Here is a 57,671-nt window from a genome sequence, read left to right on the forward strand (position 1 = left end):
GCCGCCGGCGATGGCGACAATGACCCCAACAATGAGATACAGGATGCATTGGGAGTAGCCTATGATAACACAGGAGATTTAATCATCACATCAGCTACAGTATCGGCCGCATTGAAAGACTTGGATGCCTCAGTAGCCGCCGGCGATGGCGACAATGACCCCAACAATGAGATACAGGATGCATTAGGAGTAGCTTATGATAACACAGGAGATTTGATCATCACATCAGCTACAGTAGCGGCCGCATTGAAAGACTTAGATGCCTCAGTGGCCGCCGGCGATGGCGACAATGATCCTACGAATGAACTAGATCTCAGTAACCACACAACATTTACAACTCCCACGGATGGAGACATTCTTGCGTGGGACAATGCGAACACAAGATGGGATGCGATTGCTCACACATCACCATTAAGTTCCGGAGATGGAATTACAATAGATGGATTAGATAATATAAATCTTGGCGGGACACTTACGTCAGCTGCTACCATCACCACTGCTGCAGGAAGTGTTGATCTAAACATTAGCGGTGCAGGAAGTTTAAACGTTAGCTCTCTGGCAAGTTTTACTGCCAATGCAAGCTTTTCAAGTATTGATGTAACTGGAGGTGCCATTTCGGGAGTTACCTTAACTCAAACTGATAATTCCTTTACGCTCCAAGATGATGGTGATGGATCTAAAGAAGCCAGATTTGAACTTTCAGGAATAGCTCCCGCAACCACTCGTACATACACTCTACCGGACAATGATGGAACGCTGGCTTTGGTTGGTGATGCATTAAACTTTCAGATGGGGGTGGTAGAAGACCTGGAAGATGTTGTTTTTGGAACTGCTACTACTCCGGTCTTTGAAGCTGCAGGAGCAAATAAGCACTTGGGAATAGAGGCTGAAGCAGGACAAGCTATTTTAGATGCCACATCATTTGGATCAGGTTCAGAACTTCGCCTTGCTCGAGGAAATGGAACCAAGGGTGGACCTTCTCCCATATCGGCAGGTGATAAATTAGGGGAAATCGTATTTGTCGGACGCGATAATGTTCCTATATATCAAGCGGGAGCATCTATTAGCGCTGAAGCTACGGATAACTTTACGGGAAATACAGGTACGGATTTGATTTTTCGTGCCACACCAGCTGGTACGGTTGGAACGGCTGAAGTCATGCGAATTAAGGATGGATACGTTGGAATCGGCACCTCAATTCCTGCAGTGAGTCTGGATGTCTCTGGTACTGATGCTATTCAGTTACCAATTGGAAATAATGCACAGCGTCCAGGAGCACCAGCAAATGGTATGCTTCGATACAGCAACGAGCCAGGAGCTCAGGGCTTTGAAGGATACATTGAAGGAGCTTGGGGACCAATAGGGGGATCATCAGGTTTGGTTTCAGAGCCAAATGCTACATCAATAATAGGTGGAACGGGCACTCCTTCGACTGTCACAGGAGCTGATAATACCATATATGGTGTTAATGCGGGTAGTACTCTTGCATCAGGTTTTGGAAACACCTTAATAGGCTCTGGAGTAGGTATTGCGGCTACTACTCAGGATGTTGTTGGAATCGGATCAAATGCATCGGTTACGGGTAGTGGAAGTATAGCAATTGGTCAAAACTCTCAAGGAAACAACATTGATGGTATTGCAATCGGTAGAGGTGCTCAATCAAATGCTGATGACGCCATAGCAATAGGAACACTTACCGATGCGATAAATCCAAATACAATCATTTTAGGAGATGGAACGAACTCTAACTATAATGTAGGTATTGGCACTCAAAATCCAAGAGTTCCATTGCAAATAGGTAGTGATTTTGGAATAGGTCATTTTGAGAATGTCAATGATATTGCACCTGACCCTCCGATTTTTGGAGAGGCGCTTGTGTCAAATTTGTACGTAGATTATTCGAATACAACAGATAACAAACTTAGAAGAACCAATGGGAATCCAGGTAGTTTCATCTTCTTTGAAAATGGAGGAATTAGCTTTCATTCTGTTACTGCTGGAGCAGTAGATTCAGAAGTGCTATTGAATTCAGAGGTTCAATCATTTATGGATATGAGAAGTGATGGGAATGTTTATATGGAAGAAGGCCTTGTACTAAACTCTACTGACCCTGGAGAAGAACAACCCGGAATGATCCAGTGGACAGGGAGTGATTTTGAAGGAAACACGGATGGTTCACCTGGTGGGTGGGTGAGTCTAACCGGTGGAGGAATAAATTTTCCATATAATCCGGCAATACCAGGAAATGCAGCTGATTTATTTGTCATACAGCAAACGGGCACGGGAGGAGCCGGCCGATTTGAAGTTAATAATGGAGCTCATAATGGTACAGCCTTCTCGGTGCAAGCAAACGGTGCTGCAGGATCAAGGAGTATGCATGTAATCAATTCCGGTCAGGGAGATGCTGCTGAATTTACAGTAAATGCAGGAGGTAATGGAGCGGCTGTGGTGGCCAACACGCAGGGAGGTGGTTCCGCTGGGGTATTCGAAATTACTGATATAAACAATGTTAGTAATGTCCTAAGTGCTACCACTCAGGGAGATGGCACAGCCATTAGAGCTTCCATAAATAAGGCAACAAATAGTAGCCCTGCTTTTGTAGCACAAACAAATGGAATCGGTCAGGCCGGTCGATTTGATGTAAATAACACATCCAATGCCTCAACTGCATTAAGTGTAGCAACGGATGGTGTTGGCTCACTGGCTCTGCAAGTCAATCAAAATGCGACTAGCGGTGAGGCTGTTGAAATAAATGTATTTGATGGCACTAATAATGGAGCCGCTATTTTGGCTACAACCTTTGGAACAGGTAATGTGGCTGTTTTTGACAATGTAAATGCATCCAATACCAGCCAGGTTGTAAATGTTACAACAAATGGTGTTGGTAATGGATTAAATGCCGTAATTAACAATGTTTCCAATACAGGATCTGCTTTGTATGCTCAGACTAACGGAACTGGTAATGGGGTTACTATTAACCATCAGGGCTCTAATGGCAATGGACTAAATGTTAATATGAATGGCACCAGTTCAAATGCTGCTATAGAAGTGATCAATAGCGGAGGACCTTCTCTTGTTGCAGATGGAAATGTAGGAATAGGAACGAATTCTCCAGCTACGGAATTAGATGTTAATGGAACGGTTTCATCGAATGCATACTCATATAGAATTGCTACTTCACGTGCCACTACAATAGGAGTTCATCAATTTCAGGTTGAATTTTTAGATGCATTTGGAGACAGTCCTGATATCATTATTTCACACGGAAATGGTACTCAAGCTGCTCCATATAAACCATCGGCTGGTGAGGGCGCAAACCAGCATTTGTCAGCTCCCTTAATATTACCAGATGGAGCCACTTTGACTCAAATTGAAGCTAATATGTGGCAAAGCCCATCAGCCACAAACGCACCTACTATGGAGCTAGTAAGAAAAACTCTAGGTGGTGCGCCTGAGATAGTCGCAACGATAAATTATTCAGGTCCTCCGGGAACTGCCACACAGGATAATACTATAACCTTCTCCGATCCAGTAATCGACAATGGTACATATCAATATTGGTTGAGATTTACTGGGGATGCTGGACCAAGTGGAGCATTGTATAGCTATGTTTCTGGCGTAAGAGTTCAATATGATGTTACCCAACTTGATTAATGAGGAGGATAGGAATCATATTGTTATTAGTGAGTTCTCAGTATTGTTTGGGGCAATCAATCACTTTCGGTGATCAAACCTCGCTGTATTTAGGCGATGGTACTACCTTCTTTTTTGGGGGAAATACAACGCTCAATGGCACCCTGACCAATACCGGGACGATTGTGAGCTATAGTGATTTTGATTTTGTGCTCAACACGGATGTAGGGAATATCAAATTCACGGGGAGACTTGATCAATCCCTTTCCGGTGATACCCTGGATGTAGGAGATTTTATTGTTGATAAGCAAGGTAAGCTCATACTTCTTACAGATCGGGTAATCGTATCCGGTGCTTTGAAAACAACCAATGGTGTGATAGACGCGGAAGATGAAGATGATATTCTGGTCAGCGGTAGCTCAGATGATCTAGGTTCTGGATATGTAGAAGGTAAATTAGTGGGGATATCACAAGGTAACCCAGTAACCTTCCCAATGGGAGTAAATGGTTCTGCTAATTATATGACCATTTCCAGTCTACCTGCTGGTGCTATTGTAAGCGTTGAGTGCAGGGTGCCAAATCAAAATAGTCTTTTACCAGATGAGGATATGGTGGGGATAAGTGATGAGGTTGAGTGGATTCTGAAAGTTTCAGGTGATTCTGTGAATGCTCAAGTTTCAGTTAGCTTCTCTGGTGTTGATCTGCAAAACTTTTCTAACGGAGAGGCTATTAGGGCTTTTGAATATGAGCCTGCCATAGCGCTGTATTCAAAAGTAGACACCCTATATCATTCGCTCAATGGAACCGTGAGCAGAGCGAGTGCCGATTTTTCATCCGGTGTAATCACATCCTCTGACAACATCCTGATTACAAATGAGGGTAGAAGATTGAGTATTGCGTTGGTGCCGGTGATAGTAGAGCCTACTTTCTTTATTCCCAAAGCGTTTGCTCCAAATGCCACGATTGATGAAAATAAGATATTCAGGCCCTATTTTGCTGGAGCAATCATTTCTTCCATTACTATGACTGTCTACGATTCTTTCAATAAAGAAGTCTATAGTATCAACGAAAGTGGCACTGAACTGGACCTCTCTCAATATGGATGGAATGGAATTTTAAGTTCCGGGCAGGATGCACCCGAAGGTGTGTACTACTACAATGTGAGAATTATAGCAGAATCTGAAGAGTATAGTCAAACAGGTTCGGTACTATTGGTAAAATGAAGAAGCTCAGCCTGATAGTTATACTCACCCTCATTGTACTGACCAGTTCTGGTCAGGAAGGACAATTTTCTCAATATTTTGCCAGTTCTACGGTTTTGAATCCAGCATTTACCGGAACCATCCCTAATCTTTCCTTCAACTCCAATTATAAAAGAGGTGGCTCACCAAGTTCAGATTCTTTCCTTGAATTACTTCAGGTGACATTTACCTATCCATTCAAAAAAACCACAAGTAAAGATCATCAGGTTGGAGGTGCAGGAATTACATTCTTTCAGGAGAAAAGAGGTTTTGAGGGTATTTACTCTTCCAAGAAAATCATGCTTACAGGGGCATATTCTATTCGTCTAAGCAGGTTGAGCAATAGAACGGTAGTTTTCGGACTCCAAGGAGGGATAGTAGAGCATCGTATCGACGGGACGAGCCTTACCTGGGGGTCTCAATTCAATAAATACATCGGGTATGATGATAGCAAGGCTGGGGAGGCAATCGGAGCAAATCCGGTGCTATATCCGACGTTCAATTTTGGTGTTATATACTCAGCCTTCGATAATGAAAACAGGTACATCCGGGATAAAAGTTTATTGCTTGGTCTGAGCGTAGATAACCTCAACAGGGCAAATGTCTCTATTGAAGGTTTGGAAGGGGCTAGAAAAAGTATGCTCTTTAAGGCTTTCGGATCATCGAAGCTAAACATTGCCCCTCGTTGGTACATCCACCCATCTGCCTACGTGCTTTATTCGCAGGGTAGCAGCCAGATCAACACGGGAGTTTATTTTTCCACGTTGGTTAGTTCCCCTAAGTCTAATACTGCGGTCAATTTGCAGATAGGATCATGGTATCGTCTGGAGGATTCGATCATTGTGCTGGCAGGATTTGAAATTGATAACATCAAGATAGGCTTTAGCTTCGATTTAAATACCAAATCGTTTGATATCAATGACCAGCTTGGAGCTAACCTTCCAACCTATGAGGTTTCATTAACTTACAATCTGGATCTGTCAAATCCGCTAAGAAATATTTCTAGTCCGATATTTTGATGATGAGAAGAATTACTGCGCTTTTGCTTTTGCTGGTTTCCCTGTCGGCATTTTCTCAGTCAGTACCACGCTTGCTCAAGATGGCTGATGACCTATATCAGAGCGATCGATACCTTGATGCGATCGAGTTTTATGAAAAAATCGTGGGCATTGACAAAACCAACCAGCTGGCTCGCTTCAGACTGGCGAACTGCTATAGTAAAACATTGCAGTATGAAAAAGCAAAGAAGACTTTTTTGCAATTGAGCAATACCTTAAATCACGAATATCGAGCGAGATCACTTTATAATTACGCCAACCTACTCAAACAAGAAAGCAGGTTTAAAGAAGCAGATTCGCTTTACTTTTTCTTAATATCCGTGCCGGATGCAGAACCCTATCTGGTGGAATTATCTCGAAAACAGCGAGAAGGATGTCAACTGGCAATGCGACAGGAAAAGGTTGATAAGGGGTTTTCAATAACGGAGATGGATGGAATTAATTCGGATTTTCATGATTTTGGAGCGATTCTGAATCCATCAAACAAGCAGGTGGTTTTGGCTACTACCCGAAATTTGCCCGGCGTTCAATATGAAGGAAGTCAATATGAGGGGCTTTTGCCAGACTTAGTCGCTTTTGAAAATAGAGGAAACAATAGATGGCGAATATCTTCTTCTGATCAGCGATTTTCAAGTCTGAATACACATTGGGCGGAAGGCTCAGGGTCGTTTACTAAGGATGGACAGATGTTTTATTTTTCCTCCTGTCAGGGTGAAAATGGATCAGAGTGTGGTATTATGGTTAGCTATCTGGAGGATGATAGGTGGAGTGCTCCGGTTCCGTTAAATGCTTATATCAATGAGCCGGGATCGGAAAATAAGCAGCCTGCAATTTCAGTTACAGGAGACACGCTCTTCTTCAGCTCAAATAGAGCTGGAGGCAATGGAGGAAGTGACATTTGGATGAGTCTTAAAGGCTTGGAAAAGGAATCCTGGACTCCTGCAATCAACATGGGGGCAGTAATCAATACCCCTGAAAACGAGATCACACCTTATTATTCATCTGCCTTCGAGTGTCTACTGTTTGCCAGCGATGGTCATGTGGGCTATGGGGGGTACGACTTGTATGCTGCGAAGGGTGAGTCTTTTTTCGAGCCGGAGATTTACAATCTGGGAGACCCATTTAACTCTACCTGGGATGATACTTACTTCGCAATATCTGATACAGTAGGTTTTCTCTCATCAAATCGTCTTGGGCATGAAATTCTTAATGTTTACAATTTTGATGTGAGCAATGAACGCTTGTTTTTGTCACTTCTCATTTCGGGGGAGTCACTGATTGATGCCAGACTTGCATCTAGATTTAAGGATATTCAGTCCCTCGATCTTGTGACGTTTCGAGTGGAGGATTATGCAGGCTATGATCTTTTTGAGCCCATTAGACCTGCCAAGCCCAAGCCGAAAATTTTGCAAGAGACTGATCTGGAAGCAGGAGAGGTAGGAGAGATCAGATATGAAAAACTATACTTCGATTACGGGGTATCTTCCTTGCGATCAGAGGCAAGAGCGGCGCTTGAAAGCTTAGTGGCTCAACTTGGCTCAGCTTCGTTTGAGTCTATCAATATTTTAGCCTTTACAGACAGCATTGGACCAGCTTCGGCTAATTTGATACTGAGTCAGAATAGAGGAAATGCCGTTAAAGACTTTCTGGTTTCACAGGGTATAGATTCAGGAAAAGTCAATGTATTACCTCGAGGTGAAATCCCATCTAAAGAAGGAGACCATTGGTTCAGCAGAATTTTTAAAAGGCGTGTTGAAATCATTGTTAAGGCGAGCACTTCCTTAGCTTTAAACAAGGCTAAAACATACATTGTGAGAACTCCGGGAACGATGCAGGATTTAGCCAATCGACTTGGAGTGCCTTATGATGATTTAGTGAAATGGAATGGAGGTCTGACCGGGATGGTTGAGACAGGCAACACCATAAGGGTAAATGAACCTACCGATGCTCAGCGATCTGTAAAGCAATTTGTGGGAGAGGAAAGTCTGGAAATGTTTAGGATACCATCAGGCTCCTAGCCTTTAGATACCAGAATGTAAGCTCCCCAGTTGTATGGATTTGAATCCACCTTTCGGAAGGCGGCTCGTGCATTGAAAAAAGCCTGCTGAGGGTCTGTCACTTCAAGGAGCTCTTTGTAAAACAAGTTCATAAAATTTCTAGCTGCCTGATCGTTGATTTTAACCAGCGAGAGTAAAACATTATCTGCACCAGCTACAAGGAATGCACGTTGTAGTCCGAACACCCCTTCACCATTCTGAACCTGACCCAGCCCCGTTTCACAAGCAGCAAGCACCACCAGATTGGTTTGATCCAATACGAGATTCATGGCTTCATAAGCCGAAAGAAGACCATCATTTTCGCTGTTTTCACCTCTGCTCAAGAATAGCCCCGAGCTATGCAATGGGTCTGTGAAGTTGGGGTCTTCAATGAAATATCCATGTGTAGCGATGTGGATGATTCCCGGATTGGCGAAGCTTTTGACCTGATCTTCCGTAGCATCTGTAAAGTAGAAAGTCTCTGTACTCCATCTTCTCACATCTAAAATATTGGTTATGTCATTAGCCTCTCTTTCAGCACCTGGGAGCTGCTTTAGCGAGTATCCTGCAATCCTTGAAAAGTCCGGATTTCCGAAAATTTTAGCGTCACGCAAAAACTCTTTCTTATCCCGGTACAGTAAATCCTTTCCACTGGTAATGTTGATGATGTCATACTTGTCAGACATGTATTTGTCTTCAACTTCGTTGTAGAAAACCACCGGATTAAGCTTGTGAAAAATTCCATCGGAAGACAGGTAAAGCTTGTTCACATCATAAAGCTGCTTGTCTATGGGTTCCCAGAAAATCCCATAGCTTATTTTATCCTTCACTCCGAATTTTAGTGAATTGCGATAGGTGGCAAACCCCTTGGTAAAATCTATTGCCGCCAGTTTTACGGGGAGTAAAACACTATCCTTCTTCACGACGAACGCTACATAATGGGATTCGTCTTCAAACGCCTGATCGATTTTCTCATCAATTACTTCAACCTTATAATTTCTATACTGGATGATATCTACCATGGCGGTGCTGTCTTCAAGCATGTTGCTGATTTCTGCCCAGTGGTGGTAGGTAGCTTTTTCCTGATCAGCAAAGACTTTGAATTTCCTGGAAAGGTCTTTTTCAAGTCTGGCACATTCTTCTTCCAGGTGCGTAATGGATATTCCTTGCTTTCGTCGATCTTCTTCTGTTAGGAGGTAAGCCTGAGCCAAATTGTACTTTTGCTCCCGCCAGGAGTTATAATCCCTTTTGATTTTCTCATCGTCACTGTTCTGGATCAGCTTCCGCATTTTTTCTGATGCGTAGAATAGTATTCCTCGTGTGTTTAGGAAATGATTGAGGGCATTTTCAGCATAGGCTCCACCAATGTTTTCGTCTCTGAAAGCGAGTGAGCAAAATCGCTCAATATTGTAGCGTGTCTCATCAAAATAGAGTTTTCGCTGGTTGTCCGTGAGTACAGGAAAAATATCCTGCATGTGCTTAATCTCGGCTGTGAGGGCATGATCAAAAGATTCCATTGCTGCCTGATAGTCTTTGACGATCATGTGATAAAGCCCAAGATCATTCACTGTTTTTATGTACAGCGGATGATAATTACCTAGGGTGTTTGCACGGATTCGTTTTGCCTCAGTAAGTAGCTTACCTGCAAGGGAAAAATTGCCAAATTGAAGATAAAGAAGCGCTACATTATTTAATGAAGTGGCATAGTTTGCATGCTCGGTTCCATAGATCACCTTATCCATGTCCAGAACTTTCATGTATAAGTCCAGCGACTTGCCAAGTTCGCCTTTGTCCTTATAAATGCTGGCCAGATTGCTAAGGCTGCTGGCATAGTCAGGATTCATCGATCCAAATAAATCCAGAAAGCCTTGTGAGCTTTCTTTAAAGCATTCCTCAGCTTTCTCAATTTCTCCCTGTCGCTGATAAATGGTGCCAAGGTTATTGATCATATATGGACGGATGGTTCGGATATCTCCTGCAACATCGAGCGCCTGATCCATATAGTTGTTGGCCGTTTTCAGGTCATTAAGTCGATAGTAGAGGATGCTGAGGCCATTCAGCGTTTCCAGCATCATGATGGAGTTATCCTCATAAGTGCTCTTTTTCTCCAGATTGTAGAGCAGATAGTTTTCAGAATCAGAGTACTCTCCCTGCTCTATTTTTAGTGCCGATAGCCTGTCAATGGCTCTGAAATATTGAATCTCATCTTTGCCTTTGGCTCGTTCAATGGCCTTGAGGAGTTCGCTTTCACTTTTGTGCAGATCACCAAAATGTCTATAAGTGGTACCCAATTCAATTTGAAGGGCTATCCCAATGGAGTCGCTGAAATTATTTCCTTTTAGAATGGCTTCATTCAATGCAGAAAGACTTTTAGGAAAATCGCCGACTTCTCTGTAGTAAACACCTGACCTGTATAGGTATCGTATTTGAGCTTCTTCATTATTCGGAAACCAGCGTTTTGTTACCCTTCCTGCCAGATCCAGATATTTTCCGGCTTCATCAAATTTTCCTACTTCCTGATAAATGGCTGAAAGATTATAGTAGATGCCAAGCAGGTCCTTATGAATGGAGTCCTTTTGCTTGGTCTCATGTGAAAGTCCGCTATGGAGCGCGTTTAGACTCCTTTGTTTGTCATTTACCTCCCATAAAATCAACCCAACATTGTTGTATAGTCCGGCAATCCCGATCTCAGTAACACATGCTCCGGAATCTAAATCTGTGAGTAGTGAGTTGGCGTAGAATTTTGCCTTAACAGGATAAGAATATTTGAAATATTCAGCACTATCTAATTTCTGTAAGCAAGACTGGCCGTTTGTGAGAATCGTGAATAATAAGAATGTAACTGCTAAACTAAGACGCATGTGAATTGTAATATTCGTCATTTAAGATAGCAAGGATATTGCATTCATGTGGACATCACCTCAAAAATCCTATAAACGAAGGGTGTTTGACGATGAAGGGTCCTCTCTACACTTTATCAGTAAAGTGTCTATCCGCCTTACTTTCAGAAAATTTTTCTTTGTTGTATTCCTCCGAGCCACCCTTGGGAATAGAAAGAGATTTCCACTCTTCACCTTTAATCATTTTGGCTAAATAAACAATTTGTCCAATGTGATAGCTATAGTGAGCTAGCTGTCTATGAATTGCGTCAATTACTGTATGACCTTCATTTCTTATATAAACTATTCGTTGAAGGTCATCCTCCTTTAGAGAATTGATGGCATTAAGGAAGCATTTCCATCCTTCTTCCCATTTCTCCATCATTTCCTCTCGCGTTTTAATCGTTGTTTCAAACTCGCCCTCACGGTCTCTCCAATCCTTTTCTCCATCTTCAGTGAGAAAGTTGGTCCATCTGGACAGCATATTCCCCCATAAGTGCTTCACCATGGTTGGAATACTATTTGAGCCGTCAGCCGGGATCAAGTGTAGCTCTTCATCAGATAGGGCGTCAAAAGTTCGTTCGCCCAACGATTTGTAATAGGAAAGCAGACTTACGAGATTCTCTATCATGGTTAAAAGTTAATGATATCTTGTGCCTGGGTTTTCAATCGCTTCAGATAAGCTTCATCCGCTACTTTACCATTTTCCATCAGTCCATTTATTCGGATAAGCTTCGGCTTATTGGCCAGTACATGCATGCCAAGATAGTTGAAAATATCTGTCAAATGGCTCATGGCCATCACACCACCCTGAATACCTGAGGAAAGACCAACAATCGCACATTTTTTTCCTTTCAACGTTCCGGGAAATTCAAGTGCATCCAGAAAAGTCTTCAGTATTCCAGGAAATGATCCGTTGTATTCTGGCACGATGAACACAAATTTTTGAGCCACTTTCATATGTTCACGAATCGGGTTGAAATCTACGTTAGTACCCTGCTTTTCATACAAAGCAGAGGCTATGAAGTCTGCCGGTAGGTTCTCCAGGTCCACAATGGTGGAGTCCATATTCAGGCTTTTTAAAATCTCCTGATACTGTAGAGCCACTTGTTTAGAGATGGAGTTTTTACGATTTGTGCCGCTTATGATTGTGATCATATGGATTTTTCTAAATCAAAATTGTAGTTGTGGACGCATATAGAAATATTTGTCCGATAATTGCGTTTTCTGATCTGTTGAGATCGCAAAGAAACACCAAACCTGTAAACCGTCAGAACGACTTTTAGTTCAAATGTCCATTATAGTCAATCATCTCACTAAAGTTTACGGAACACAAAAGGCACTTAATGACATCTCTTTTGAAGCGGAAAAGGGAAAGATTACTGGCTTTCTGGGGCCAAATGGAGCTGGGAAATCGACAACCATGAAAATAGCCACAGGCTACATCGGGTTGACCTCTGGAACAGTACACGTAGATGGTGTGAATGTATCTGATGAACCACTGAAGGTTAAGAAGCTTACCGGATACCTCCCTGAGCACAATCCGCTTTATCTCGAGATGTATGTGAAGGAATACCTTGGGTTTGTAGCCTCAGCTTATGGACTGTCAAATAAGAAATCAAAGGTTGCTGAAATGGTTGAGACGTGTGGACTGGAGCGAGAGCAGCATAAGCGAATCGGAGCGTTATCGAAAGGCTACCGACAGAGGGTAGGGCTGGCGCAGGCATTGATTCATGATCCTCAGGTTTTAATCTTGGACGAACCTACAAGTGGTTTGGATCCTAATCAACTGGTGGAGATTCGTAAAGTGATTAAGGATGCGAGCAAGGATAAGACGGTCATTCTTTCCACACACATCATGCAGGAAGTGGAAGCTCTTTGCGACAAAGTAGTCATCATTAATAAAGGTAGTATCGTAGCGGATGATGATGTGAAAAATCTGAAGTCAAAACAATCCGACGTGGTTAGCTACCGGGTGGAGTTTGAGGAGGAAGTTGATATCAAATTGTTTGAGATTGAAGGATTGACAGTGAGTCAGGTACAATCTGCCATCTATCAGTTTTCTGCTTCAAATGATCCAAGGAAGGTTATTATGAAAATAGCAGGCGATCATGCATTGCCGTTGATTAATATCATCAAAGAGGAGCAATCATTGGAAGGAATATTTCAGGAATTGACAAGGGACAAATGATCACGATACTCAAAAAAGAAATCAACGAATTCCTCGATTCACTCATCGCTTATGTGGTGATCGGGATTTTTCTAATAGGTATTGGCTTATTGATGTGGGTCTTCCCAGACACCAATGTGATCGATTATGGCTATGCAAGCATGGAAACTTTGTTTTCTTTGGCACCATACGTCTTTATGTTTTTGATACCTGCCATCACCATGAAGGCCTTTGCGGAAGAAAAGCGAAGCGGAACCATTGAGCTTTTGTATACACTCCCATTTCGTGATATTGAAATAGTGGTGGGAAAATTCATGGCCGGATTTCTCTTGGTCATCTTCTCCATTTTACCTACACTGATTTATTACTATTCGCTCTCGTACCTTGGAAACCCGGTTGGCAATATTGACACTGCCGGAATAACCGGATCATACATCGGCCTCATTTTGCTGGGAGGGATTTTCACCGCCATCGGTATTTTGTCATCGGCACTCACTGGCAATCAGATCGTTTCATTTATTCTGGCAGCATTTCTGTGCTTCGCCTTTTATGCCGGATTTGATTCCATCGCCTCCATCAATATTTGGTCACAGACCTCTTTTATCATTGAGCAGATTGGGATTCTTGCCCACTATGAAACGCTCAGCAAGGGACTCATCGACATGAGCGATGTGGTTTATTTTCTTTCCATGATTGTGCTGTTTTTGTACTTAACCAGAATCATTTTAAATGTGCAAAAGGGATGAGTGAGGGAAAAAAAATTGTCGTTTTACAGGCGCTTGTCGTTTTACTTGCCGTTTGGTTGGTCAATCAAATTGCCAATAGATATCGCACGCAATTTGACCTGACGGAAGAAAAGAGATACACAATCTCGGATGCCACAAAAAACCTATTGCAATCATTAGATGAAGAAGTGTTCTTCGAGGTTTATTTAGCTGGCGATCTGCCTGCCAACTTTGAGCGCTTCCAAAAATCAATTGGCGAGATGCTGGAACAATTTTCAATTGAAAGTGGCAATCGGGTGCAGTACAAATTCACAGATCCTTCTCAAGCCAACAATGCTCAGGCCCGTAATCAATTTTATCAGTCGTTGATGGATAAAGGTGTGCAGGCCACCAACCTGAATTACAAGAATGCTGATGGGGATAAGATGGAGAAGCTAATCTTTCCGGGAGCGATTGCTTCCAAAGGGATGAGTGAAGTTTCGGCCAACTTGCTAAAAGGAAATCGAGCAGCAGGACCTGAAGGAATGCTCAATCAGAGCATCGAAGGGTTGGAGTACGAGTTGGCGAAAGCGATATCTGAGCTGGTAGATGGTGGAACAAAAAAGGTAGCTTACCTGACTGGGCATGGTTCACCAGATGGGGAGGATATTGCAGGCTTTCGAAGTGCAGTACAATCAAAATTTGATTTATTTAATGTGTCACTGGATGGCCGAAAAGAACTGAGCGGATACGATGTGGTGGTGGTTGGGAAACCAACCATACCATTCACAGAGCGGGAGAAATACATGGTGGACCAGTATCTCATGAAGGGAGGAAATCTGATCTACTTTATTGACGCATTGAGTGTGAATATGGATAGTGCCTCAGGAGAAGGTACGATAGCCATCCCATATGAAACCAACCTTACCGATCAGCTCTTTAGGTATGGCGTGCGGGTCAATCAAAACTATGTGCTGGATGTAAATAGCGGGCAGTTCCCGGTGGTGGCGGGAAACATGGGTAATCAGCCTCAGATTCAAATGATACCATGGCCATTCTTTCCTGTGCTCACCAATTTCAGCAAGCATCCTGCTGTTAGAAATCTGGATGCTATTCTGGGAAGATTTGTATCGGAAATTGATACCGTGAAAGCCGAAGGAATCAAGAAGACGCCATTGATCAATACAAGTCAATACACTAAACTTCTGGGACCTCCGGTTCGAGTAGCATTTAATGATCTTCGGGATGAATTGAGACCGGAAAAATTTACGGATGGGCCAAAGACTGTTGGGTATTTGCTCGAGGGAGCTTTTACTTCGCTTTACGCCAATCGATTGGTGCCAAAGGGATTTGACAAAGCTCAGTTTGTACAGAAAGGTACTTCAGCGAAAGTCATCGTGATCGGCGATGGAGACATCATTCGGAATGACATAGATCCGGAAACGGATCAACCTCTTGGATTAGGTGTGGAGCCATTCACCAAGACCACCTATGCCAATGAGACGTTCATCCTCAATATCCTGGACTATATGGTCGATGACTCAGGCTTGATTGAAACACGCTCAAGGGAAGTGAAAATTCGTCCACTTGATCGGGTAAAAGTAAAACAGGAGCGAACTAAATGGCAGATGATCAATCTGGTTGCACCGGTTCTTTTGGTGCTGCTCATCGGAGGAGCAAAATGGTATGTTAGGAAAAAGAAATACGCCAAGTGAGTAAGTCGATAAAATATATCATAGCAGTTGTGGTTTTGCTGGGATTAAACCTCGCATTGTTTTTTAGCGATTCATCTTCACAATCACCACAGGCTGAAAAGTACTTCTTGTCGGAGGATCTGGAAGGAGTCAGTCGATTTCTATTCATGGTGGATGGTGACACCACCATGATTGAGCGATCGGAGCAGGGTTGGACACTCAATGATCAATATAAAGCTGATGAAGGCTTTGTCAACACGTTGATTTCCGTGTTGGAACGAGTGGAGGCAGGACGAACCATCGAAAACTGGGATCAGGAAATCATGGGAAGTGTGGAGGTAGAATTTGACTTCAACTCACGTTATCGTTTTCAATTTTCATCCAACGCCACTAAAACCAAATCCTACTTCATTACCGATGGTAAGGCAAAGGAGGTGGCTGTGCCCGGATATCGGGACAATGTGGTTGATATCTTCACACTCCACCCGGATCAGTGGAGAGATCGAATGATTTTTGACGGAAGCTGGCGTACCATCCAAAATATTAAAGTAGAAAATGCACAGGGAGATGATTTCGAAATCTCATTCAATGATAAGTTCTTTCTGATCGATGGGAACACCCCTGGTGACAGCTCTGCAGTCATCAACTACCTCAATCAGTTCCAGCAGTTTCAGGCCAACGAGATGATCTCGCGTGGTAGATTCCCGGATTTAGATAGCATTGGAGGAGTGACGCCTATTGCGAAGGTGATGATTGATGACATCAAAAGTGAAGATCAGACAGTGCTGGAGATCTATCCCAGCAAGAGCGGACAGGCTTATCATTTGGTAAAAAATAACGCTGGTCAGCAGATGGTAATTGACGCCAGGAGGGTGAGAGAAATTTTGATCAAACCAACTGGGTCCAACTGATCATATTTCAACTGTTTATCTCATTTTTTGTGTTTAAATTAGCGACCCGAAAAATACGGGCTCGGCCCTAAATCACTAAGCATAGTCACATGAAATTTATTGTATCATCATCCTACCTTTTAAAGCAGCTTTCAGCAATCAATGGAGTGATCACGACCAACCCGGTTGTGCCTATTTTGGAAAATTTCTTGTTTGAAATCAGCGATGGTAATCTGACCGTTACCGCTTCGGATTTGCAAACCAGCATGATCACCGAGCTACAGGTGGAGGCCAAAGAGGATGGAAGCATTGCCATTCCTGCAAAGATTTTGTTGGAGACACTGAGAAATTTACCGGAGCAGCCTGTGACTTTCTCTATTGATAGCAATACGTATAGCATCGAGATCAATTCTGATAATGGGCGATACAAACTGGCTGGTGAGAATGCAACTGATTTCCCTAAGATTCCAACCGTTTCTGATGGGTATTCTGTAAACATCTCTTCTGAGGTGCTGGGCAGAGCAATCAACAATACCATTTTTGCGACTTCCAATGACGAGCTTAGACCTGCAATGACGGGTGTGTTCGTAAAGCTGGATGAGACAAACACGACATTCGTAGCTACCGATAGCCACCGCCTGATTCGATACAGGAGGGTGGATGTGGCTGCTGATATGAGTCACAGCATGATCATCCCTCGAAAAGCATTGACGCTCTTGAAAGCGACACTTCCTGCGGATATCACCAATGTGAACGTGGAGTTTAATGCTTCCAATGCCTTCTTCAATTTCAATCAGGTGAAGATGATCTGCCGACTGATCGATGAGCGATTCCCGGATTATGAGAACGTGATTCCTTTGGATAACAACAACACAGTGGTGGTAAAGAAGAATGAATTGCTGAGCTCTTTGAAGCGTATTGCGATTTATGCGAACAAGACCACTCATCAGGTACGATTAAAAATCACAGGTAGTGAGCTAATGATCTCTGCGGAGGATCTGGACTTCTCAAACGAAGCAAACGAGCGACTATCATGTGAGCATGATGGCGAAGATCTGGAGATCGGATTCAATGCTAAGTTCCTTGTGGAGATGCTGGGCAACATTGATTCGGATGATATTACCATTCGATTAAGCGCGCCAAACAAAGCAGGCATCATCACACCAAATGACAAGGATGAAGAAGAAGACATCCTGATGCTGGTAATGCCGGTGATGCTAAACAATCAGGTGTAAGAAGCCACTGATTTAAGGATTTTGAAAAGTGATGCTGAGAGGTATCACTTTTTTTGTGCTAAGTTGCTATCGCCACGCTAGCAGGAGTGCGCCCCGAGCCTGGCAGAAAGACACTAATATAGCGCAGCTACCCAACACCTACAACGGCATCTACGAAGAACTGCATTTAGAAAGTTAAAATCCAGAAGTAAAACAGTTGCTAGGAGAGAAGATGCTTACAGAATGGGTAGCGGAGCGGTGAAGAACGATGAGGCTAGTAGAAAGCACTCTGGCGCATTCGTGCTAGCAACTGTTATCTACAGGGATTTTCGCTTGTTATAAAGCCTTGTTCAGATGCTTGTTGATAAAGTTCAGGGAGCCACTTTTTCCTATGCCTCTGATTTAGTTTGTTAGCACGCTTAAGACTGACAAAGTCATAAATTACGGCAGGGATTAGCACAACCTCTATAAAGTCACAGGTTCCTGAGAGTTCTATTGGTTCTAAGTCATAACCAACCCATGATACGATGATTTTACTAGTGGAACTTGGTACTTCGATTTCGAAGATTCCTCGTTTGTTAGTCGTTCCCAGTTTTATTGTGTCAGCTGAGTAAATAATGGCTTCTGGAGCTAGCAGAAATTCAGAATCTACACCTTTTACATATCTGGGGTCGCTTATGATTATTTTTCCTTTAAGTGTTGTGGTTTGTGCATTAGTTGTTAGGTTGAACAGAATAAAGGAAAGAGTTAAGATGAGGTTAGCTTTTTTCATGTTGGTTATGTCTGCGATGTGCAGTGCCTTGTAGATAACATTAATGTAACGCACACAAACCCGTGCAAAATGTTACTTCCCTTCAAATATAGCGGATGTGTCCGCTTTCTTGTTTAAATGAAACAAGTTTCACTAAGGGGAGCCTTCTTACTTACATATCTATTAGATGAAAGAATGATAGTTACCTGGTAGCTGTCATGTGTTGATTGGTAGCTGTCGTTCCTGCGGTGGTAGCTGTAATTATTTGGTGGTAGCTACGATTCCTGGTTTGGTAGCTGCCGTTTTTTAGCCGGTAGCTCTCGTTCTTTTGGTGGTAGCACTCGTTTTTTTCAGGTAGCTGTTATTCCTATAGTGGTGGGTGCTGATTTTTACTGGTAGCTATTTCACCTTCTCAAACAGCAGCATCTTCAACCCCTCCGGACTCTCCATTGTGTCTTTATTCTGAAATCCCAGTTTGGTCAAGGTGCTTTGAGAAGGACTGTTTTCCTCTGAGGTAATAGCAAGAATTTTCTCAAACTTCAACTCACTGAAGGCAACATCGAGGATCGCTCTGCCGGACTCCTGGATGTAGCCCTTTCCTACATACTCGTCCAGTAGCGCAAAGCCCAGGTCGGGTAGGGGGAGGTAGTCTCGTTTCACCAGCCCGCACAGTCCTATGGGAGTGGCCTCCAAACAAACCACATACAAACCATAACCATTCGTTGTGTAGCTCTTCATCAGGTTGTTGGTAGCGTAGGATCTGGCATCATCCAAAGTTTTGATCCCACGATCTCCAATGTTTTTGATCCATGAGTCGCTGGTCATCAACTCAAAAAGGAAAGGAGCATCTGCTTCAGATACTGGTCGGAGGCTAAGTCGTTCGGTCTTTATGTGCATAAGATGCATCTTACTAATAACACCCCTATAATCCCCTCAAGGGGATAATTCCCCCTTTGAAGGGGGCTAGGGGGGATGTCATTGCAATGATCAACCTATAGGTAGATCTCTACTTCTTCTTTTTAGCTGCCGGTTTCTTTGCAGCGGGCTTTTTACCACCCCGTCCTTTTTTCTCAGGAGCTTTATCGGCCAGCTCTTTACACTGCTCATAGGTCAGCTCTTCAGGCACTACATCTTTTGGGATTTTCACGTTCTTCTTTCCAAACTTGATGTATGGCCCCCAGCGTCCGTTGAGTACCGCCACATTCTCATCCTCATCAAACGTTTTGATGTACTTATTGGCATCCGCTTCTCGCTTATCCAGAATCAGCTGAACGGCCTCTTCTTCGGTAATCGTGAGTGGGTCTTGCTCTTTTTTGATGGACACAAACTTGCCATCGTGACGAATGTATGGACCAAACCGCCCAACAGCAGCCACCATCGGTTTGTCTTCGAATGTGCCCACCTCTCGAGGAAGTTTGAATAGTTCAAGGGCTTCATCGAGCGTGATGGTATCCATAAACTGGCCATGCTTTAGGCTGGCGTATTGTGGCTTCTCTTCGCCCTCCACCAATTCACCTTTCTGCACATATGCGCCATATTTTCCGTGTCGGGCATAGATTTTCTCACCCGTCTTTGGATCCTCGCCAATCTCTCTCACCTGATTCACCGTCGCACGATCCAGATCAGCAGACTTCTCCACGGTGGAATGGAATCCTCCGTAGAAGTTGTCAATCATTTTGTTCCACACCGTTTTTCCTTGCGCAATGTCATCAAACTGCTGCTCTACATCTGCCGTAAAGCTGTAGTCGATCACGTTAGGGAAATGATCAACAAGGAAGTCATTCACCACCATGGCAGTGTTGGTAGGGAAGAGTTTGTTCTTCTCTGCACCAGTTATTTCCGTTGCTTCCACGCGGTTGATTTGCCCGTCTTTCAATCGGCACTCAATCGAGATTCTTTCATAGCCTTCCCGCGCATCTTTATCTACATAATTCCTTTTTTGAATCGTGGAAATGGTGGGTGCATAGGTGGATGGACGACCGATACCCATCTCCTCCAGCTTTTTCACCAGACTGGCTTCCGTGTACCTTGGCGGATGTCTGGTAAAGCCTTGCTTGGCTAAAATTTCTTTGAGATCAAGTGCCTGCCCCACAGTCAGAGGCGGGAGCATGTTGGTATTCTCTTCATCCCCGTTTTCATCGTCCGTAGATTCAATGTAGACTTTAAGGAATCCTTCAAATTTGATCACCTCACCCTTTGCAACCAGTTTCTCATCTGTTGTAGATATTCCAATGGTAGCTGTTGTTTTTTCCAGCTTGGCTTCAGACATCTGCGAAGCGATGGCTCGTTTCCAGATCAGGTCGTAAAGTCTTCTTTCCGCATCGTCTTTTCCGGCGTTTTGTACCCCGAAGTTGGTAGGACGAATAGCTTCGTGAGCTTCCTGAGCACCTGCATTTTTGGTTTTGAATACTCTGCGATGAGCATACTCGTTTCCGTAGTTGGATTTGATGGCTTCTGCAGCTCCATTCAATGCCTCATCCGAGAGATTCAATGAGTCAGTTCTCATGTAAGAGATTTTTCCCGCTTCATAGAGCTTCTGAGCTACGGACATGGTTCGTGCTACTGAGAACCCCAGTTTTCTACTTGCCTCCTGCTGAAGGGTAGAAGTTGTAAACGGTGGAGCAGGTGATTTTTTTGCTGGCTTGGTTTCCAGATTCTCGATGGAGAAATCGGCACCAGTACATTTTTGAAGAAAGCTCATGGCTTCCTCTTCAGTCTTAAATTTCTTAGGTAATTCTGCCTTTAGAATTTTACCTCCATCCAGATTAAACTCGGCAGTTATCCGAAATGATGACTCAGGTGTGAAGTTGGCTATTTCGCGCTCACGCTCTACTACCAATCGTACCGCCACAGATTGTACACGGCCGGCAGAAAGACCTCCTTTTATCTTCTTCCAAAGGATAGGTGATAGTTCGAAACCCACCAGCCTGTCAAGAATACGACGAGCCTGCTGCGCATTTACCAAATCAATATCAATTCCTCGTGGATTTTTGATTGCGTTTTGAATCGCGTTCTTTGTGATCTCGTGAAAGACAATCCTGCGAGTTTTAGAATCATCCAGATCCAGAGCTTCAGCCAGGTGCCAGCTTATCGCTTCTCCTTCACGGTCATCATCCGATGCGAGATAGATGGTCTCAGCAGCCTTAGCTAGTTTCTTGAGCTCTTTTACAACCTCCTTTTTGTCTTTCGAAATTTCATAGGTGGGAGTAAATCCGTTTTTTATATCGATAGCTGTGTCATCTTTTGGCAAATCCCGCACGTGACCATACGAAGACTTCACTTCAAAATCTTTTCCCAGATACCCTTCTATTGTTTTTGCCTTGGCCGGCGACTCTACTATGACGAGGTTTTTTCCCATGATGAATTTTTCGGTCTTTTTAGTTGAGCGAACTCAATTAGCGCGTAAACATAACACGACTATTTAAATCCTGTTCAACCGAAAATTGAAAAAACTTATTTTAATGAGGTTGTGACACCCCATTTCAATCACTTATATTTAAAGTGAACCAACCTAATCACATGAGTACTAGACTATACCTAATCAGGCACTCGTATGCAGAAGAACCTAGTGGAAAACGCGATTTTGAACGTAAGCTAACGCTCGAGGGGCAGAGCACCGTACGATCGCTCGGACGTCATTTGATCAATCAAAAGTTTAATCCGGATATAATATTGTGCAGCTCTTCGGTTAGAACTACTGAAACGGCAGTTAACCTGGTGGAGGAATTGGAGATGAATGAGCAGGTGATCGATTACAAGGATGTGATCTACAATGCCTCAGTGAGAGAAATGTTACAGGTACTTAATGAAATTGCGGATGCACATAAGGAAGTAGCAATCATCGGGCATAATCCTACGATAACATATTTTGGAGAATTCCTCACCAATTCCAGTATTGGAAATATGGAGCCTTCCGGGGTAGTCACCATAAAATTTGAGAAGCTCAAGTGGAGAGAAGTATCACAAGGTACAGGTATTTTTGAGGGATATTACCATCCAAATCATTAAGATGTATAATCCAAGCGAAGCAGGAAAGAAAGGTTCAATTTTTGGTTTGCCCTATAGTCTGGAAGAAGCAAACCTTGTTTTGCTGCCTGTTCATTTAGATGTGACAGTATCTTATGGTCAAGGCACCTCTAAAGCCCCCGATCTGATTATGGATGAATCTTCTCAGCTGGATTTGTCTCTGCTGACAATAAAAGAACCATGGCTTCTGAAGATGGCTATGTATGACCGTATTGTGGTGTCCAGCCAAAACGAGATTCAGCGAGGAAGGGCTATTAATATTATTAAGGCACTTGAATCTGGCAAAGAACCCGAGCAAGACCAGCTGGATTTTGTGAATGAGTTTTGTGAGGAGACCTATAAAAAAGTGGAGGAAACGGCCAGTTCATTTTTAGACCTTGGAAAGTTGGTAGGAATAGTAGGCGGTGATCATTCCTCTCCACTTGGATTAATGAAAGCCCTTGCCAAGCGTCAATCGTTTGGGATCCTTCAAGTAGATGCCCACATGGATTTGAGAAAAGCCTATGAGGGCTTTACCTATTCTCATGCCAGCATCATGTACAATGCGTTGAAAGAAGAGAACATCTCTACAATCACACAAGTAGGGATTCGGGATTTTTGTGAGGAGGAGGAGAATTTCATCGCTGAATCTAAGAAACCGGTGAATGTGTTTTATGATGAGTCACTGTTCATCAATAAGGTAAACGGCTACTCGTGGAGGGATCAGGTCAATGAAATCGTAGAGACTCTTCCTGAAAATGTTTACATAAGCTTTGACATGGATGGGTTGGACCCGTCACTCTGCCCAAATACTGGAACACCCGTGGCTGGTGGTTTGCAATTCAATGAGGCCACTTTTCTAATTGAGCAAGTAGTGCGATCCGGAAGAAAGATTGTAGGATTTGACGTGTGTGAGGCTGGTGATGATTCGTGGGATGCTAATGTTGCAGCTCGGATCATTTACCGGATAGCCGCAATGACGGGAGTGTCACATGGCTTGCTCAAATTCAGATAGCTGATCCAGTAATTCCTTGAAGCTGGAGGTGTTGTATTTAGCCATTCCATGGTTTTCCACCCTGATCATTCCTTCTTTGTCAATCAAATAGGTAGTGGGGATTGAGTGTGTGTCGTAAACTGAGGGCAAGCTCGACCTCAAGAAGTAGACTGGAAATTCAAAGTCTTTTTTAGCAATGAATTTTCGCGCCTTTTCTTCATCCTGATCAAGAGAGATCATAACGAAAGCAACTTCATCTTTTTTTTCCTTATATAAGGAGTGGATGTCAGGCATCTCAGCAATGCACGGCGGGCACCATGTTGCCCAAAAGTTCAGAAATACAACTTGATTCTCCATTTGGGCGAAGTTCACCCGATTGCCTTCCAAATCCTCGATCCAAAAATCATAAGAAGCTTTTTTCTCTTCATCGACTATATCCGGCGAGATTATTCCTGTTGCAAGTACTACCTGCTGAATACGTCCAATCACCTCTGTATGCCAGCCTCCGAAATAGATCACACCGATTACGACGAGTAAAACGATCCATTCAACGAGTTCCTTTTTGATTTTGTGCTTCATAATTAGGGGATAGAGAAGATAATACACCCAAACGAGTTAAATAATTCAATCAGTGGGCCCACGCAAGGCATCATCTTATTTTTATAAATCCACTTAGTATTTTTATAAATTAGCAATTGCAAACTATCTCACCATGCATATGAAAATCAAGTCAGCAGCTATTCTTATCTTATCTATTTGCGCTTTGTTTAGTGCGGAAGCTCAGAAGATAAAATATAAAGACCTCTATCCTTTGCTTGCCGCAAAAAATTATGACGAGGGTGGACCTCAGCTTATTCAGTTTTTGGCCGATCCTAAAAACGCAGAAGAGGCTAATGCTAATCTTCAGATGGGACTGTGGCTGGAGCAACGATTTTTGGCATACGATGTAGTAAATGACTCATCAAAAGTTTATCAAACAGGAGACTCGGCGGTGCTTTATTTGGAAAGAGCTAAAAGTCTGATTGATGAAAAGGAGCTAAAGAAGAAGGATGAATATTATCAGGCTTTCTTTCGAAGGGACTTGAGGACGGGAGAGTTTGGTATAAAAGTGTCGGATGTTCATCTGGATATTGAAAAGAAAGTGGAGGCAATTCAAACTCGCATTGAAAATGTGAAGGAGATGCACAGACGTGTGGTTAAGGTTGAGGAAAATCAAAAAGCAGCAATGGAAGCATATAGAGCGCTTACAACTCAGTTTTCGGCATATAATGCCATGCTGATTGCTGCGGATCAGGAAATACAGGCATCACTTTCTTCTATTGAGCAAAATGGACGTAAGGGGGTGGATAATGCTAAGGGAGTGCAGGAGCTAGCAGAGAAGCTAAACTCAGATAAATATCGTGATGAAGTTGTGTTAAAATCAATCGAGCAGTTTGGAGTAGACGGGATGAGTGCGACAAATATTCGATCAGGTGTGATCGAGATATGGAACTTTGAAGAATGGGCTAGAGAGGCACAGTCTGAGATACTTGGTGGAGTAGGCCTATTTAAGACCATGGTCAAAAACTATGCTGATGAAATTCGGGAGAAAAAAGCACAGGTAAAAAATAGTCAGGATGTTGAGATAGGTTACTTCCCTGTCAATTTATTGGAGCAGTTTGATAAGTATGATCCAAAATCCACCGTTGAGAAGCTGTTGAAAGTGGAAATGTATGAAGCACGCATTATAAAGCAGGTGGACCTTCAGCTTAACCCTTCGTTGATGGATTCATCATTGATAGGCGAGCAACTGGCGATTTATGAAGTTGCGCTGGAAGATGCGAAAAACATGAATGTATTGGTTGAGTCAATCACCACAGATGATTTGGAGCTATCGAAAAAGAAATACACTGACTATATCGAAAGCTTCTTTCAGAAGTATGTCACCGCTTCCAAGTATGTGCTTGATATGCAGGAGTGGTCCAGAAGGCATGTGAAATGGTTGGGTGAATCAGTAGCATACTGGTCTGAGAAAAACAGATGGGGCATTGACTCGGAAGATGAACAAAAGAAGTATCCATTATTTGTTCAGGATGCACCTGAAGGCGGAAAAATGACCATGGGTGTGCCTGTAAAAAATCCACAGCAAATTGTGGCCTATGGAGCAGACCTGACTGCCAAGAAGGGATACGTTGGATCTTTTGGCCCTGACCGTGTGGCACAGTGGAACCTGGCGTTTGATCTGCCTGGGGTGGAGGTTACTCAGTATGAAAGCGACTCCATACCTACCATTGATGGCTCTGATAGTTTCTACATTTACAATAGCTCAGCTACTGAAAACAACTTTGTGGTGGTTAGCTACACGCCCGGTGGCCAGCTCAATTGGAGTACACTGGTAACCATCAATAAGAAGCCGGTTGACTTTAAGTTCGATGACTTGACGCAGGAGTTGACCATTCTTTTATATCCGGAAGAGCAGCTTCCGTTAGATTCCGATGAGCTTGGGTATGTGGTGATTGATCGAACGGGTAATGCGAGATAAAATTTTACTGGCCGTCTTCGGCATTTTCTTATTGGCTTGTTCTGAAGAGGAGTTGCCTGCAGGCATTTATGACTATCAGGTGGAGCGACTGCTTTCTGCAGGTTCAGAAAAAACATGGAGTGAGGTCGTAAATTCAACCAATTGTGTGGATTCAGTGAAGCTTCATTTCGAGATGGTGAGTAATGCGACCAACGATTCACTAGATGTTTTTGAATTAATCCCTATTTCCAATTGCACATCATTTGATACAACGTTGATTGGTAGAGCGGATGCTTCCAGATTGGTTGGTAGCGATTTATTTACAGATTCACTGATTTTTTCTACTGGGAGTTTTTGGATTGTCAGAGGAGTGACTTCACAATTTATGACTGTGGAAGTTAACGGGGATTTATTAAGCTTTAAATCAACTAAATAGCCCTGTTGCCGCATACAAGTAGATTTACATCTCTTTAATGGCTTCCTTTAACGAAAATATTATCGGATAATATCGACTTTATATATTTTAAGGCTTTTAAAAAGCCAAAAAAGTCCATATGAGACCGATATCTTTTTTATCTCTTTCTCTTTTATTGTTCTCACTTAGCCTATTCGGCCAGAACCAACCTGCTGGTGTTGGAACCAATAATATTATTTGGCTCGAGGCGAATGATCTTTCAGGTCCACTTTCGGATGGATTTACATGGTCTGATAAAAGTGGCAATGGATTTGATGCAATTGATATTTCCGATGGCTCCAATGTGGCCTCTATTTCCACAATTGGAGGAAATCAATATTTGTCTTTTGCGGGAATTGTTGACGAACAGCTAGTCATTGCTGATGACGATGCAACTACCAATCTGCTGGACGGGGCAAGTGAGTTCTCCGTGATTGTGGTGTTCAATGCAGGGAGTACAGATACCAGAGCCCTCATCTCAAAACGCTTAAATTCAAGTGGAGGCAATCGTTCATGGACGATGTTCTACAATTCAGGATTCAACATGTATGGTTATGCTGGCGCTACTACGGTCGGTGGCTCAGGAAGTGTAGCCTCGGCGGGCAATCCTTATGTTGCTACGATGACCGTGGATGCATCCCTTTCTGGTGGGTCTGTCAAAATGTTTGTCAATAGTGATGCCGAAGGCAGTAGTGGGTCAAATGTTTCTATTCCAGACAGAACTGAAGATATTCTAATTGGAGAGTTTAATGATGGAGACGGGAGGTTTTTTGATGGCGATATAGCCGAAATTATAGTTTATCGGGATGCTTTGAATGGTGGTGAGCGCATTGTTTTGGAAAATTATTTGGCAGAGAAATATGGGATTTCAATTTCTGCTGATTATTTCGGAAACTATACAGACTATACTGCCTCCTATGATGACGATATTAGAGGAATCGGAACGGAAGATGGTAGTGCAACACATGCTACCTCAGGGTTTAGCAGCGGATTGCAGATAGAAGCGGCAAGTGGACTTGATAATTCAAATGAATTTGTGTTATTCGCCCACGATGATGCGGTTGCCCATGCGGATAACTCAACCGCTAATACCTCTGATGTTGACATATTTAACCGATGGCAAAAGGATTATTTTGTTGAATCCAGTCAAAATGGTGTCATTGACGCAGCTTCTGTAGCAACTACTTTTCGATTTGATTTCGGGGATGCTGGACTAACCAGAACAGGAAGCGCATCTGACTATGTACTACTTTATCGCTCTACCTCTACAGGTGAATTTTCAAGAGTTTTTGCAAATAGCTACACGTTCGAAAATGGAGATCAAGTTGCTGTATCTGTTTCTGCTAGCCGATTACGCTCTGGATATTATACTTTAGGGAGGGGGAATCAAATTACCTCTCGGACCTGGTACGTGTTACAAAATGGAAATTGGTCCGATCCAAATACATGGACATTGGACGCAGGCTCTGCCCCGATTCCTGATAATGATTTGAATGAAACTCCTGGCAATGAAGATGAAGTAGTCATCCGAAACGGGAAGACAGTCACCATTCAATCCACAACCAATAATTTGAGTCTGTCCAGCATTACAGTAGATGGAACATTAAACCTTACAACCTCATCAGGTCACGATTTTAGCATTATCAATGGTCAGGGTACTATCAGGATGAGTGGTAGTGGGGGAGTTAGTAATTTTCCTGATGGTATAACAACCACCTCAGATGGATTTGGGAATCCGGCCAATGGAGGTCTTCTACTTGTTCAGGGTACTGGTTTGACTTTTGATGAAGACGAATCTTTCAATGATGTAAGAATATCACTTACCAATCCAACGGATATTGCTTCTCTTGGAGCCAATCTCACTATTAATGGGGATTTAAATATCCGTTATGGGACCTTTCGTTTTGGAGATGGAACAACCAACAATCGAACATTGACAGTAATTGGTGATTTCTCTGTTGAAAATAATGGTGGATCACAGAACGGAATAGTTAGCACCGCTGTAGCTGCAAATACAAGACACGAATTCAACCTTTATGGAGATTTCCTGAATGAAGGGACTGCACAGTTTTCGGATAGAACTACACCTGTATATGGAAGTGAATCGACAAATGGTGTAGTAGACCTTAACCTGATATCTACAACGCAGAGTCAACGAGTGGACTGTAATGGGTTGACCTACTTCTACCGAATTGAAATTGTAAAAGGTTCAGTCGATTTTGTAGCTGATATTCAGGCAGATGATCCTGGAAACTTTGTTTTGACGGGTTTTGCCAATGATAATGTGGATGGTGACGTTGATGATCCATCTGATAATGACAATGCTTTTGCCTTGATAACCGGAGCTGCCAGTATCGGTACAAATGTGAGTGTCAGGCTAAACACAACTGGTAATTACTCAATAGGATCAAGTGCTAAATTGATTGTCAATGGTGGAGATGTAACAAAAACAGGAGGAGCAGCCATAACACCCTACGGAACACTTGAGGTCGCTTCAGGTATTTTGGAAGTGCCATCAGGAAGTGGTATTACTACCAGAGATGCGGGTCAGATAAATATTTCTGGCGGTGAATTATGGATATCTCAGATCAGAACATCTGTCCAAGGTTCTGTGGCTCAGGGAGGCTACACACAAACAGGCGGAACAGTGAACGTATGGGATTATTCTGCTGCCGAAAGCCCAGTCTTAGGTCAAGCTGCCGGAACAGCAAGTACCTCATATGCACGTTTCTGTCTGACATATGAAGGAAACTCTTTCATCATGACTGGCGGAACGTTGAATGTAAAAGACGCGACAGGTACTGGGTTAATCTTTATAAACTCAGACCCTTCCAATATCAATGTTGCTGGAGGTCAAGTAAATGCATACTCTAACATTACGAGTAATTCAATAATAGCCTCGAATGCTCCTTTTTGGAATTTGAATATAATAAACGAAGATACGGGAACCGGAGGTTTGGTTAGTGTTGAAACAACAACCTGTGGACCAGGTGGAGCTGATGATCGAACGATTACTGATCCCGATTTAAAGGTGTTAAACGATCTTACCATTGAAACCAGCACCACGAGAACTTCAGGTTCAAATACCTATGGTGGGTATCTGGATTTGTGTCCTTCAAATAATTGCGTCAACCTCGAAGTAGGTGGTGATTTGATTATTGAGGATAGTGGAGTTTTGGACGTTTGGGCGTGGGATGGAAGTGACAATGATGGTAGCGCCACAGTGACAATGAATGGAGATGAAAACTCAATGCTTTATGTAGGAGATATTACTACATACACAAACGCCTTGGTGGAATTTGAATATCCCGATACGGGACCATGGCCTTCAGGGTTTGGAAGTGGGGATGAAACATATGGAGTTTATACCTTACCCTTTTACAACTGGGTGATTGATAAAGATGATGCGATTCTTTATTTAGCTGCTAAACTGCCAAGTAAAGGTAATGGTAGCCCAGGAAGTAATGCTAGTTTATACAAAACATCAAATGGTGGTAAAAACCTAAGCCGCTATGCCCAAAGGTTGGTAGTGGTAACAAATGAATTTCAACTACTAAATGGTACCTTGAATCAGGTAGATCCTTTAAGCACCTTGCAATTAACAGAAAGTGATGGAACAGGTTTCGGCACAGTGGGCGATCCGGTGGCTTACGGAATGTACTTATTGGGCTCAATTACAAATCAGGGAAATTGCTTTGTTTATGAAGATGGAGTGACACGCAAGGAGGGCACTGTTAATATAAGGGCAGATAATAATGTGACGATTTCATCCACGGATGGTGCTTCATTTGGGAATCTGGAGATTAACAATGCAGGTTTTGAAATAACCCTTACCAGTGACTTGGAGGTCGGAAGGCTTCAATATGCTGCTGGAATTATAGACATAGGAACTCATAACCTAAAAGTAGATGTATTCGAATTTCTTGATCTTTCATCCAGTGGTTTTATTCCTGAAGTAGGCGGGCAAGGAGTGTATTCCACATCAGACTATATCCGAATGGCAGGAAATGTATCTGATGGCGGTCTTTCCATTAAGCTTCCAAGATCATTGACACTTTATGAGAGTAGCACACCCACATTTCCAGATGCTCCTTATACGGAAGAGTACAATATCGTAGATCGTATACAATATTATAATGATGGCCAGGTTTATAATACACCAGATCGGTTATGGTTCCCAATTGGTACTGACGCAAATGCAACGGAGCGCTATACACCTGCAGTAATGCATATTGTTGATGATGCGAGTGTTACTTACGATGGAGATGAATATGTAACTGTTCGAATCGCCGATAGCGAATTGCAAACAACAGATTTGAGCGGAGGAGGTGTATTGTCATACTACTGGAATGTCGATATAGAAGGATTCGATGGGGGAGTGCCAGATGTGTCCTGGATATTCCAGTATGATGATTCTGATGTAGATGCCGGAGATGAAACACTATATGTTCCTGGTAAAGTTGAGGATGGTGGTAGTTATATCCGTTCTGATGATGGAACTAATCAGGCTGTGAAAGATGGCGGAGCAAGTGGTAATAGCGGAAACATTGTGGGAACAGACCCTGCAAACATTATCATGTTTAATGGAGTGAATACAGATGCAGTAGGAGATGATGCCAATGATGAAATAGATTCAGGAACAGGTGATGGACTATACTCCCAGGGAAATGTAGATGATAACTGGACTACTCCATGGCCGGGTACTGGTTTTCCTCTGGAAAATGCAAATTATACCGCTGGAGAAGCCACAAGGTTTGATGGAGCTCCTACAGTGTACTACAGTAGAGCTATAAATGGATCATGGTGGGAGTGGCAAAGTACAGATAACTGGTCGATAGATCCTGTGGATCAGCATATTGGAGCCCCTGCTGGCAGTGTACCTGGGCCAGGTGATGTTGTAGTTGTGGGTAGTGAATATGTAAATGCGCTCACAGGAGGTTCTTACAGCAAAACAGGAGATGGTAGGCATCAAATCAGAATTGATGGATCTCAGGGAGATACCCAGGTTGCTAAGGTAGAATTTGATTCTCAAGCTGGTGGTACCGCCCTAAATGTGACGGATATGTCCAGAATTCGAGTTAGATCTGGGATTACGTTTACGGCTGGAGAAATCATTGGACGGGGAGAAATGGTGCAGGATGTTGGACCCAATGCAGGGAATTTTGGGACGATCATCGCAGATATAGGTGAATTTGCAGATGATCCGGATAATGGATGGTTCTTCTGGCTTCAGGCCAATGGAACCACAGTAGTTAATGATTTTGATGAGTACCCCACGTTCAGAACTTTTGGTGGAAATGGGAGCAGGTTTTTCCAATTTGGCAAAGATATCAGCGCTAAAAACATGCTCATTGATAATAATGTAATCTTCCAGGTAGCTAATAATCTAACAATAGATTCAGCAATTCTTGTTGGATCAAATCAAGAGGGTTTTATTGAGTTTATTGATGTAGGTAGCAATCTTACTTTGGAGTGTGAAGATATTCACATGTTGGGTGGAGCCGATTCTAATCCGAATAGTATTTCTGTTGAAAACGCTGGATCGGATATTCATACTCTAAGGGTTAGTGGAAATATAACTTTTGACAATGCAACCACATTTGACCTTTCTTCAGCAGGAACAAATGTTATTCTTGAGCTGACAGGAGAAGGCGATCATTCGGTAACTGATAATGCCGGAATCACTATGGATCTTTATAAGATTGTTATGAATAAAGGTTCGGATACGACAAATACATTCACTATTCCGGATGTCTTTACAATCACTGATCCGGGAACCAGTGGAGTGCAACCTGTGGAAATTGTAAATGGACTGCTTGTAATTGATGCGGCTGTAGCTTTCAATTTGACAGATGCATCTACCGGTGATTTTTATTTACCCAATACCTCAAATCCTGAAGCATCGTCCGGATCTGGAGGGCTAGAGATTAGACAGGGTACATTAAGCATCGTTGGAGACGACACAGGGATGATTCTGGACGGGCTTTTGCGAATATCCGGGGGCACGCTAGACATGAGTGATGATTCAGGGGACAATGGAAATAATTTCATCCAGTATGGTGCATCCGATGAAGCGGTTATTGAGGTTTCAAGTGGATCTTTACTTGTAGGCTCACAGGTGAGGAGAGCATTAACAAGTACTTCAGGGCTTTTGAATTATACTCAAACCGGTGGCACGGCCAGATTTGGCATAACTGCGGCTCCTGAAAGCACCAGGGGTGTTTTCGAGTTATTAGGCTCTGGTAGTGAATTCACACATACAGGAGGAGAATTCACGGTCGTAAGAGAAAATGGATCCGCAACAGTTGGATCCTTAATTATTAAACCAAATGGTGGTGATATCGATGTGTCAGGATCTACCATAACTATTGGGAGTGCTGATACCCCTGCCAATCAGGATGATATTGGCATAGACGTGAATGTGCCATTAGGTAATTTGCTGGTAACAGGAAATAATAACCCTACCGCTAAAATTTACAATGTTCAGCTGGAAATCGACGATCTTACGATCCAGTCTGGAGGTAGCTTTGATGCAAACGGATTTGATCTTACGGTTAATGGGGATTTTGATAATGATGGAACCTACTTGAATGGAGGCACAGACATCAATCAACAAACTACAACCTTCTCTACTGTAAGTTCACAAGCAATTTCGGGTACTGGAACTACCAACTTCTTTAATCTCGAAAAAGATGGAGATGACGTTTTAACGGTAGGTAAGAATGTTACAGTTGAAAATAATTTAGCCATTTTGGATGGGACTGTGAGCACAGGAACTTTTGCTGTGAATGTAGAAGGGGATATGGAGCATGATGCAATCCATACAAGTGATCCGGCTGGGCCTGGAATAGTCTTCAATGGATCAGATGTACAAAATCTGGATACATCATCAGGGACAGCAGAATTTGGGGTACTCACATTAGATAATTCCAATGGTCTTGAGATACCCGGGGATGGAAGAATATTTGAAGTTAATAATAAAGTCATCCTTAGCACAGGTGTTTTCAATATCGGCGGCAATTTGTTGATTATGGATGAAGACGCAGTTTTCGAGAATGGGTTAGGAGGACAAGCCCGGGCAGACTTCAACGTGAACAATATGATCTCGGTGAACGCTAGCATTACCGATAATGGTGTTCGAAAAATATTTACCGATGCTTACAATGGTACCTATTTGTATCCAGTTGGCTTAAATTATTACACGCCGGCTGAAGTTAATGTAACAGACCTTACAGGTTCGAGTGGTGATGACAATCAAATTACAATAAAACCAATTGAGGATATAGCCGGTGGGATTCCGGATGATGCAGATGAAGTGTGCGGAAGTTTTACTCAGGATTATGTGGATGTAGACAATATCCTCCAATTCTACTGGTCAATTCGGTCAGCAAACATTGAGGATTTTGATGGATCGATCTTCTTGTATCATGTAGATGAGCTTGAAGCTTTTGACAATACAGAGTCACTGGATCTGACAAACTATGCTCCAGCCAGATTGTTGAATGCAAGTTCATCGTGGGATAAAGGATATGGTGCTGATCAGTTCGATGAAATCAACAATGTGATTGAGTTTAGATTAATAGGTGGTGGGGATTACACTGGCTTCACCAGTACAGATATAGCAGGAACGTACACTGCAGGTATTTATGTGGAATCTGATTCCAACACACCACTATGTGGTGGTGCAATTCCGGATGTAGTGCCTGAATACGTGACTTTATCTAGTGCCTCATCAGGCGATGTGGATCAGGGAGGTTCTTTTGTAGGAGGCATTGCACCTTCATTGGGTGAGTCTCCAGACCTGAGAGTAGCAGGAGACTTTACCCTGAACCTTACGAATGCTTTTTGGCGATTTAGAAAAGTAACAATTGAGACAGGTGCTACACTCACTGTTTCCGGTGCAGGTGTTAATCTTGGAACAGTTGAAGGAGATGGAACACTAAAGCTTATCAATACCAATGCATTACCTGCAGGGGATTACGCATCCTTCGAAGCGGATGCCGGATGTACAACAGGTGGAGGATTTGAGCTGGAGGTGACAACAGGAAATAGTGTGGATTTAACCTTGCCATTTTCAAGATTGAGAAGGTTAATCCTTTCGGGTGATGGAGAAAAGGTGGTAACTAATGGTACAACATTTAATATTTGTGAAAACCTGGAAATCCTGAACAATGGCACATTGACAATGGGGGATAACACAACTTTCAATATCCAGGGAGATATTATCAAGTCGGCTACAGCAACATTTGATGGAGATTATAGTAATACCAGAATTGTGATGGAAGGAAGTTCTACTCAACAAATAGATGGTGATTTCACAGGGCTTGAACAAATTAAGTCACTGGAAGTGGATAACTCCACAGGTCTCACATTGCTCAACGGATCCAATGACAATGTGGAAGTTGAAGATCTGATAATGACTGATGGGAAAATATTTACTGATGATGATAACTCTTTGATAATTGTGAGCACAGGTAGTGTGACGGGTAATTTTAGTAGTACAACTTTCGTGGATGGACCTCTTGTACGCAGATTGGAAACTTCAACAGATCGTCAATTTTTCCCCGTAGGTGATGGTACCGTTTACTTACCATTTGAAGTGAGCAATACTCAGGGGTATGTTGGCACAAAAGACTGGACGGTTAAATATCATGATGCAGATCCCGGGTCTAACACAATTATGACAGGTGAAAATGGCACTTATGATTTCTCGACCTGGGGTGGAGAATCAAATTCAGTAAACTCAACCCTCTTCAGAGAGGATTTGTTTGAGGTTGAAGTCTCTTCACCTGCCACAGCAGATGTGAGGCCTTATTGGGATAGCGATTCGAATGTAGGAGCTGATGCTAATTCTTGGCAATACCTGAGGGTTATGGTTTGGGATGCGGGTGACGGAACGTGGGAAAGTTATGGAAACGCAAACGCAAACTATAGTGGCATGACTGCAAGTAATGGTTCTGTGGTTTCGGATACCGAGCTTTCATTCAGTACAAACTTTATCACACTTGGATCTAATGAGCCAGTACCACTTCCAGTGGAATTATTGACATTCAGTGGTAAAATTGAGGATAACAAAGCCAAAATAACCTGGCAAACTGCTACAGAAGTAAACAACGATTATTTTGAGGTGCAGCACTCAACCAATGGGATAGATTTTGAAACAGTGGGGACTGTTCAGGGTAATGGTAACTCTAACAAGGTGATTACCTATAATTTCACTCATTATTCACCTGAATTAGGTGTAAACTACTATCGATTAAAGCAGGTTGATTTTGATGGAACTACGGCGTTTCACGAAATTATTCATCTTGAAAATCTTGGTAGTAACACCATCAATGGCATAGAGGTTTCCACTTATCCAAACCCCACAAGTTCAGATAATCTCAATATAAGAATCCTGAGTAGAGATAATAAGTCCGGTGTTACGGTAAGAGTAATAAACCTTTTCGGACAGGTTTTTATCCATGAAGAGTTTGAAGGCTCCTTTGTGTTGGATGAAAAGCTGATACCATCAAGAAGAATGATCCCGGGGATTTACTTTGTAATTGTAAAGCAAGCAATGGAAACCAGAAAGCATAAAATTTTAATAAGGTAGCGTTAAAACTGGTTTACTAGATTGATCATATTGCAGGCTACAAAACCTGCCGTTTCTGTTCTAAGGGTGTTTTTTCCGAGCGAAATGGTTTGGAATCCAGCTTTTTTTGCGTTCTCAATCTCATCCATAGCAAAGTCCCCCTCAGGCCCAATAAGTATGCAGGTGGATTTATTGGGCTTAATCATTGAAGCGATGTGAGAGTGACTATCGTCTACATGAGCAATAAGCATTATGTCGGAGTTGATCTTTTTTAAAAACTGTTCATAAGGAGTCAGATCATTTAGTGACACCAAAAAGGGGTTGCCCGATTGCTTCATGGCCGAGATCGCTTTTTTCTCTAATCGATCCAGTCTTAGTTTCTTTCTTTCGCTATGCCTGGTTTGGATAAATGTGATCTTATCTACACCGATTTCGGAGAGCTTTTCTATTAACCACTCCATACGATCCATATTTTTTGTAGGGGCAATAGCCAAATGAATATGAAATGATTTTTGAGAAGTGATATTAGACTCTAAAATCTCAAATTCACAGGATTTTTTACTAACCTGGGTCAAAACAGATCTGTGTTTTCCTCCATTTCCATCAAATACCATTATTTCATCTCCTTTTTGATGTCTAAGTACTTGAGTACAGTGCTTTGATTCTTCTTCCGGGAGGATATTAATACCTTCAGATAAGTCTTTCTTGTAAAATATGGTCATGTGTAAATAAATTTTAACCGTAAAAATGACTTATTGCAGTAAATATTATTTTTTAGGGTTAAAAAGAAACCATAAAATCTACGATCTGCATAAAATCATTACATTTGCCATGTAAAAGTATCTTGAAAACTATAAACCATGGCACAACTAAGACACCAAGCTCTTAATTTAGTTCAAACCAGAGAGAAGGTAGACGTACAGGCTCCTTCCAAGCGCATCTCCGATTATTTTGGAGAAATGGCCTTTACAAAGGCTCAGATGCAATCTACCTTATCCCCGGAAGTGTTTAAGCGTGTTACTGATTGTATAAAAAATAGAAAAAAAGTAGACATTGAAACAGCAGATGCTGTTGCTGCTGCTGTGAAGAACTGGGCATTGGAGCGTGGTGTAACCCACTACACGCACTGGTTTCAGCCATTAACTGGCGCTACAGCTGAGAAGCATGACTCTTTCTTTGATCCTAGCAAGGGTATTGAAAACTTCAGAGCTGAAGCATTAGTGCAGCAAGAGCCTGATGCATCTTCTTTTCCAAACGGCGGTATTCGGAGTACGTTTGAGGCAAGAGGGTATACCGCCTGGGATCCATCTTCACCAATTTTCATTTATGGAAAGACGCTTTGTATTCCTACAATCTTTGTAGCATACACAGGAGAGGCCCTCGATCACAAAGCTCCATTATTGAAGGCGCTGGAAGCTGTAGACAAAGCGGCAGTTAAAGTTTGTCGGTTATTTGATAGAAACGTGTCTAAGGTGAATGCTTCGCTTGGTTGGGAGCAAGAATATTTTGTAGTAGATAAAGCACTTTACAATGCAAGACCAGACCTGGTGATGGGCGGCAGGACCCTCTATGGTCACAATCCAGCCAGAGGTCAGCAGCTTGACGATCACTACTTCGGTTCGATACCAACACGTATTTATGATTTCATGAAGGATTATGAGATCGAGGCGCACAAGCTTGGAATTCCTTTAATGACACGTCACAATGAGGTGGCTCCAGCACAATATGAGGCCGCTCCAATGTATGGTCCGGTAAATGAAGCCACAGATCAGAACCAGCTTTTGAAAGATGTGATGGAGAAAGTGGCGAATAAGCACAACCTTAGGGTACTGTTTCACGAAAAGCCATTCGCTGAACTTAACGGTAGTGGGAAACATAACAACTGGTCGCTGGTGACAGATACAGGTGTGAACTTGTATCAGCCGAGCTCAAGTGCAAAGGACAACCTTCTTTTCCTCACATTCTTCATTACCACAATCAAAGCGGTACATGAATATGCTGATCTATTGAGGTCGAGTATTGCATCTGCCGGGAACGACTGGCGCCTGGGTGCCAATGAAGCTCCCCCAGCTATAATCTCTGTATTTATTGGATCTACCTTGACCAAAGTTTTGGATAAGTTGGAGAAGTCGGGTGATGTGATGGTGGAGAAAGGGGAGAACCTTTACATGAAGTTGGGTATCGATCAGATACCACCAATTATTCTGGACAACACCGACAGAAACCGAACATCTCCGTTTGCTTTCACCGGAAATAAGTTTGAATTCAGAGCGGTAGGATCAGATGCCAATGTTTCTGATCCAATGATGGTACTTAACACGATCATGGCTGAGCAGCTTTCTGATTTTTACAAGAAAGTAAACAAACTGATGGATGGTGGTCGTGAAAAGCGTCTTGCAATCATTGATGTGCTCAGAGATTACATTAAGGAGTCCAAGCCAATACGATTTGAAGGTGATGGATATTCAGAAGGCTGGGTAAAAGAAGCAGCGAAGCGTAAGCTATCGAATGAGAGAGAGACGCCAAGAGCACTTGATTTTTCAGTTACAGATAAGGTGATTAAACTTTATGAAAAGCATAAAGTGATGAGTAAAGTGGAGATTCATGCCAGACATGAAATACGACTTGAAAATTACATCATGAAAGTTCAGATCGAATCAAGAATGATGGGCGATATAGCCAGCAATATGATCATCCCAACAGCGACTAAGTACCAGTCGAAGTTGATCGAAAATGCTAAGGGTTTAATGGAGCTTGGATTGGATGCAACAGAGATCAAAAAGACCATTGAGGAGGTTTCTACTCATATCAATAATGTGAGAAGACTAGCTCATGAAATGACTGAGGAGCGTAAGCGAGTGAATAAGATCGAGGACATTAGAGAGCAGGCCATTGAATATTGTGACAGTGTGAAAGGAAAGTACTTCCAGCCGTTGAGGTATGCGGTTGATAAGCTGGAATTGCTTGTAGATGATGAAGATTGGCCTTTGCCTAAGTACAGAGAATTATTGTTTCTACGGTAATTGATAAAAGGTTAGAGTTAAGCCCCGATGATATCATCGGGGCTTTTTTTGTTTATTCATATTTCAAATTCTCAGAGGGATTTACAGTGGCTGCTTTATAGGCCTGGTAGCCAGTAGTCAACATCACGAAAGCCATAACGATGATCAACACCAGGGCAAATACCATAAAGTTGATTTCGGTGTGATACTCAAAGTCCCCGAGCCAGTTGTTCATGATTTTATAACCAATAATAAAAGCAGGTAAAGCACCCACCAATACCAGCCAGATAAAATCCTTTACCAACAACATTACCAATCCTTTCACTTCAGCTCCCAATACTTTTCTTACACTTATTTCCTTGGTGCGTTGCTCGGCGGTGAAGGAAGCAAGGCCTAGTAATCCAAGTCCTGAGATAATGATCATCATGATGGCAAAGCCCAGGAACAATTGTCCACGCAGCTGATCTGTTTCGTAATCACGCAAGAAATTTTGATCAAGGAACTGATACTCCAGTGGTGCATTGGGAAAAAGTTCATCCCATGAAGCCTGAAGATGATCTAGTCCCGCTTCCAAATCTCCACTCATCTTTACCATCGCCTGCCTGTTATTCAGGTTAGGGAAAATCATAAATGACTCGATAGGGTTGTAAAGTGAGCGGTGATGGAAATCCTTTACAACTCCAATCACTTTGTGAAATACGGTGCTGTCCTGATCAAACTGGAATCGTTTTCCTATAGGCTCATCCCAGCCGAATCGCTCAACCATCGCCTCATTGACTAAAACTGCAGATGCAGTATCACTCAGGTAATCTCTTGAGAAATTTCTGCCTTTAACCAGTTCTATATCCAGCACGTCGGCATAGTCATAGTCAACCCCATACCAGTCAACCCCATAGTCCTCCATCACACCCTCGTTTGTTTCTACCTGCATCACATTTTTACCAAATCCATTTCCAGGAACAGTCGTTGCTGTAGCTGCATTTGCAATATTTGGGTTTTCAAGGAGCTTGGTTCTCAGTGTCTCCCAGCGCTCACTTGCAGCCCTGTTTAGTGTGAAATTCACCACCTGATCTTTATTGAATCCCAGGTCGGCATTTCTTACAAACTGCATTTGCTGATAAATCACTAATGTGCCAATGAGCATGAAAATAGAAATGGAAAACTGGATACCAACCAATACCCTTCTAAGCCATACATTGCCAGTGCGTTTGCTTCCGGTACCACCTTTGATGGCCTTTATCGGACTAAATCCTGAAAGATAAAAAGCAGGGTAGGAGCCACTAATCAGTCCGGTAAACAGTAGAATGCCTACCAGTGTAAGGATGATTTTTTGTGATAGCAGGTCACTCAGCATCAGGGATGTACCAAGCTGAGCATTGATGGCCGGAACTACAACGATCAGAAGCAATAGGCTGATGATGATGGAAACAAGCGAGATCAAAACTGACTCGACAATGAATTGTCTGATGAGTGCTCCACGTACTGCACCCATTACCTTTCTAATCCCAACCTCAAGTGATCTTCTCATAGATCGCGCGGTGGCAAGATTCATGTAGTTGATGCAGGCAATGAGCACGAGGAAAATAGCAACAGCAAGGAAGATGTAGATGTAATCGATGTTTCCAAGCGCTGATGGTTCGTTTTGAAAGTCTGAATACAGGTGGATGTCCTGTATATTAATCATCTCATATTTCACCTTAATATCGAACTGATCAAAGATGGTGGCAACATACTTGGGGATTATTTCATCGTTTAGTCGCTTTTCAACATAAGCTGGATCTACTCCGTCATTAAGCACTACATACGTATATAGGCCAAATCCTCCCCAGCTTTGCGAGTTGGCATAGTTCTCATTGGTGCTGAAAGCTGCCATGGCATCAGGACGGATGTGAGAAGTGACGGGGATATCTTCATAAATTCCTGTCACCTTATAAGAGAACCTTTCGGTCTCTAACAGCTTACCCATGGGATTGTCACCTTTGAAGATTTTGTCAGCTAGTGTCTTGCTAAGCACTACCGTATTGGGTGCATTTAGAGCTGTTGCTGGATCACCTTGTAGAAATTTCACAGTGAAAACATCAAAGACTGTAGAGTCGACTAGGTACCAGTTTTCTGCTTCGTAATTCCGGTCGTCATATCGGAAACGAGTATTTCCACCTCCTGCGAATCGGGTGAATTGTTCGATCTCCTGAAATTCTTCATTGACTGTTTTTCCAAGTGGCGGCTGAGAAACAGCCCATTTAAACGCATTATCCGGTTCGGTAATGTCTGCTGAAATCCGGTAAATATTATCCGCATTTCGTTGATGCTTATCAAAGCTGGTTTCCTGATTTAGGTAAAGGACAATAAGCAATGCCGAAGCAATTCCAATTGTTAAACCAAGAATATTGAGCAGGGCATAGCCGGGCTGGCGTTTGAGGTGACGGATGGCCACCAGAAAGTAGTTTTTAAGCATGGGTTTTGAGTTTGTGACTAGTTAATGTACTCCACTTAATCATATAAGGTTACTCGCACTATCACAATTAAGAATTTTTAACAGATGAACTACCTTTGCAGGCAGATATGAAAACAGCAGAAATACACACTAAAAAAGGGGTGATGAAAATCGAGTTTTTCGAGAAAGATGCCCCAAACACAGTAAAGAATTTTATTGACCTGGCAAATGACGGCTACTATGATGGATTGACGTTTCATCGGGTGATCCCAAATTTCGTAATACAGGGTGGATGCCCAAAAGGTGATGGTACGGGCGGGCCGGGATATCAAATCGATTGTGAGTTAGATGGTGAGAACCAATATCACGATAGGGGGGTGCTATCCATGGCACATGCTGGAAGAAATACAGGAGGCTCTCAGTTTTTTATTTGCCACAACCGGGATAATGTAGCTCACCTCGACCGAAACCACACAGTGTTTGGTAAGGTAATAGAAGGTCTGGATGTCATCGATCAGATCAAAGAAGATGATGTGATGGAGAAGGTGGTTGTGAATGAATAATTAAACCAATTGAGTATGAAGTTTTCTTATAAAACCATTTTTGTTTTATTAATCTTATTTACCTCTTGTGGGAATGGTGATGGAGATTCTTCTTTACCACTTGTGGGGACTACATGGACAGAAGTTTCCTTTGAAGCGAAAGACTGTGCAGATGAACTAAAAGAAAGAAAGAGTACATGCTCTGGAGAAGATTGCGAGGTATTTATTTTAAATGCTGATGGGACAGTTTCACTTCCTGGTGAGGATTTAGGAGATACAGAATATACTTATTCGGTGACGGGGAGTGAGTTGACTCTAACAATTAAGGATGGAGAGTTTATGCTTTCAGTAACATATGATTTTGAAATCATCAGTAACATGTTAAACATAACAATCTATGATGAGGATGTAAAATGCTTTGAAATATATACATATCAAGGATCCTAACCGGTTAAAGTCTAGACTAATAAATATGAATATTGCTTTAAAATCAATTCTTGTTTTATCAATTCTAATAACCTCCTGTGGGGATGACGATTCTTCTTTTAATCTTCCACTTGTGGGTACCACGTGGACTGAAACTAGCATAGAGACGAAGGATTGTCCTGACTCCTCAGATAGTTATTTTGAGGAATGCACTGAAGATTGTGATGTGATGATATTCAATTCGGATGGAACGATTTCATATCCTAATGTAGGGCAATTAGATGGTGTCTTGTTTGAGTATGAAATCAATGGAGACCAAATGACAATAATTGCCACAATTGGAGAGACCACTATATCAGAAAGCGCTGCGTATTCAATCGTTGGTAATGTGCTCACTTTTACTTTGGTAAGCGAGACAACTAATTGTACCAAAGTCATAATTTATCATGGATCATAAAGAGAGAAGGCTCCATTGGGAGTCTTTTCATTTTTATACAAACCCCAAAGGTTGTTTACCATTCCTATCGCGGAAAAGCCGGGTGAGTAATTAGATCTATTCAAGAATTGGTGTACAGAGCTAAACTGGGAATAGATTTAGGTTGATGGATTAGTATGGGGGATTGAGAGAATAAGTGACGAAGTATCCCACTCACATTTAACGAATCGGAAGATGATTAATACAGCATTACTAGAACACAATAACAAGATGGTTGCAACAAAAGTAGTAAGAGGTTTTTCTAGGCGTAATTCTAGGAAATTTTTAAGACTACATAATCAATCTATACTTTCAATTTCTCACACCTTTCAGCCAGACTTGCATACATAAGTTCGTTTAATCGTTTTCTAATGGTTGAACCTGATTTATTTTCTATAGTACGACCATCGATTTCTTTTACAGGCGTTAGCTCACCCATAGTGCCGGTAGCGAAGACTTCATCGGCATCATAAAACTCAACGAGACTGAGGTTTTTCTCCAGAACAGGAATGTTGTTTTTGGTGGCCAACTCAAGCACAAATCCCCGTGTGATCCCATGGAGGCATGCATTGGCAAATGGTGTATAGAGCGTGCCTTTCCTCACCATAAATAAATTGGTGTCATTGAGCTCTGCCACAAATCCTCTTTCGTCCAGCATGATTCCCGCATCTACTCCGGCAAAGTTGGCTTGAATCTTTGCTAGTATGTTATTGAGTAGATTGTTGTGATGGATTTTACTATCCAGAAACTGAGGTCCGTTTCTACGCTGGGTGGAGGTGATTACGCGAATTCCTGAATCATTGTCGTAAACCAGCGGTTTCCATTCTGCCAGTACGATAAGACAGCTGCCTTTTTGATTCAATCTGGGGTCCATCCCCGAAGTGATTTTCTCCCCACGACTTAGCGTCAGACGCATCAGCGTATCTTCTGTCATTCCATTTGCTTCCAGGGTTTGTCTGATCGCATCTTTGATAAATTCACGTGTTGGCACATGCTCAAAAGCGAGGGCTTTGGCGGAAGCAAATAATCTATCCAGGTGCTTGTCCAGGTGCAGCACACCTTCTTTGTACAGGCGCAATCCTTCCCAAACTGCATCTCCACCCTGAACGGTGCTATCAAATACAGACACCTTAGCTTCATTTCTGTGATACAGTTTGTCGCCTATCCAGACTTGAATGTTTTCGTTTTTAGGATTGTATTTCTGTAGCATCGAGATTTGATTTTTATCATTTAAAATTAGTGGTCATTCCTGCTTGGTGCATTTCATTGAAACTTTTGGAGCTTTTCATAATACGCCAATGACTCATTATACAAGTCTTGGCAATGTTTCGGAAGGGGCCGGTCACTTGTTTTTTGTCTGACAAATCCTGTGGAGTTATGCACGTTCTTGTACCAGTATTTTGCCCAAACCCCATCTTCCGGGATTGCACCCTTTTTCCAACTCAGCAATTTTTGTTCAAAAGATATTCCTAAATCATCACAGAGTTTCTTAAGTCCTGCTTCCGGGTTTGTCAAAATATCATTTGAGTCAATGACTATGGGTGGGGACGAGCCATTCTTATGGACAAAATCAAGGAGTTCTGCTTCATGTTTGAGTCCTATATCCTGGAGGGTAGGGTTCGGGATCACTTGAGCAAATGAAGCAATTAATTGCTTTGGGTCACGAATTAAAAAAACGTTGTACATCTCACAGAGGTAATTCCAGTTCAGCCCTTCATGATGATGAGCCATGTTTTTAAGGAATACAATTTCGTTAGCCTCTTCCAGACCTTTAATCTGGGCAATCACTTCGGTAGAATCTGCACTCATGCTGGCGATGGTCTCTTTTCTTCCTGGATGATCCAGCCCAGTTAGAGTTAAATAATAAGCATAAAAGGGTTCGTCAACAACTTTGATTTTGGAGTGTTGTGAAAACGAGTACATCAATGCGGTAGAGATATTCCTGGGACCGGAAATGAGGTTGATGATCATTGATCACCTCCATCTCCTTCTTTTTGTCCTTGTTTTCTTTTCTCCATCATCTCCTTGCGTTTTTGCATCATTTCCTCTCGCCTTGATTTCATTCCTTCACGTCTAGCTTGCATTTTCAAATTTTGATATTTGTCCCACTGAGCCGCAAAAACGAACTCTTTTAATTCCGCGTCTCTGTCTTCCATTATCTTCTTTAACTGAATTGACTTGGTCCTGAAATCCAAAGAATCCTGTTGTTCCAGTTCTTTCAAATTTGGGTAGTATTTATCATTCACCTGATTCCATTTTTGCAATTGCTCATCGGAGAGATTTAAGGACACCTTTACCTGATCCATGTCATCATAAGAGATTTCAAATTCTCGTTGAGATCTTTTTTCAGTTGCTTCCTGAGCAAATGAAATACTAAACAGCGCACTCGCAAGTATTAGAATTAGTGATTTTTTCATACTTTTTTTTATGTAAATATTCGCATAAAAAAGAAAAGCCCCAATACCGATTGATATTGGGGCTAAATTATTTTTTAGAGGGTTGACTTACGCCATTTGGGCAGTCAACTTATCGCTTAATACGTTTTTAGGCACAGCGCCAATTTGCTTATCTACAACCTCTCCATTTTTGAAAACCAAAAGGGTAGGGATTGATCTAATTCCGAATTTTGCAGAAACTTCCGGATTTGCATCCACGTCTACTTTTCCAACCACTGCCTTGCCTTCAAAATCGCCTGCTAGTTCTTCTACCACAGGACCGATCATTTTACATGGACCACACCACTCTGCCCAGAAGTCAACCAGTACCGGCTGATCTGAATTGATGATTTCCTCAAAGTTGCTGTCCGTAATTTCTACTGCTTTTGCCATTGTCTTATAATTGAATTTTTTTGATTGCTTGTGATTCGAACACAAAAGTAATTTGAATAGTTTATTCTCTTTTGATAAAAAGGCTGTTTGTTGTTGAGTTGACAATTAGTTTTTCTGAAGCAGCACCCGATAATGAATTTCATCAATGCCCTGCAACTCTTTAATAAGTTCGTCAGTAGGGTCAATGGTGAACTTTCTGCTCAACATCTCAAGATTAATAGCCCTGTTTTCATACACACCAACCAGCGACATTTTCAAAAGTGATTTGCCTGGATATTGCTCGGCTATTCGCTCTATTTCTTCTACAATAACAGAATTCACATCTTCCAAACGCATTTTTAATTCAAGACCCTTGGTCATCTTTTCACGTATCTCACTCAGATGTTCAATGTTCTGAATCTTGAATTCAAGCTCCTCGCTATTCCACCGATTTTGGATGTTACCACTCAGATATAGAAACCAACCCTTTTCAAGCATTGGTTTGAACTTCAAATAATCCTGTCCAAACAAATAGAAGGTGTGATTGTCGTTAAAATCTTCGAGGGTAAACTGACCAAACGGATTCCCTTTTTTTGATGTTCGATGCTGCACATCACTTACTACACCTCCAATTCGTATTTCTCTCCCTTGCATTTTTTCAGGCTCAGCCAATTGATGAATTCCAGCATTGGTCAGGTGATCCATTTCAAATTTGAACTGGTTGAGTGGGTGACCAGAAATGTAAAGCCCCACCATTTCTTTCTCAATATTCAGCTTTTCAATATCGCCGTATGGCTCAATTCGGCCAACCTTTGGTTTGGCTATGTCTGTCCCTGTAGCTCCACCAAAGAGGGACGATTGATTGCTGGCTTCCTCTTCCTGCATGCGGTTGGCATAGCGGATGGACTTCTCAATAAGGGATGAACCTTCTTCATCCGGTTCCACATACTGCCTCCTGTGAAATTCTTCGAAGCAGTCAAATGCGCCAGCTTTTGCCAGGCTTTCAAATGACTTTTTGTTTACTGTTCTTAGATTGACCCGTTTTGCAAAATCGAAGATGTCATTAAAAGGACCCTTTGCATCCCGCTCTTCAATGATAGCCATGACAGCTGATTCACCTGTACCTTTTATCGCACCCATCCCGAATCGAATTTCTCCTTCGGCATTTACCGCAAAGTCTTTTTGGGATTCATTGACGTGTGGTCCCAGCACCGGAATGTTTCTGTTCTTGCATTCCTCCATGAAGAAGCTCACCTTGTCAATGCTGCTCTGATTGTGGGTGAGCACAGAAGCCATGTATTCTGCTGGATAGTTGGCTTTGAGGTAGCCTGTATGGTAAGCAACTACTGAATAACAGGTACTGTGAGACTTGTTGAATGCATAGGCTGCAAATGCCTCCCAGTCAGTCCAAACTTTCTCTAGCTTATCTTCGGGATGACCTTTGGCTTTAGCCTGCTCGATGAACTTGGGCTTCATTTCATCCAGCACGTCCCGCTTTTTCTTACCCATTGCTTTACGCAAGACATCTGCCTCACCTTTTGTAAAGCCTGCGAGAGATTGAGAAAGTAACATTACCTGCTCTTGATAGACTGTGATTCCATACGTCTCAGCCAGGTACTCTTCCATTTCAGGAATGTCATAGCTGATCTGCTCCTTGCCGTGTTTTCTGGCGATGAAGTTGGGAATATACTCCATTGGACCCGGACGATACAGGGCGTTCATGGCAATCAAATCCTCAAACTTATCTGGTTTGAGTGCTCGAAGATGCTTCTGCATACCGGGCGACTCAAACTGGAACGTGCCGTTTGTTTCACCTCGTTGGTACAGCTCGTAGGTCTTTTGGTCATCCAGTGGAATCTTATCAATGTCGATTTTGATGCCATGCCTTTTCTCCACATTCTCTACAGCAGTTTTAATGATAGACAGGGTTTTTAAGCCCAAAAAGTCCATCTTCAGCATACCAGCCGATTCAACCACACTGTTGTCGAACTGAGTGACAAGCAGGTCTGAATCTTTTGACTTGGCCAAAGGAACATAGTTACTCATATCAGCCGGAGTGATGATCACCCCGCATGCGTGGATACCTGTGTTTCTAAGTGAACCCTCCAACACGACCGCCTGATTCAAAACCTGAGAGGGAAGGTCTTTGCCTTTTCTCAGATCCTCTAGTTCTTTCACCTCTTCAAACACCTTGGTGAATTTCGTCCCCGGACGTTCGGGTACGAGCTTGGCGATGGCATCAGTTTCAGGAAGCGGCAATTCCATTACTCTACCTGCATCCCTTATCGCTGATTTTGGAGCCATGGTGCCATAGGTTATGATTTGAGCGACCTGATCAAATCCGTATTTGTCAATTACATATTTGATCACCTTTTCCCGACCTTCATTATCAAAGTCAATATCAATATCGGGAAGGGATACCCTGTCCGGATTAAGAAAACGCTCAAATAGGAGATCATACGCAATTGGATCTACGTTGGTAATTCCAATGCAGTAGGCCACCACAGAACCCGCCGCTGATCCCCGTCCTGGCCCGACTGCCACACCCATCTCTCGTGCTTTTGCGGTAAAGTCCTGAACGATCAGGAAATACCCCGGATATCCGGTGTTGGCGATGGTCTCTAATTCAAAATCAATTCGCTCACGGATTTCATCTGTTATTTCATCATATCGTTTTTCAGCACCCTGATAAGTCAGGTGTCGCAGATAGGCATTCTCTCCACGTTTACCTCCATCTTTTTCATCTTCAGGATCAATAAATTCTTCAGGGATATCAAAGGCAGGGAGAAGTACGTCACGTTCCAGGCTGTATGCTTCCACTTTATCAATGAGCTCAGAAATGTTTTCAATTGCCTCCGGAATATCTCCGAAAGATTCTTTCATTTCCTGCTGGGTTTTGAAATAGTAGTTGTCATTAGGAAGGCCCGGCCTAAAACCTCGACCTCTACCGATAGGAGTACTCTGTTTTTCGTTCTCCTTGATGCAAATCAGTACATCATGGGCTTTTGCATCTTCCTTATCGAGGTAGAAGTATTCATTTGCAGCAATGAGTTTGATGTCGTGCTTTTTGGCAAATCCAACCAAAATTTCGTTGAGCCTGTTTTCTTCCTCCAGCCCGTGTCGATTTATTTCGAGGTAGAAGTCATCACCAAACAAGTTTTTCCAATAAAGGACTGCTTCTTCTGCTTGCGTTTCACCCACATTCAAAACCAGATGGGGTATTTCACCACCAAGACTTCCACTGAGAGCAATAAGGTCTTCTTTGTATTCTTCGATTAAAGCTTTGTCAATTCTAGGATAGAGACCGTAGTTTCCTTCTTTATAAGCAATTGAGCTGAGCTTGATTAGATTTTCATATCCTTTTTTTGATTTGGCAAGTAGCAATTGCTTGAAGCGTTTATCCGGATTATCCTTCGTGAATTGAAGTTTAAGACGTTCTTCAGCAACATAAAATTCGCATCCAATTATAGGTTTGATTCCTGCTCCTTTGGCCGCTTTTACGAACTTGAACGCTCCGAACATATTGCCCAAATCTGTCAGCGCAACAGCAGGCATTTCATAGGCTTTTGCTTTGGCTATAATGGCTCCCACATCAGGTGTGGCTTGTAAGACGGAGAATTGTGAATGACCATGTAAGTGACAGAATGCCCCTTTGATGTCTTTTGCATCTACTTCTTCTGTACCAATCTTACCTGAGGATTTCTCCCTTTTGGTCGCAAAATTGGCATCATCCAGATCTGGAGCTTCATATGTGATTTCACTTGGATTGGTATCATCGATGGTTGGGATGATGGAGCGTTTTAGGCATTCAAAAAATGCTTTTGCTGTCGCATCTACATCGTAGGCTGCATCGTGTGCGTCAGCAAAGGGTTCACCAAAAAGCTTTTCGTATAATTCGATAAGCCTTGGAGACTTAAGACGTCCACCCGGGCCTCCCTGCAACTGGCAAAATTCTTTGGTATCTTCTGCTGTGTCAATATTCTTTGCTTCTGCAAGAAGGTTCTCTTTTTCGGTTCGTAGATATTCCGCACCGATGATCTTATTGTCGAATTCGATATTATGACCAACAAGAACTTCTGCTCGTCTGACATCTTCCGAGAATTTGTCCAGCACCTCAGATAGATCTTCACCTACCTCTAGTGCACGATCGGTGGAGATGCCATGAATTTTCTCAGCGTTGAAAGGGATTGTAAATCCTTCTGGCTTAATGATATGATTTCCTATAGAAAGGAGCTTCCCTGAATGATCATGCAGCTGCCAGGCAATTTGAACAAGTCTTGGCCAGTTGTCCAACTCCTCAACAGGAGCGGTTTTGTTGTGAGGGAGGCCGGTGGTTTCAGTGTCGAATATGAGGTACATATCGCAAATTGCTTGGAAGTGGAAAGAACCTTCAAAGTAAAGAACAAAAGCGACCCAATTTTAGATCGCTTTTGTTTTGTGGAAAAGTTGTGGATATGTGCGCTACTCATCCTTGAGAGATTGTGCTGGATTGATTCGTGCAGCCTTCCATGATTGGAAGCTTATTGTCAGCCAGGCGATCGCAATGGCGATGATGCCAGAAATAATGTAAGTACCTGGCTTTAAGCTGGTTCGATAGGCGAATGCCTCCAGCCAGTAGCTCATGATGATTGACGCTAAAGGAATTGCAATCACAAGTGCGATAATGATGAGCTTGAGAAAATTTTTGGAGAGTAGATTGACAATACTTGGGATAGTAGCACCCAAGGTTTTCCGTATTCCGATTTCTTTGGTTTTTTGCTCAGCTGTGAAAGCTGCAAGTCCGAAAAGACCTAAGCAAGCTATGAAAATGGTGATAACTGCAAAGATTGTGAAGATATCTCCAATCTTATTTTCTGATCTGTACATAGCATCAAATTGCTGATTCATAAACTGAAATTCGAAGGGTTGACCAGGGGCGAACTTATCCCAGGTTAATTCCAGGAATGAGATGGTCTCTTCCACATTTTCCATTTGTATCTTGAAAATGGCATATCCTGAGTTTTGGCCTAAATGGAGCACGAGCGGTTCAATGTTGCTGCGAAGTGATTTATAGTGAAAGTCATTCACCACACCAATGATTCGATATCCTTCTACGATTACATTGTCATCATCTCCATCGTGGGTGTAGAGTTTGGAAGCGAGTGGATTTTCATATCCAAATCTTTGTACAGCAGTCTCATTCAATATTACAGCCAAGGAATCGCTGGCATATTCCCGCGAAAAGAATCGGCCTTCTTTCATGGTTAGTCCCATTGTGGCGAGATAGTCATGATCCACTGTAGCAGTTCCAATCACCAAACTTTCTTCTGATGCTGCAGTTGGATTTTTAAAGTAAAGGTTAGAATTACCAAAATTTCCAGTTGGCAGGAAGCTGCTCAGTGAGCTGCTGATGACATTGGAGTTTCTGGAAGCTTCATTCTTAAAAGCCTCGGCCTGATCACGGAGAATCCAGGCATCATTTACCATGAGTACCTGATCCTTTTCGTATCCTAGTTTTTTGTTTTGAATAAAGGAAAGTTGATCAAACACAATGGCTGTGCCTATGATCATAATGATGGAAATGGAAAACTGAAAAACTACCAATACGCTGCGAATTGGACCACTTTTAATTCCCTGACGAATGGTGCCTTTTAGTACTTCCACCGGTCTGAACATGGACATATAAAACGCCGGATAGCTGCCCGCAAGAAGACCCACCAGTATCATTACGCCAAGCATGGTAAGGACATATGATCCTTCGAAGAGGCTTGAGAAATACAGTTCTTTTTCGGAGATAGCATTGAATGAAGGAATAGCAAGGAATGAAATGAAATAAGCGAAAACAAATGCTAAGACTGAGATTAAAAGTGCTTCAGTAACAAATTGTTTCACCAACTGATTTTTTAAAGCACCCATGGCTTTTCTAACTCCTACTTCCTTCGCACGATTGGCAGACCGGGCAGTGGCAAGATTCATAAAATTGATACAAGCGAGGATGAGTATGAAAAGACCGACAGCCGAAAAAATAAAGACATATTTGATGTCACCATTGGCTTCCATCTCTCCATCCTTGTTTGATTTCAGGTGAATATCCGTAAGCGGGAAGAGAGAAAATCCGAGCGCATTTCCGCTGTTTTTAAACTCCTCCAGGTTCATATTTAGAAATTGCTCAATCAATGGAGCGCAATACGTTTCAATTACAGCCGGAAACTTTGCTTCCATATCTTCCTTTGAGGTACCTTCTTGCAGTTTGATGTAGGTATTGAAATTGGTGCTCAGCCAGTTTTGATTATTGGCCCACCCGAATGTGCTCATGGAGAGCATCATGTTTTGATGAAAGTGAGTGTTTTGAGGGATGTCCTCATAAACCCCGGTTACCTCATAGTCATGCTCATTATCCAAAACCAGAACCTCTCCAATGGGATTGATGTCTCCAAATATTTTTTTAGATGTGCTAAGATCCATTGCCAGCGTGTTAGGTCGGTTTAACGCCGTTTTTTTATCTCCATAAATCAGCTTCAAAGAAAAGAAGTCAAACAGGTTGGAGTCAGCCATGATTACATGCTCTTCTTTAAACGTTTCCGTTTGTCCCTTGCGCTTTACAAACCAGTTTCCTGATTTTCTTATTCGAACTGCATCTTCGACTTCCGGATAGTCAGTCTTAAGTGCCAGAGCCATAGGAGCACCCACCTGGGCTGAAATGTGATCCGATCCATTCAGCGTAGCTGAAAAATCAATTCGAAATATCCTATCAGCTCCATCCAGATGTGCATCATAGCTTAGTTCATCTTTTACAAATAGGGAAATGAGCATGAAACAGGCCAGCCCGATGGATAGTCCTATAACATTCAGCAGTGAGTAGAATTTGTGCTTTAGAAGATTTCGTAGGGCAACTTTGAAATAATTTTTGAGCATAGTAGTAGGAGTTGGTCGTTATAATGATGCATTTAACCAGGAATAGTTGCTTGGAGTAAAAAAGCCCATCCAGTGGTTGGCGGAATGGGCCTTAGTAGTAGAGTAGGTGAAGTTATTCGTCCTTTAGGGATTTGGCAGGATTGACTCTAGCCGCATTCCATGACTGGTAGCTCATGGTGACCCATGCAATCACCAGAGCTAATATTCCAGCCAATAAGAAAACCATAGGATTAATATTTGTTCTGTTTTCAAAATCCTGAAGCCATTCATTCATGGCAAAATAGGAGATAGGTGCAGCTATCAAAAAGGCAATACCTACCAATTTCAAAAACTCTTTGGATAGCAGGGTGATGATGCTCATAATAGAAGCTCCTAGCACCTTTCTCACACCAATCTCTTTGGTGCGCTGCTCGGCAGTAAATGCTGCAAGTCCGTATAGTCCAAGACAGGCGATGAACACAGCAAGGAAGGCAAACACCCCGAAAATTTTTCCAAGCTTTTGCTCATTTTCATACATCTCGTTGAAGCGCTCATCCAGGAAACTATAGGCGAACGGCTGACTTGGGGCAAACTCGTTCCATTTGTCTTCAAGAAAGCTGATTGTGCCCGGGATGTCTTCACTGGAAATTTTGAAAGACACAAAACCTCTGCTTCTCCCTAACTCAAAAATCAGTGGCTCTATTCCATTTCTAAGTGAGGAAAAATGAAAGTTCTTCACGATACCAATTACCTTGTAGGAAGCTGTGAAGACACTATCCTGAAATCCATCGAAGGTCGAAATGGTTTTTCCAATTGCCTCTTCTTCAGTCCATCCCAATCGATGCATGGCCGCTTCATTGAGGATCACAGCGGTACTATCACTAGGGAAGTCCCTGGAAAAACTTCTTCCTTTTTTCATTTCAATGTCCAGTGTTTCCATGTAGTCATGATCTACCCTAAACTCATGGAAAATGTATGTTTCGGTTTTTGTGGAATTAGTCCCTGGGAACCACGCATTGTTGTTATCTGCAGTGTTCACAGGAAGGAAGCTTGACATGGTGCCAGCCAGAATATTGGAATGTTGCAATGCCTCATTCTTGTACGATTCTGATTTATCTCCCATGAGCCATGGGTCATGGATCATTAGAATGTGATCCTTGCTGTATCCTAATTTTTTGTTTTGAATGTAAGAAAGCTGCTGGTAGACAATCGCCGTTCCGATGATCATAATAATGCTCACACAAAATTGCAAAACCACCAATGTGCTTCTTAGTCCACCACCTTTGAGTCCGAGATTAAGTTTTCCTTTTAGCACTTCGACAGGTCTGAATTTAGACAAGAAGAATGCAGGATAGCTTCCTGCGAGGAATCCAACGGTAATCAGTACCCCAGCCATTATCAGGATAAACTCTACAGATAGCAGGTTGTCGAATTTCATCACCTTGTCTGCAAGCGTGTTGAACTGATCAAGGAGGAGAAAAGACGATCCGTAAGCGATAAGAATCGAAATAAATGTGATCAGAAAAGCCTCGGTTAGAAACTGCTTCCTAAGCTGACTCTTGTATGCTCCCATTACTTTTCGCACTCCCACTTCCTTGGCTCTGCCAGCCGAACGAGCAGTAGAAAGATTCATGAAGTTGATACAGGCGAGAATAAGGATGAACAAGGCGATGGCAGTGAAAATGAGTACATACTTAATGTCACCATTTACAGTAAGATCACCCAATTTGTCAGATTTTAGGTGAATGTCCTGGAGAGGGAAGAGGTAAAATCCAGCTTTGTTTCCGGACTCATAAAACTCCTCCAGGCTTGCACCCATAAACTGCTGGATTTCTGGCCCAATGTACTTCTCTATGAGAGCTGGAAATTTTGCCTCCAACATATTAGGATCAAAATCTGCCTGAAGTTTCAGGTAGGTGTTGAAGTTAAAACTCATCCACATCTTTGATTTGGATTCCTCTCTGCTTTCCATCGATAGCATCATTTCGTAGTTGAAATGTGAGTTGGATGGCATGTCTTCATATACACCAGTCACCTCCCAGTCCTTATCGTTATCCAGCACCACCATTTGCCCGATTGGGTCTTCATCATCAAAAATTTTGGTAGCTAAAGATTGGCTTAAAACAAGGGTATTTGGTCGCTCAAGACAGGTTTCAGCATTTCCTGCAATTAACTTAAAGTCCCAAAACTGAAAGAAGTTTTTATCTGCGTAAACCACAGCATCTTCATTATAGGCATCTTCGGTGTTCTTCTTTTTTACGATCCAATTTCCCGTGCTTCTCAACCGGGTTGCATCTTCCACTTCAGGGAATTCTGTCACCATCGTTGTTGAGGCGGGAGCACTGGCCAACGCTGTGATAAATTCAGATCCGTTGATATTTCCGGTAAAGTCCATCCGATAAATACGATCAGCATCCGAGTGAAATTTGTCATAACTCAGCTCATCTACTACATACAAGGAAATCATCAAAAAACACGTAAGCCCGATTGACAATCCCAGTATATTGATGAGAGAATAAAACTTGTGTTTGAATAGGTTGCGCAGGGCAACATTGAAATAATTTTTCAGCATGATTTTGAGTTTTTGTCCTTTGAGTTAGTTGTAGTCCAGGTTTATCTTTTCAATGCGATCCCACGGAACATATACCCTGTCTGATTTAGTCCGAATCAGTACGCCAAGGTTTTTATCCGATACATCCTGACCATCTTCCAGCGTTAGCTTGCTTCCATCCTTGAGCGTGATGATTGATGTGTCAGAGCTTCTGGGAGCGATTGCGCTGATGTTGTAGAATGGGATGATAAACTTCACATCATCATCTTCGCCATTCAGTAATTCGAAAGTGTACTCTTCATCCAGGTCGAAGATGATTTCTCCATTGTGACGATCACCATTGTCTACTTCTACTGTGCCACTTATTTTCTTAGGAGATCCGAATGAGCTGTAAGTTGGGCCACTATTTGGAGCGTCTTTAAAAGTGACTTTATCAAATTCATCCCAGGGGATATCTACTCTACCAAGTCCTTTGACCGTCACAATAATTCCTTTGTTATCATCATCTACATCGTTGGTGCCTCTCAGGTCAAGTTCTCTTCCTGATTTTAGGGTCACAATGCTACTGCTGTAGCCATCTCGTTTGATGGATCTGATTTTGTCAAAGTCAATCTCATAGTCGTTTCCATCTTCTTCACCATCCAGCACATCGGTACCAACACGCTCGTCATGATCCCATTGAACAAACCCGGTAAATTCACCCAGATCACAGATTACCGTCCCATACAGAGGCTCTCCAAATTTCTCATCCAACCTGGAGGGGGTAGGGAGGAATTCTATTTTATCCAGGTTGTTCCAGGAAAGCTGAATTTTACCAAGCTCGCGATCGATCACATTGATTTTTGTGCCAATATCATTGTAACCGCTTCCATTTACCTCGATATAATCTCCGTTCTTTAGCTCTACCTCAACCCGACTTCCTGATCGCATTCGCAAAGATTTTAGGTTGCCAAATTCAGTTGAGAATTCGTGAACGAATCGTCCATCATTATCATCGTCCCACGAAATATTTACAAATCGGGAGATGAGGTTGTTGTTGTCATCGTATCGGTCTTCCAGGGCATCCAGTTCACGACTGGTGAGGTAGTCCAGATTTTTATTTTCTCTTTTTGAGGCATTGAACATGTCCGTCCAGTAAACCTCTTCTTTTCCCCATCTGATGGGGCCTTCATACACATCACCATCTTCAGTGGTAACTTTTCCATAGATGAATCCTTCATCCTGAGCAGAAGAGGTTAAGAACAATAAAGTGGTGAATACTGATAAAATCAGCTTTGGAGTAGTAGTTAGTCGCTTCATAATTTTTGAGTTTTAGGTCTTCTAGGGTGTTTGATGCCATCTAAAGACAAAAGGTTGCATCAATGGTTTCTTTTAATTGTATTAATTAGTACTTGTTAATGCATAGTACATACGACTACTCAAGGCGAAAGTTTCTGTGAAGTGAAAAATCAGACTAATTGGTAGCCTTCACAAACAGATGGAAGTACTCATTAAGTGGACAGGAGGAGGCTATTTTATTCGCTTCTTGCTGGGAGTCAGCTTGTATGAGAACAAAACCTGCAATTAGTTCTTTTGCTTCGGCAAAGGGACCATCTGTAGTAAGTGTTTTTTTACTTGGGAAGAGATGGCCGAGATCCAACGATAGCCGACGAGCTACTATATGTTTCTGGCCAAGTTTCTCAGCCCACTTTCCATATGCTGCAATACAGTGCTTCTCTTCAGCGGGAGAAAGTCCTCTTTCGTTTTCCGCTGCTATTACAATTAGATATTCAGACATAAACTATAGACGATCCTTCACGCCATTAGTGGACTATTCTGCTTTCCCTAGAATGATATTTTCACCTGATGGGGCAAAATTACCATCCCGATCATAAGCTCCCCATGGGCTGTTTACAATATAATATAAAGTTCCGTCAATCCAGGTTCCTTGGGTAGGCTCGCCCAGCAAGCCTCCTTGAGCTATGATATCTTTACGGATAATAGCATTTCCATCTTCAGAAAGCTGATATCTGATGACCCTGTTTGGATTGCTTCCATTGTGTAGGCCGATCAATGAATTGTCTTTAAAATAAAGTCCGTCGATTCCTTTAATGAGAATATCCTCGCCTTCAATAGCTAATTTGGAAGTGTTCTTAGTGGCAATATTTACCTTATAAATTCCATCTATGTAGTCACTGAGGTAGATATCTGTCTGATCTGTATTTAAGGCTAACCCCTGCAGGTTGAAAACGGTTTTTGAGAGATCCACGAACTCCTCAAGTTTTCCATTTTCCACACTTATCCAATAGAGTTTGTTGGCAGTGCCGTCGGAGATGTAAACATTTCCCTTATTATCAGAAATTAAGTCACCAAAGTTGTGGCCATCGGTGAGATAGAATGTCTCCAAGGCTTTTCTGTTACGTATATCATACTTAATTACACTCGCAAAACCTTCTTCATTCTGGTTGTATTCATGATAGTTGTTCATTGAAGATGTGCATACCCAAAGGTATTTTTCATCTGCAGATACTTCAGCGCCCATTACTGCCCATGAGTTTTTAGGAGATTCTACCCAAAGTTCCGGTAGGCTTCCCGGCTTTATTTTCCAGATGTTTCCATCTCGTACCCCTCCCATAAAAAATGCCCTTTGCTTTTTTGAGTAAGTGATCGACTCTGGATGCGATGTTAAAATGGGAAATTGGTGCACTTCCATCACTTCTATTGTTTCGGTTAGTTCCTTTTGCTTTTGTGTCACTTCTTTGAAGCCTTCTGTCTCTAAAAGTGA

General features: G+C 42.4%; 37 protein-coding genes (1 of these 37 running past the window's edge). 18 read left to right on the top strand and 19 right to left on the bottom strand.

Annotated features, from left to right (window positions below; genetic code table 11):
• The 4 genes from ACEQZT_RS15765 to ACEQZT_RS15780 all read left to right on the top strand — a co-directional run.
• Positions 1-3,654 (top strand): beta strand repeat-containing protein (locus ACEQZT_RS15765; RefSeq protein WP_370090429.1); only part of this gene is annotated, 3,654 nt, incomplete at its 5' end.
• The gene (locus ACEQZT_RS15770; protein ID WP_370090430.1) at positions 3,654-4,856 is read left to right on the top strand and encodes a hypothetical protein; all 1,203 of its coding nucleotides are present in this window, start codon (positions 3,654-3,656) and stop codon (positions 4,854-4,856) included. The genes ACEQZT_RS15765 and ACEQZT_RS15770, both read left to right, overlap by 1 nt.
• Positions 4,853-5,893 (top strand): PorP/SprF family type IX secretion system membrane protein, encoded by a 1,041-nt coding sequence (locus ACEQZT_RS15775; RefSeq protein WP_370090431.1) that lies wholly within the window; start codon positions 4,853-4,855, stop codon positions 5,891-5,893. Before ACEQZT_RS15770 ends, ACEQZT_RS15775 begins: the two co-directional genes overlap by 4 nt.
• A complete protein-coding gene (locus ACEQZT_RS15780; RefSeq protein ID WP_370090432.1) occupies positions 5,893-7,950 on the top strand; it encodes an OmpA family protein in 2,058 nt (685 codons plus the stop codon). The genes ACEQZT_RS15775 and ACEQZT_RS15780 overlap by 1 nt, the downstream gene beginning before the upstream one ends.
• Here ACEQZT_RS15780 and ACEQZT_RS15785 read toward each other — a convergent pair.
• The 3 genes from ACEQZT_RS15785 to ACEQZT_RS15795 form a co-directional block, all read right to left on the bottom strand.
• Positions 7,947-10,850 carry a CHAT domain-containing protein gene (locus ACEQZT_RS15785; protein WP_370090433.1) on the bottom strand — a complete coding sequence of 968 codons (2,904 nt, stop codon included), beginning with the start codon at positions 10,848-10,850 and terminating at the stop codon, positions 7,947-7,949. The genes ACEQZT_RS15780 and ACEQZT_RS15785 overlap by 4 nt on opposite strands.
• Positions 10,851-10,935: 85 nt before the next feature.
• Entirely contained in the window at positions 10,936-11,478 is a 543-nt protein-coding gene (locus tag ACEQZT_RS15790) for a DUF1572 family protein (RefSeq protein WP_370090434.1), read from the bottom strand.
• Positions 11,479-11,480: 2 nt separating this feature from the next.
• Entirely contained in the window at positions 11,481-12,005 is a 525-nt protein-coding gene (locus tag ACEQZT_RS15795) for an NADPH-dependent FMN reductase (protein WP_370090435.1), read from the bottom strand.
• Between the two features lie 133 nt (positions 12,006-12,138).
• On the opposite strand from ACEQZT_RS15795, the gene gldA reads away from it, so the two are divergent.
• From gldA to dnaN, 5 genes are all read left to right on the top strand, one after another.
• Positions 12,139-13,038: a gliding motility-associated ABC transporter ATP-binding subunit GldA gene (gene gldA, locus ACEQZT_RS15800; protein WP_370090436.1), complete on the top strand. Its 900-nt coding sequence runs from the start codon at positions 12,139-12,141 to the stop codon at positions 13,036-13,038.
• On the top strand, positions 13,035-13,763 hold the full coding sequence (gldF, locus tag ACEQZT_RS15805; RefSeq protein ID WP_370090437.1) for a gliding motility-associated ABC transporter permease subunit GldF: 729 nt from the start codon (positions 13,035-13,037) through the stop codon (positions 13,761-13,763). The genes gldA and gldF overlap by 4 nt, the downstream gene beginning before the upstream one ends.
• Positions 13,760-15,436: a gliding motility-associated ABC transporter substrate-binding protein GldG gene (gene gldG, locus ACEQZT_RS15810; protein ID WP_370090438.1), complete on the top strand. Its 1,677-nt coding sequence runs from the start codon at positions 13,760-13,762 to the stop codon at positions 15,434-15,436. Before gldF ends, gldG begins: the two co-directional genes overlap by 4 nt.
• Positions 15,433-16,326 carry a DUF4340 domain-containing protein gene (locus ACEQZT_RS15815; protein WP_370090439.1) on the top strand — a complete coding sequence of 298 codons (894 nt, stop codon included), beginning with the start codon at positions 15,433-15,435 and terminating at the stop codon, positions 16,324-16,326. Before gldG ends, ACEQZT_RS15815 begins: the two co-directional genes overlap by 4 nt.
• A gap of 89 nt (positions 16,327-16,415) precedes the next feature.
• Positions 16,416-17,540, top strand: coding sequence for a DNA polymerase III subunit beta (gene dnaN / locus ACEQZT_RS15820; protein ID WP_370090440.1), 1,125 nt, complete (start codon positions 16,416-16,418; stop codon positions 17,538-17,540).
• Positions 17,541-17,832: 292 nt separating this feature from the next.
• Here the strand turns inward: dnaN and ACEQZT_RS15825 are convergent, their stop codons facing one another.
• From ACEQZT_RS15825 to topA, 3 genes are all read right to left on the bottom strand, one after another.
• Positions 17,833-18,291 (bottom strand): hypothetical protein, encoded by a 459-nt coding sequence (locus ACEQZT_RS15825; RefSeq protein WP_370090441.1) that lies wholly within the window; start codon positions 18,289-18,291, stop codon positions 17,833-17,835.
• A 378-nt stretch (positions 18,292-18,669) separates the two neighbouring features.
• Positions 18,670-19,167 carry a GNAT family N-acetyltransferase gene (locus ACEQZT_RS15830; RefSeq protein ID WP_370090442.1) on the bottom strand — a complete coding sequence of 166 codons (498 nt, stop codon included), beginning with the start codon at positions 19,165-19,167 and terminating at the stop codon, positions 18,670-18,672.
• Positions 19,168-19,276: 109 nt separating this feature from the next.
• A complete protein-coding gene (gene topA, locus ACEQZT_RS15835) occupies positions 19,277-21,628 on the bottom strand; it encodes a type I DNA topoisomerase (protein ID WP_370090443.1) in 2,352 nt (783 codons plus the stop codon).
• Between the two features lie 161 nt (positions 21,629-21,789).
• Between topA and ACEQZT_RS15840 the strand changes: the two genes are divergently transcribed.
• Together ACEQZT_RS15840 and ACEQZT_RS15845 are read left to right on the top strand one after the other, a co-directional pair.
• On the top strand, positions 21,790-22,278 hold the full coding sequence (locus ACEQZT_RS15840) for a histidine phosphatase family protein (RefSeq protein ID WP_370090444.1): 489 nt from the start codon (positions 21,790-21,792) through the stop codon (positions 22,276-22,278).
• A 1-nt stretch (position 22,279) separates the two neighbouring features.
• Positions 22,280-23,290, top strand: coding sequence for an agmatinase family protein (locus ACEQZT_RS15845; protein WP_370090445.1), 1,011 nt, complete (start codon positions 22,280-22,282; stop codon positions 23,288-23,290).
• Here ACEQZT_RS15845 and ACEQZT_RS15850 read toward each other — a convergent pair.
• Positions 23,264-23,848, bottom strand: coding sequence for a TlpA family protein disulfide reductase (locus ACEQZT_RS15850; protein ID WP_370090446.1), 585 nt, complete (start codon positions 23,846-23,848; stop codon positions 23,264-23,266). The two genes, ACEQZT_RS15845 and ACEQZT_RS15850, sit on opposite strands and share 27 nt — an antisense overlap.
• 139 nt (positions 23,849-23,987) lie before the next feature.
• Between ACEQZT_RS15850 and ACEQZT_RS15855 the strand changes: the two genes are divergently transcribed.
• The 3 genes from ACEQZT_RS15855 to ACEQZT_RS15865 all read left to right on the top strand — a co-directional run bounded on the left by ACEQZT_RS15855 (position 23,988) and on the right by ACEQZT_RS15865 (position 35,818).
• Positions 23,988-25,790, top strand: a complete 1,803-nt coding sequence (locus tag ACEQZT_RS15855; protein WP_372530169.1) for a hypothetical protein — start codon at positions 23,988-23,990, stop codon at positions 25,788-25,790.
• Complete coding sequence (locus tag ACEQZT_RS15860) at positions 25,780-26,205, top strand: hypothetical protein (RefSeq protein ID WP_370090448.1); 426 nt, start codon at positions 25,780-25,782, stop codon at positions 26,203-26,205. The genes ACEQZT_RS15855 and ACEQZT_RS15860 overlap by 11 nt, the downstream gene beginning before the upstream one ends.
• A 118-nt stretch (positions 26,206-26,323) precedes the next feature.
• Positions 26,324-35,818, top strand: coding sequence for a LamG-like jellyroll fold domain-containing protein (locus ACEQZT_RS15865; RefSeq protein ID WP_370090449.1), 9,495 nt, complete (start codon positions 26,324-26,326; stop codon positions 35,816-35,818).
• A 2-nt stretch (positions 35,819-35,820) separates the two neighbouring features.
• Here ACEQZT_RS15865 and ACEQZT_RS15870 read toward each other — a convergent pair whose 3' ends face one another.
• Positions 35,821-36,519: a 16S rRNA (uracil(1498)-N(3))-methyltransferase gene (locus ACEQZT_RS15870; protein ID WP_370090451.1), complete on the bottom strand. Its 699-nt coding sequence runs from the start codon at positions 36,517-36,519 to the stop codon at positions 35,821-35,823.
• Positions 36,520-36,657: 138 nt separating this feature from the next.
• Here ACEQZT_RS15870 and ACEQZT_RS15875 point away from each other — a divergent pair, with 138 nt between their 5' ends.
• Positions 36,658-38,820, top strand: coding sequence for a glutamine synthetase III (locus tag ACEQZT_RS15875; RefSeq protein ID WP_370090452.1), 2,163 nt, complete (start codon positions 36,658-36,660; stop codon positions 38,818-38,820).
• 52 nt (positions 38,821-38,872) lie between these two features.
• On the opposite strand, the gene ACEQZT_RS15880 is transcribed toward ACEQZT_RS15875, so the two are convergent.
• Positions 38,873-41,254: an ABC transporter permease gene (locus tag ACEQZT_RS15880; protein WP_370090453.1), complete on the bottom strand. Its 2,382-nt coding sequence runs from the start codon at positions 41,252-41,254 to the stop codon at positions 38,873-38,875.
• 107 nt (positions 41,255-41,361) lie between these two features.
• Here ACEQZT_RS15880 and ACEQZT_RS15885 point away from each other — a divergent pair, with 107 nt between their 5' ends.
• From ACEQZT_RS15885 to ACEQZT_RS15895, 3 genes are read left to right on the top strand one after another with little or no spacing between them, the layout of a single operon-like run.
• Positions 41,362-41,796: a peptidylprolyl isomerase gene (locus ACEQZT_RS15885; RefSeq protein WP_370090454.1), complete on the top strand. Its 435-nt coding sequence runs from the start codon at positions 41,362-41,364 to the stop codon at positions 41,794-41,796.
• A 15-nt stretch (positions 41,797-41,811) separates the two neighbouring features.
• Positions 41,812-42,222: a hypothetical protein gene (locus tag ACEQZT_RS15890; protein WP_370090455.1), complete on the top strand. Its 411-nt coding sequence runs from the start codon at positions 41,812-41,814 to the stop codon at positions 42,220-42,222.
• Between the two features lie 25 nt (positions 42,223-42,247).
• A complete protein-coding gene (locus ACEQZT_RS15895) occupies positions 42,248-42,658 on the top strand; it encodes a hypothetical protein (protein WP_370090456.1) in 411 nt (136 codons plus the stop codon).
• 322 nt (positions 42,659-42,980) lie between these two features.
• Here ACEQZT_RS15895 and ACEQZT_RS15900 read toward each other — a convergent pair whose 3' ends face one another.
• From ACEQZT_RS15900 to ACEQZT_RS15945, 10 genes are all read right to left on the bottom strand, one after another.
• Complete coding sequence (locus ACEQZT_RS15900; protein WP_370090457.1) at positions 42,981-43,886, bottom strand: aminotransferase class IV; 906 nt, start codon at positions 43,884-43,886, stop codon at positions 42,981-42,983.
• Between the two features lie 53 nt (positions 43,887-43,939).
• The gene (locus ACEQZT_RS15905; RefSeq protein ID WP_370090458.1) at positions 43,940-44,647 is read right to left on the bottom strand and encodes a sulfotransferase family protein; all 708 of its coding nucleotides are present in this window, start codon (positions 44,645-44,647) and stop codon (positions 43,940-43,942) included.
• Positions 44,644-45,093, bottom strand: coding sequence for a hypothetical protein (locus ACEQZT_RS15910; RefSeq protein ID WP_370090459.1), 450 nt, complete (start codon positions 45,091-45,093; stop codon positions 44,644-44,646). Before ACEQZT_RS15910 ends, ACEQZT_RS15905 begins: the two co-directional genes overlap by 4 nt.
• An 87-nt stretch (positions 45,094-45,180) precedes the next feature.
• Positions 45,181-45,549: a thioredoxin gene (gene trxA, locus ACEQZT_RS15915; protein ID WP_370090460.1), complete on the bottom strand. Its 369-nt coding sequence runs from the start codon at positions 45,547-45,549 to the stop codon at positions 45,181-45,183.
• A gap of 60 nt (positions 45,550-45,609) precedes the next feature.
• Positions 45,610-49,842: a DNA polymerase III subunit alpha gene (dnaE, locus tag ACEQZT_RS15920; protein ID WP_370090461.1), complete on the bottom strand. Its 4,233-nt coding sequence runs from the start codon at positions 49,840-49,842 to the stop codon at positions 45,610-45,612.
• 102 nt (positions 49,843-49,944) lie between these two features.
• Positions 49,945-52,377, bottom strand: a complete 2,433-nt coding sequence (locus ACEQZT_RS15925) for an ABC transporter permease (RefSeq protein WP_370090463.1) — start codon at positions 52,375-52,377, stop codon at positions 49,945-49,947.
• A 112-nt stretch (positions 52,378-52,489) separates the two neighbouring features.
• A complete protein-coding gene (locus tag ACEQZT_RS15930; RefSeq protein WP_370090464.1) occupies positions 52,490-54,928 on the bottom strand; it encodes an ABC transporter permease in 2,439 nt (812 codons plus the stop codon).
• Between the two features lie 24 nt (positions 54,929-54,952).
• Positions 54,953-56,206, bottom strand: a complete 1,254-nt coding sequence (locus tag ACEQZT_RS15935) for a hypothetical protein (protein ID WP_370090465.1) — start codon at positions 56,204-56,206, stop codon at positions 54,953-54,955.
• A 154-nt stretch (positions 56,207-56,360) separates the two neighbouring features.
• Positions 56,361-56,684: a YciI family protein gene (locus ACEQZT_RS15940; protein WP_370090466.1), complete on the bottom strand. Its 324-nt coding sequence runs from the start codon at positions 56,682-56,684 to the stop codon at positions 56,361-56,363.
• A 33-nt stretch (positions 56,685-56,717) separates the two neighbouring features.
• Positions 56,718-57,671, bottom strand: partial view of a hypothetical protein gene (locus ACEQZT_RS15945; RefSeq protein WP_370090467.1) — the 3' portion only. It continues 291 nt past the right edge of the window; only the last 954 of its 1,245 coding nucleotides appear in the window; its start codon lies beyond the right edge, outside the window; it ends in the stop codon at positions 56,718-56,720.

Source organism: Ekhidna sp. (assembly GCF_964218185.1).
GTDB lineage: Bacteria > Bacteroidota > Bacteroidia > Cytophagales > Cyclobacteriaceae > Ekhidna.

Bases quoted from the DNA above. Each gene is read 5' to 3' on its own strand.
- ACEQZT_RS15770 (WP_370090430.1), top strand. From the start codon at position 3,654: ATGAGGAGGATAGGAATCATATTGTTATTAGTGAGTTCTCAGTATTGT.
- ACEQZT_RS15775 (WP_370090431.1), top strand. From the start codon at position 4,853: ATGAAGAAGCTCAGCCTGATAGTTATACTCACCCTCATTGTACTGACC.
- ACEQZT_RS15780 (WP_370090432.1), top strand. From the start codon at position 5,893: ATGATGAGAAGAATTACTGCGCTTTTGCTTTTGCTGGTTTCCCTGTCG.
- ACEQZT_RS15785 (WP_370090433.1), bottom strand. From the start codon at position 10,850: ATGACGAATATTACAATTCACATGCGTCTTAGTTTAGCAGTTACATTC.
- ACEQZT_RS15790 (WP_370090434.1), bottom strand. From the start codon at position 11,478: ATGATAGAGAATCTCGTAAGTCTGCTTTCCTATTACAAATCGTTGGGC.
- ACEQZT_RS15795 (WP_370090435.1), bottom strand. From the start codon at position 12,005: ATGATCACAATCATAAGCGGCACAAATCGTAAAAACTCCATCTCTAAA.
- gldA (WP_370090436.1), top strand. From the start codon at position 12,139: ATGTCCATTATAGTCAATCATCTCACTAAAGTTTACGGAACACAAAAG.
- gldF (WP_370090437.1), top strand. From the start codon at position 13,035: ATGATCACGATACTCAAAAAAGAAATCAACGAATTCCTCGATTCACTC.
- gldG (WP_370090438.1), top strand. From the start codon at position 13,760: ATGAGTGAGGGAAAAAAAATTGTCGTTTTACAGGCGCTTGTCGTTTTA.
- dnaN (WP_370090440.1), top strand. From the start codon at position 16,416: ATGAAATTTATTGTATCATCATCCTACCTTTTAAAGCAGCTTTCAGCA.
- ACEQZT_RS15825 (WP_370090441.1), bottom strand. From the start codon at position 18,291: ATGAAAAAAGCTAACCTCATCTTAACTCTTTCCTTTATTCTGTTCAAC.
- ACEQZT_RS15830 (WP_370090442.1), bottom strand. From the start codon at position 19,167: ATGCACATAAAGACCGAACGACTTAGCCTCCGACCAGTATCTGAAGCA.
- topA (WP_370090443.1), bottom strand. From the start codon at position 21,628: ATGGGAAAAAACCTCGTCATAGTAGAGTCGCCGGCCAAGGCAAAAACA.
- ACEQZT_RS15840 (WP_370090444.1), top strand. From the start codon at position 21,790: ATGAGTACTAGACTATACCTAATCAGGCACTCGTATGCAGAAGAACCT.
- ACEQZT_RS15845 (WP_370090445.1), top strand. From the start codon at position 22,280: ATGTATAATCCAAGCGAAGCAGGAAAGAAAGGTTCAATTTTTGGTTTG.
- ACEQZT_RS15850 (WP_370090446.1), bottom strand. From the start codon at position 23,848: ATGAAGCACAAAATCAAAAAGGAACTCGTTGAATGGATCGTTTTACTC.
- ACEQZT_RS15855 (WP_372530169.1), top strand. From the start codon at position 23,988: ATGAAAATCAAGTCAGCAGCTATTCTTATCTTATCTATTTGCGCTTTG.
- ACEQZT_RS15860 (WP_370090448.1), top strand. From the start codon at position 25,780: ATGCGAGATAAAATTTTACTGGCCGTCTTCGGCATTTTCTTATTGGCT.
- ACEQZT_RS15865 (WP_370090449.1), top strand. From the start codon at position 26,324: ATGAGACCGATATCTTTTTTATCTCTTTCTCTTTTATTGTTCTCACTT.
- ACEQZT_RS15870 (WP_370090451.1), bottom strand. From the start codon at position 36,519: ATGACCATATTTTACAAGAAAGACTTATCTGAAGGTATTAATATCCTC.
- ACEQZT_RS15875 (WP_370090452.1), top strand. From the start codon at position 36,658: ATGGCACAACTAAGACACCAAGCTCTTAATTTAGTTCAAACCAGAGAG.
- ACEQZT_RS15880 (WP_370090453.1), bottom strand. From the start codon at position 41,254: ATGCTTAAAAACTACTTTCTGGTGGCCATCCGTCACCTCAAACGCCAG.
- ACEQZT_RS15885 (WP_370090454.1), top strand. From the start codon at position 41,362: ATGAAAACAGCAGAAATACACACTAAAAAAGGGGTGATGAAAATCGAG.
- ACEQZT_RS15890 (WP_370090455.1), top strand. From the start codon at position 41,812: ATGAAGTTTTCTTATAAAACCATTTTTGTTTTATTAATCTTATTTACC.
- ACEQZT_RS15895 (WP_370090456.1), top strand. From the start codon at position 42,248: ATGAATATTGCTTTAAAATCAATTCTTGTTTTATCAATTCTAATAACC.
- ACEQZT_RS15900 (WP_370090457.1), bottom strand. From the start codon at position 43,886: ATGCTACAGAAATACAATCCTAAAAACGAAAACATTCAAGTCTGGATA.
- ACEQZT_RS15905 (WP_370090458.1), bottom strand. From the start codon at position 44,647: ATGATCATCAACCTCATTTCCGGTCCCAGGAATATCTCTACCGCATTG.
- ACEQZT_RS15910 (WP_370090459.1), bottom strand. From the start codon at position 45,093: ATGAAAAAATCACTAATTCTAATACTTGCGAGTGCGCTGTTTAGTATT.
- dnaE (WP_370090461.1), bottom strand. From the start codon at position 49,842: ATGTACCTCATATTCGACACTGAAACCACCGGCCTCCCTCACAACAAA.
- ACEQZT_RS15925 (WP_370090463.1), bottom strand. From the start codon at position 52,377: ATGCTCAAAAATTATTTCAAAGTTGCCCTACGAAATCTTCTAAAGCAC.
- ACEQZT_RS15930 (WP_370090464.1), bottom strand. From the start codon at position 54,928: ATGCTGAAAAATTATTTCAATGTTGCCCTGCGCAACCTATTCAAACAC.
- ACEQZT_RS15935 (WP_370090465.1), bottom strand. From the start codon at position 56,206: ATGAAGCGACTAACTACTACTCCAAAGCTGATTTTATCAGTATTCACC.
- ACEQZT_RS15940 (WP_370090466.1), bottom strand. From the start codon at position 56,684: ATGTCTGAATATCTAATTGTAATAGCAGCGGAAAACGAAAGAGGACTT.